This window comes from Eikenella halliae, assembly GCF_001648475.1.
In the GTDB taxonomy this organism is placed as follows: Bacteria; Pseudomonadota; Gammaproteobacteria; order Burkholderiales; family Neisseriaceae; genus Eikenella; species Eikenella halliae.
In genome coordinates, this window is the sequence record NZ_LXSQ01000023.1 from 169677 (window position 1) to 219288 (window position 49612).

Consider the following 49612-nt stretch of genomic DNA (forward strand, 5'->3'; position numbering starts at 1 on the left):
CCGCGCTGGCCGCCATCCTTTATTTGGCTGCCGCCCGCGCCGCTTCCGATTCGTTTAGCGCCGGCGATTTTATGTCTTTCCTTTCTGCTATGCTGATGATGTTTGATCCCATCAAGCGCATGACCGGCATTTCTTCTTCGCTGCAGCGCGGCCTAGCTGCCGCCGAGAGCGTGTTCCAGTTTTTGGACGAACCGGTTGAGCCCGATAACGGCACAGAAATCCTCAGCGAGCACACCGGTGATATCGAGTTGGTGAACGTGAGCCACCACTATGAAGGCGCCGCCCGCAACAGCCTCGACAACATCAATCTGCGCATCCCCAACGGCAGCGTGGTGGCCTTGGTGGGTGCGTCCGGCTGCGGTAAAACCACGCTGGCCAACCTGTTGCCGCGCTTCTTTGATCCCACCTCGGGCGAGGTGCGTATCGGCGGGCGCGACATCCGTGAGTACAGCATGGCCTCCCTGCGCAAACAAATGGCACTGGTGAGCCAAGACGTGGTGCTGTTTAACGGCACGGTGGCCGAAAACATCGCCTACGGCCGTTTCGATGCCGACCCCGCCGATATTGAAGCGGCAGCCAAAGCCGCCAACGCCTGGGAATTCATCTCTGCCATGCCGCAGGGTTTGCAAACCGAAATCGGCCAAAACGGCCTCAAACTCTCCGGCGGCCAGCGCCAGCGTATCGCCATCGCCCGCGCCCTGCTGAAAAACGTGCCCATCCTGATTTTGGACGAAGCCACCAGCGCACTCGACACCAAATCCGAACGCTTGGTGCAATCCGCACTCGACAAACTCATGCAGCAGCGCACCACTTTGGTGGTGGCACACCGCCTCTCTACCATTGAGCAGGCTGATAAGATTGTGGTGATGCACGAAGGCCGGATTGTCGAACAGGGCAAACATGCCGAGCTGCTTGCCAAAGGCGGCCGCTACGCCGACCTCTACCGTATGCAGTTTCACGAACGGCAAGAGCATCAGGCGCAACAGGCAGAGGCCGTCGAAAGCCTGTCGGGCGTGCTTTAATGCTGTTGCATAGGAGTAAAAGGAAAGGCTACCTGAAATCTTTCAGGTAGCCTTTTAGTATGATTGCAGCCAGGTGTTGCATAGATTGGATTGGCACGCATCAAGGCTACCTGAAATACTCAGCCGGCCTTTCATGCAATCAAGCCAAAAAATTTCAGGTAGCCTGCATATTGCAACAGGCTACCTGAAAATTTCTACTCCGCTATTTCATGATGGCGCATCACCCACCAGCCGCCCCACAGGCCAACTAAAATAAACGCACAAGCCAGCAGCGACCACCAAGGGAACGGCACGCTCAAGAAATATTCCACCGTGCCGCATTGGCCGTAGCCGCGGATAATCGGCTCATACCAATCAAACAGCGGCGCGCCCTGCAAGCGGAAAGTCCACGGTGCCCCGCAGGAAGGCTGCTGATCTATGGGCAGGCTTTGCAGATGCAGCTGGCTGATGGCCGTCCAGCCGCCCCATAACGCCGGAATACTCACCAGCATCGCCGCCACCGTTTGCGCCCAACGGCGCTTCAGCGGCAGCAGCATGGCAAGCAGCGAAAGCAGCCCCACGAAAATAATCGACACCCGCTGAATAATGCACATCACGCAAGGGTCCATGCCCCGTCCATACTGCATATACAACGACATTGCCGTGCACACCGCCGCTACGGCAAAGATGCCTAACAGGATTTTTCGATAAGAACCAATCATGATCCGCTTTCATCTGGCTTGTGAAATAAAGAACGATATTATAAGCCCGCCGCTTAAGAACGCCAAACGGCAAAGGCTACCTGAAAAATAAGCTTATCCGATACGCTGCTTTGAAGTGCACATTTTCAGGAGGCTGCATCATTGTTATCCGGCAACGGCGAAGAGGGGAGTATCCGGCCAACCATCAAACTCTTTGCATTGCGTGTGGTATTTGCACTCTATTTGTTGTTAAAAATTATCAAATGCATTTGCATTATCTTGTAAAAGACTATAATCGCGCCTCGAAAATTTATCTATGTTTACTTTTTTTATCAAAGGGAAATTATGCAACACCCGTTCAAACCCACCTTTATCGCTGCCCTGCTGGCCGCTACCGCACCCGCATGGGCCGATAATGCTGCCGAAAATGAAGGCGGCAGCGCCGAATTGGAAAGCATCCAAATCACCGCCCGCAACCGCAGCACCCGCACCGAAAACCGAAACAGCTACACCACCTCCGCCATGCGTACCACCACAGGGCTTTCGCTGTCGCCCAAGGAAACGCCGCAGTCGGTGAGCGTGATTACCAAACGGCAGATGAATGACCAAGGCATCACCAGCATGGAAGATGCGCTGAAAACCACCACGGGCATCAACGTTATCCGCGATACCGGCACGGCACGCTTCCAATCGCGCGGTTTCTATATCGACCAGATTGAAGAAGACGGCATCAGCAGCGTGGTGCCCGGCGCAGTAGCCAACCCGATGTACGATGCACAATCTGCTACTGATTTGGCGGTGTACGACCATATCGAAGTGGTGCGTGGCGCCACGGGGCTTACCCAAGCCAACGGCGAGCCGGGCGGCACAGTCAATGCCGTGCGCAAACGCCCGACCTCAGTGCGCCAAATACAAGGCGATGTTTTGTTTAACCGTTTTGGCACAGCCCGTACCACCGTTGATGTTTCCGGGCCAATGAACAAAGCGCAAACCCTGCGTGGGCGCGTGGTGGGCGTGGCAAGCAGGGACAGCAGCTTTAAGGACAGCGCGGCGGGTAACACATTCACTTTATACGGCGTGATGGATGCACAGTTGGGCGAGAATACCAAGCTTACTTGGGGCGGGCTGTATCAACGCAAAATATCCACACCAGACGATTGGGGCATTCCGATGGGCGTGAACGGCAGCGATTCCGACCTGCCGCGCGACACCTTCCTCAGCTATGATTGGAGCCGTAACAGAGCCCGTAAAATCAATCTGTTTGCTGAATTGGAGCACTATTTTTCCGATGATTGGAAACTGACCGGGACACTCAATTACAACAACAATCATTCTTTGAAACGTAACGGCGGCATTTACAGCGGCAATACTTCCTATGCAGGCTGGACAACCGGCGGCGTTCTGCCTTCCGGCTGGCTTGGCCGGTATGACCGAAACGAAAAGCAGTTCACCATCAAAACCAATCTGAACGGCAAATACCGCCTGTTGGGGCAGGAACACGATGTGTTCTTCGGCTATACCTACAACCACAAAAGCGGCGGTGGTGAACGCCGCCAGTTCCGCCATCTTCGGTCTTACGACCCGTCTTCTTTCCGAGGCAACGAAGTGGCCGAGCCGGATTGGTATGCCGGCACACCGTGGATGTTGTGGGACTATGACAACACCGAGCGTAGTTATTCCTTAATGGCTGGTACGCGCTTCAACCCCACCGAGAAGCTGCACATTTTGGCCGGCACGCGCTACACCAACATGACCACCAAATCCGTGGTGGATTACCACTACACCAGCGGTGTGGTCGATAATGACCCGGATAGTGTTACCGAGCGCAACCACCACCGTTTTATCCCGTATTTCGGCATCACTTACGACATCACGCCGCATCACAGTATATACGCCAGCTACACCAGCATCTTCAAACCGAACAGCTACAAAGACCGCCACGAACGCTATCTGCCGCCGGTATTGGGCAGCAACTACGAAATCGGCTGGAAGGGCGAATGGTATGAAGGTAAGCTGAACGCTTCCGTGGCCTTATTCGACATCGAACAGAAAAACCGCAGCGTGCAGGTGTACGACAATATCATGTCGCGCTGGTATAACGAGCCGGTGGGCCGTGTGCGCAGCCGCGGCGTGGATATGGAGATTTCCGGCAAGCTGACGGACGATTGGCAGCTGTTTGCAGGCTACACGCTGAACAACAGCAAATATCTGGATGCCGAAAACCGCGGCGCTATTCCTGCGGGCACCAATTTCAGCAAACACACTCCGCGCCATATGTTCCGTCTCTACACCAGCTATCGCCTGCCCGGTGCGGCAAACAAATGGACGATTGGCGGCGGCGTAACGGCACAAAGCGAAACCTCCAGCCTGGCCAATGTGAAGCAGGGCGGTTATGCGCTGTTTAACGCCAATGTGCAATACAGCTTCAACGACAACATGAAGCTCAGCCTGATTGGCAGCAACCTGACCGACCGGCGCGTGTATGAAAACCAGAAAACCCGGCAGAACGGCATCAACAACTATCTGATCGAGCCGCGAAACATCATGCTGAAATTCGATTGGAAGCTGTAATCCCGCCGCGCGGGCAAAGAGAAAAGGCTACCTGAAAATTTTCAGGTAGCCTCTGTTCGGCGGCGTGGGGCAGGGCAGTTTGCCGTGCCGTTTGCTCAGTTAGAACTTGCTTTTGATGTCGTTGATCAGGCCTTCGGCTTTGCCTTTGGCTTCGCTCATCAGCTCTTCAGCGGATTTTTTGCCTTTTTCCAGCACATCGGCCGCTTGTTTTTCCACGTCGGCAATGGCTTCTTTAGCTTTGCCCACGCCTTCTTGAATCAGGCCTTCGGCTTGCAGTTTGCTGCTGCCGATGGCATCGCCCACTTCTTTTTTCACTTTGCCTGCGATATCGTCGAAATTGCTCATAAAAATACTCCTGGGTTGTGTGGTATAAGGGTTGAAACTATAAACCTTTTTTGCTTTGCAAGTAAAACCGATTAACCTTGCTTTACCATCCAATATTATAGTGGATTAAAATAAGAATGGGACAAGGCGGCGAGCCGCAGACAGTATGAGCAATATGGCAAGGCGAGCCAACGCTGTAGCATTCTTATGCTAATTCACTATATCCATATCCCATTTTCAGGTAGCCTCGTGAAAACCCTCCGCCGTTTCCTCCGTCTTGCCGCTCCGTTTTGGTTTGCCAAAAGCCAATGGCGCGAATGGCTGCTTTTGGCTGCCGTGGTCGGCTGTTCGCTCGCCATCGTGCGCGTCAGCGTGCTGATTACCGATTGGAACAAAACGTTTTACGATGCGCTTGCCGCCTTCGAAAGTGCCGCCATGCCCGCACTGGCCGGCGAATATCTGCTGTATATCACCTTGGTGACCGCCTTGGTCGCCTTCGGCAACTGGTTGCGCAAAATCCTGCTGTTCCGCTGGCGCAGCCACCTTACGCAGCAGTTCCAGCAGCAATGGCTCGGCTGCAGCCACCACTACCGCCTGCAATTGCAACACGGAGGCGGGCCGGACAACCCCGACCAGCGCATTGCCGAAGACATCTTCCTACTCTCGGAAAAAAGCATCGATTTGTTCAAATATTTCATCATGAACGCCGCCAAACTCGGCGCATTCGTGGTGATTTTGTGGCAGCTGTCCGGTGTGCAAACCTTCAAAATCTTCGGGCAAAACATCACGGTGCACGGCTATCTGGTGTGGGTGGCGCTGGCCTATTCGGCAGCCTGCACGCTGCTCACCCACCTGATCGGCCGCAGGCTCCAGCCGCTCAACGTGGAACGCCAGCACCGCGAAGCCGACTACCGCGCCACCCTCTTGCGCGTGCGCGACCACGCCGAGCAAATTGCCCTCTATCGCGGCGAAGCTGCCGAACAAAGCCGCCTGAACCGCCGCTTTGAAGCCGTGCGCCGCAACTGGCGCGAGCTCATCGGCCGCGAACTGCGCCTGGAAACCTTTTCCGCCGCCTATCTGCGCCTCTCCATGTTTATCCCCATCATCGCCACCCTGCCCATGTATCTGGCGCATACCCTCACTTTCGGCGACATGATGAAGGCGCGCAGCGCGTTTTCCAACGTGCAGGACGGCTTCGGCTGGTTTATGGATTACTACAAACGCATCATCGAATGGGCATCCGTGGTGGAACGTCTGGACGGTTTTCAGGTAGCCCTGAATACGCTGGAGGACGTACCGCAAAAGCAGCCCGCACATGATAGCGACGGCGAATCCGGCCAAACCGCCGTACTCAAAGCAGACAGCCTTACCCTCCGCACTGCAACCGGTCGTACCCTGCTGCATGGCCTCTCGCTCGCCGCCCGCGCCCCCGAATGGCTGCTGCTCGAAGGCCGCAGCGGCATCGGCAAATCCACCCTGCTGCGCACGCTGGCCGGGCTGTGGCCGTATTACCAAGGCCGTTTCGCCATCCAAGGCCGCAGCCTGTTTCTGCCGCAACGCCCCTACCTGCCGCACGACAGCCTGCGCAACGTGCTCGCCTACCCATACGCCGTTGCGCCTGATAATGCCGCCATCGCCCAAGTATTGAAGCAAACCGGCCTGCCGCGTCTGGCCGCGCTCGATCCCGATGCCGAACACGAGTGGCACAACATCCTCTCCGGCGGTGAACAGCAGCGCCTCAGCCTTGCCCGAGCCTTGCTGCATCGCCCCGACGTATTGTTTCTGGACGAAGCCACCAACCAGCTGGACGACGCTTCCGCCGCCGAATTGATGCGCACATTGCGGCAAGCCCTGCCGGATGCCTTATGCATCGGTATCAGCCATCAGGCAAGGATTCAGGAGCTGTTTGAGCGGAGGGTGGATTTAGCGGAGTTTGCAACAAGAGAAGAGAACGGCCTGTGAGGCAGCGGGAGAAAGGCTGGCGTAAACTGATTTACCTTTTGCTACCGCGTGGATTTATCTTGTCGTATTTCTAGGTTGCCTGCGGATTGGAGCCGTTGAGCGGAAGTTAAGTTGGTTTGTGATAGCTTCGCAGAAACTCGGCTTTCTTCGAAAACCTCGTTTTCAGGTAGCCTTTTTGATTGGATGGATATTGAATGAGGTGGCAGATAGAGGTTTCTGAAAGGCTTTCTATGCTACTAAAGATTTCAGGTAGCCTTTGGGGCAGGGAGGGTAGTGGATGCGGTGGATTCGAGTAAGGGGTGGGTTGGCGGTGCGGAGCAATAGCGCGGCAATTCGGGATGTGCTCTCGGGCTGCGCCTGTGTGAAGGCTACCTGAAAATCTGGTTTCGCAGAAACTCGGCTTTCTTCGGAAAGCTCGGTCTGCTCTGCAGAAACGAAGCTTCCTTCAGCAGCTTCGTTTTAGCTCCGCAGAAACTCAGCTTCCTTCGGAAACTTCGGTCCGCCTCGCAGAAACTCAGCTTTCTTCGAAAGCCTCGTTTTCAGGTAGCCTTGGTTGTTTATGGCTCGGGCGGGGTGTCGGCAGCATTCTTTTGCTGTTTGAGGAAATCTTTGGCGGCGGCTTGTTCGGCTTCGTTGCCGTAGCGGATGTTTTTCAGGGCGCGGCGGTGGGCGGCTTGTTGCTGGGCGGCGGCGATTTGTTGTTGGCGGAAGCTGTCGTGGTTGCTGGGCACGGTGCGTTGGTTTTGCCGGGCTTGGGCGCTGGCCATGGCGCGGGCGATGAGGTCGGCGGGATTGAAGGCAGGCGCGGCAGGATGGCCTGGTTTGGCGGGTGTGGCTGCCGGTTGGGCAGTTGGGGGCGTTTGGGCGGCTGCTTGCACGGCGGCGGCCCGTTGGGCAAGGTGGGCTTGGCGTTCGGCGGCGGCACGCTGTTGGCGCTGCTCGCGGTGTTGGAGGCGTTGTTTGGCGTGTGCGGCGGCGGCGCGGCGGGCTTGTTCCGGTTGGGCTTGGGCGCCGGCGCGGGGCAAGACGGCATCGGACACGGGCTGCATTTCGATGCAGTCTACGGGGCAGGGCGGCAGGCAAAGGCCGCAGCCGGTGCATTCGTCGGCCAGCACGGTGTGCATGAGTTTGGATGCGCCGAGGATGGCATCGACGGGGCAGGCTTTGATGCAGGCGGTGCAGCCGATGCAGGCGGCTTCGTCGATATAGGCCAGGGCTTTTACGGCGGCCTTTTCGGGTTGGGCCAGGGGCAGCGGCGGGGTGTGCAGCAGCTCGGCGAGTTCTTGCAGCACGATGTCGCCGCCGGGTGGGCAGAGGTTGATGGGGGCTTGGCCTTGGGCGATGGCTTGGGCATAGGGGGCGCAGCCGTCGTAGCCGCATTGGCGGCATTGGGTTTGCGGCAGGAGGGCTTCGATTTGGCTGGCGGTGGGCATGGTGGTGTGGCAGTTGGGTTTGGTTATAGGTTGATTGCAGTTTAATTTCTGAATACGGGGTCGGCTTGCTTTGCGGCGCGTGGATGGCTGCTTGGTATCGAACATTAATCTGCTTTATTTTAACACGCGGTTTCAAGCTCAAAGGCTACCTGAAAATCAGTTTGGCGATTTTCAGGTAGCCTTTTGGCTGGGCTTCGGGCGGGCTTACAGTTCGAAGTCGCCCAAGTCGTCGGCGCTGACTTCGGCGTCGATTTGGCCGATGAGGTAGGAGGAGATTTCCACTTCCTGCGGGGCTACCTGAACGTTGTCGGAGGAGAGCCAGGCGTTGATCCAGGGGATGGGGTTTTGCGTGGCGGCGGGGAAGGCGGCGTTCAGGCCGACGGCCATCATGCGGTGGTTGGTGATGTATTCCACATATTGGCACAGGATGTCTTTGTTCAGGCCGATCATGCTGCCGTCTTTGAAGAGGTATTCCGCCCACTCTTTTTCCTGTTCGGCGGCTTTTTTGAAGAGTTCGAAGCAGTCGTTTTCCAGTTCGGCGGCGATTTCGGCCATTTCGGGGTCGTCGGCGCCGCTTCGCATGAGGTTGAGCATGTGCTGGGTGCTGGTGAGGTGCAGGGCTTCGTCGCGGGCGATGAGTTTGATGATTTTGGCATTGCCTTCCATCAGTTCGCGCTCGGCAAAGGCGAAGGAGCAGGCGAAGGAAACGTAGAAGCGGATGGCTTCGAGTACGTTGACGCACATCAGGCAGAGGTAGAGTTTTTTCTTCAAATCGCGCAGGCTCACCACGATGGTTTTGCCGTTGACGCGGTGCTCGCCTTCGCCCAACAGGTTGTAATATTGGGTGTATTCGATGAGGTCGTCGTAGTAGCAGGCAATATCTTCGGCACGGGCGATGATGTATTCGTTTTGCACGATGTCGTCGAACACGACGGAGGGGTCGTTGACGATGTTGCGGATAATGTGGGTGTAGCTGCGCGAATGGATGGTTTCGCTGAAGCTCCAGGTTTCAATCCAGGTTTCGAGCTCGGGAATGGATACCAAGGGCAGCAGGGCGACGTTGGGGCTGCGGCCTTGGATGGAATCGAGCAGGGTTTGGTATTTGAGGTTGCTGATGAAGATGTGTTTTTCGTGGTCGGGCAGGTTGGCGTAGTCGATGCGGTCGCGCGATACGTCGATCTCTTCCGGCCGCCAGAAGAAGGAAAGCTGTTTTTCAATCAGTTTTTCAAATATTTCGTATTTCTGCTGGTCGTAGCGGGCAACGTTGACGGGCTGGCCGAAAAACATCGGCTCTTTGAGGGCATCGTTTTTTTCCTTGCTGAAGGTGCTGTAGGACATGACGAGGTGTTCGCAGGACATGGCGGGATCTCTTTTGCAATGTGATTAGTGAAGGATATAGGGCTTCAGGCTACCTGAAAATAATATAGCGGGTTAGGTACGGTTTTTGGCACGTTGGTGTTCCATGCAATACAGTTTACCGTGAAAACGTTTGGAATATTTTTGGCAATATTGGACAACTGCCGGGGTAAGCTTCTTATAGCAGCCTGGGTGGTTGCAATGGATTTGTTCTGTTTCTATTTGCCCGGCCTGGGCGTTGCTTATTTTGTCGGTTGTGTTGTGCTGCTGATGTTCGCGGCAATACAGTTTGCCGCCGAAACGGCTGCTGTGTTTTTGGCAATATTGAATGACTGCCTGGCTGAGTTTTTCATGACAGCCTGAGTGTTCGCAGTATTCATCACGTCTGGTTTTGGATTCGGGGCTGGCGGGGGGTGCTTGTTGTTGTAAGGTTGCCTGCTGGTGCTCGCGACAGTATATTTTGCCGTTGAAGCGTTCATGGTTATGCAGGCATAGCAATGCTTCATTTTTGCTGATGGCTTGCCCGCAGGTGTGGCAGTGTGTCAATAAGGGTTTGATGGAGTTGGGCAGATATTCCAATAGCCCTTCCGGTTTGTGTTCTGCCGCAATGCGACGTCCCCATTCTTGAATGGTTTCGTTGTTGATTAGCAGGGCATCAAACATATGGTTGAGAACGAAGCCGACGCCTACTCTGTTTTCGCCGAATTGTTCGTGCCATTGCCGGATAGCATCGGCTTTGATGACGCAGGAAGTATCAAAATCTTTGCTATCGGGCCGGCGGATAATGGACTGCGGCGACACAAGAACGGCATGGTGTACTTCCAGCGGCCGACCGGTTTTCATTTTCACGCCGATACGGTCAAACAGGTTCAATAGGATTCGTTCGTGCCGTTTGCTTTGTTCGATAGGGGATGGAATCCCCTTTTTCTTACCGCTGGGGTATTGAACCGTGAATTCGCCGAATTTGTTGATAGTGAGGTTGCCATTGAAGTTTTTGGTTTCCAACAAGATGGCAAAAACGCGGTTAATCAATAGATGATCGATTTGCGCAACTTCTCCGTCGATTTCTATCCGCAAGTCATGGATGACAACATAGTATTTGCTGTCTTTTAGGTAGTTGTCGATATAAAAGGCAGCATCTTTCTCACCGTTGATACCGGTGCGCAGTTTCCATAATTTATCGGTCAGCTGTTCGCGCTGCTGCTTGTTGAGCGGCAGTTTATCTACGGCCTCGAGCAGTTTCAGCTTGCTGCTTTTATCGTCGGCAGATTTAATCAGCATGATGTGGATGTGGGAAAAAGGGTTTTCAGGTAGCCTGTTGGGCTGAAATCAACAAGGAGTAATAGGCTACCTGAAAATAAACTCCTTTTTCAGGTAGCCTCATTATTACAAGCTAAATCTTGCAAGCTCCGCCGGCACAGCCGTCGTCCTGAATATCGCTCTGCGTATCGTCCGCACCGTCGCGGGTGTGGTGGTAGTAGAGGGTTTTCAGGCCGAATTTGTAGGCGGTGAGCAGGTCTTTGAGCATCTGCTTCATGGGTACGCGGCCGCCGTCGAAGCGTTTGGGGTCGTAGCTGGTGTTGGCGGAAATGGCCTGATCGACAAATTTCTGCATGATGCCCACCAATTTCAGGTAGCCATCGTTGCCGCCCATCTGCCACAGGGTTTCGTATTGGTTTTTCAGGCGCTCGAATTCGGGCACGACTTGTTTGAGGATGCCGTCTTTGGAGGCTTTTACCGTTACCAGGCCGCGCGGGGGCTCGATGCCGTTGGTGGCGTTGGCGATTTGCGAGCTGGTTTCGCTGGGCATGAGTGCGGTGAGGGTGGAGTTGCGCAAGCCGTGCTGGACGATTTCGGCGCGCAGGGTTTCCCAGTCGTAGTGCAGGGGTTCGCTGCAGATGCTGTCGAGGTCTTTTTTGTAGGTGTCGATGGGCAGCACGCCTTTGGCGTACATGGTTTGGCCGAACAAGGGGCAGGCGCCGTATTCTTTGGCCAGCTGCACGGAAGCTTTGAGCAGGTAGTATTGCATGGCTTCGAAGGTGCGGTGGGTGAGGGCGAGGGCGGAATCGTTGCTGTAGCGCACGCCGTGTTTGGCCAGATAATAGGCATAGTTGATCACGCCGATGCCCAGGGTGCGGCGGTTCATGGTGGCTTTGCGGGCGGCGGGGATGGGGTAGTCTTGGTAGTCGAGCAGGGCATCGAGCGCGCGCACGGCGAGGTCGGAAAGGTTTTCCAGCTCGTCCAGGTTTTCCAATGCGCCGAGGTTGAAGGCGGATAGAGTGCAGAGGGCGATTTCGCCGTTTTCGTCGTTAATGTCGTTTAACGGCTTGGTGGGCAGGGCGATTTCCAAACATAGGTTGGACTGGCGCACGGGAGCCACGGCGGGATCAAACGGGCTGTGGGTATTGCTGTGGTCTACGTTGTGGATGTAGATGCGGCCGGTGCCGGCGCGTTCCTGCATCAGGGTGGAGAACAGCTCGGTGGCGGGCACTACGCGTTTGCGGATGGCCGGATCTTGCTCGTATTGCACATACAGGCGCTCGAATTCGTCTTGGTCGGCGAAGAAAGCGTCGTACAGGCCGGGCACTTCGTTGGGCGAGAACAGGGTAATGTTGCCGCCTTTAATCAGGCGGGTGTAGAGCAGGCGGTTGATTTGCACGCCGTAGTCGAGCTGGCGCACGCGGTTGTCTTCCACGCCGCGGTTGTTTTTCAACACCAACAGGCTTTCCACTTCAATGTGCCACAGCGGGTAGAACAGGGTGGCCGCACCGCCGCGCACGCCGCCTTGGGAGCAGGATTTAACGGCGGCTTGGAACATTTTGAAAAACGGAATGCAGCCGGTGTGCTGGGCTTCGCCGCCACGGATTTCGCTGCCCAAGCCGCGAATGCGGCCGGCGTTGATGCCGATGCCGGCACGTTGGGAAACGTATTTCACAATCGCGCTGGTGGTGGCGTTGATAGAGTCTAGGCTGTCGTCGCATTCAATCAGCACGCAGCTGGAGAATTGGCGCGTGGGGGTGCGCACGCCGCTCATGATGGGTGTGGGCAACGAAATTTTGAATAGGGAAACCGCGTCGTAGAAGCGTTTGACGTAATCCAAGCGTGTGGCTTTGGGATATTTGGCAAATAGGCACATGGCCACCAAGATGTAGAGGAACTGCGGGGTTTCGTAGATTTGGCGGGTAACGCGGTTTTGCACCAGGTATTTGCCTTCCAGCTGCTTAACGGCGGCATAGGAGAAGGTCATGTCGCGGGTGTGGTCGATGTAGCCGTCGATTTCGTCAAACTCTTCGCGGCTGTAGTCTTCGAGGATGTGGCGGTCGTATTTGCCTTCGGCGGTCAGCTTGCTGACGTGGTCGAACAGGTGCGGCGGCTCGTATTGGCCGTAGGCCACTTTGCGCAGGTGGAAAATGGCGAGGCGGGCGGCCAGGTATTGGTAGTCGGGGGTGTCTTCGGAAATCAGGTCGGCAGCGGCTTTGATGATGGTTTCGTGGATGTCGTCGGTACGGATGCCGTTGTAGAACTGGATATGGGATTTAAGCTCGACTTGCGATACGGATACGTTGTTGAGGCCTTGTGCCGCCCAAGTAATGACGCGGTGGATTTTATCGAGGTTGATCGGCTCCAAACGGCCGTCGCGCTTGGTCACTTTTAGATTAACGGTATCGTTCATTTTCCCATCCTGATTTTGAGTGCAACACAAGATAATGTGTTTGGTGAGTCAAACCCGCACAATATAATGTATTTTGATGGTAAAAAAAAGGTGGAGGAATGTAAGGCTTTGTGTCTGGGTGGTGTATGGATTTCTAAACCAATCACTTACACCGGGCAAAAATAATTTTATTAAAGTCGGCAGAGTGATTGCTTCAATGGAGGATGCGATAGGTCGGTGGGGCTACCTGAAATTTTGTTGCGTGATAAGCTCGGGGCAAATTTCAGGTAGCCTTTTCTTGGCCGGTCGGGCAATCAAGCAAACCGTGCCGTTTCCAATAAACGTGGAAATCAACTGTGTTGTTGGCTCGGTGCTGGCCTTTGGCTGCTTCCGGCTCATAATTTAAATCAACATCCCGGCGCGGATACCTGGGAGCGCCGCCGCATCAGCTTAAGAAAAAGACAGCAGCCGGTTCACGTTTTGCTCGGTGGCATCGGCTACTTCCTGCATGCTGATGCCGCGCAAGGCCGCCACGGTTTCTGCCACCTGCCGCACATTGGCGGGCGTGTTTTCTCCTGCGCCGGCTATTTGCATAAACGGGCTGTCGGTTTCCAGCATCAAGTGTTCCAGCGGCAGCTCTGCGGCGGTGGTGCGCACTTTGTGGGCATTCGGGTTGAGCACCAGCGTACCGATGCCGATAAGCAGGCCGCAGCGGATAAAGGCGCGGGCTTCTTCGAGGCTACCTGAAAACGCATGGGCAATGCCGCCGCTGCAAAAACCGCTGTGCTTAAGCGCGGTAACCACATCGGCTGCGGCGCGCACATGGTGCAGCAGCACGGGGCGGCCAAATTGCTGCGCCAAGTCGAGCTGGGCGAGCAGGGCGGCGGTTTGTGCGGCGCGGGTCTGCTTGCGATCGCCGTAATAATCCAGCCCGATTTCGCCCACCAGCAGCCCCGGCTGCGCTTGCAGGCGCTCGGCGATGCGGCTGATTAAGTCGGGCTGGAAGCTTTCGGCAAACCACGGGTGCAGGCCAAGCGCACCATAATATTCGGGCGGGTTATGCAGTTGGCACACGGCATCGAAATCCGCTTCGGTAACCGACGGCACCATAAAACGCCGCACCCCTGCGGCATGGGCGGCCGCCGTGATTTCAGGTAGCCTGCTGGCAAGCACGGGGTCGGCAAGGTGGCAGTGGGTGTCGGTAAGCATGGCGGAGCAATGGGCAGTTGATGGGGTGGTATGGCGCAGTTTGCGGGATGAGGCTACCTGAAAAATATTGTGCGGCTTGCTCAGGCTTTGGCCAAGGCGGCTTTGAGCTGTTTGAGGATATGCCAGGCTTGGGCTTTGAGCTCGGGCTGGCGCAGGAGGATGGCGGGGTGGGGGACGGTGAAGGCGGGGGTGTGGCCGATGAGCTGTTCGAGCAGCCAGCGGCGGGCGGGGTCGTAGAAGCTGTTGCCGAGCAGGAGGATGGCTTGCGGCTGTGCCCAGGTGAATTCTTGGCGGATAAAGGCGGCGCAGCGCACTTGTTCTTCGGGGGTGGTTTTAAGGGCGACGCGCGGCGTGCAACGCAGCCAGGCGGTGCGGAACACTTGTTCTGGCGCTAGGCCGATGGCGGCGAGCATGTTGTCGAGCAATCGGCCGTGCCGGCCGCTGATGAGCCGGCCGGCTTCGTCGTCGCTGGGGGCGGGGTTGAGGCTGATCACCATGAGGCGGGCGGGCATGGCGCCGTAGCCGCTGAGGGCTTGTTTGCGCTGGCTGTGCAGGGAACAGGCGGCACAGGCGGCGGCCTGCCGTTGCAATTCTTCGGGACTGGCGAAGGCGGTGTGGGGCAGTGCCGCCCACAGGCGTTGCACGGCGGCGAGCGGGTCGCTTTCGTTTTCGGCCGGCGCGGGGGCGGGCTGGAAAGGCTGGGGGGCGGAGATGGCGGCCAGTACGTCGGCACGGTGGCCTTGCGGGGGCGGCGCGGGGCGGGCGGCGGCTTGGTTGGGCGCAGGAGTGCGGTTTGGATGTTGCTGATGCCCGCCGGCCTCGCTTTGCCGAAGCCTACTCTGTTCATTTTCAGGTAGCCTGGTTTGGGCTGCGGCGGAGTGGGGCGGGATGGGTTGAAGCGCGTTATGCCCACTTGGGCGGGGTTCGCTTTGCCCGTTTTCAGGTAGCCTTTGCGATTCGGGGCGGGTGTTTTCGGCAAGGCGGGCGCTGCGTTTGAGCCACATGGGGCCGAGGCCGAGGGCTTCGTGCAGGCGGGGGTAGCGGCTGCTCAGCATGGTTTCTCCATCAGCAGGGCGTCTTCGCGGCTGCCGTCGGGGCGGGGATAGTAGCCGGGGCGGCTGCCGCAGGGGATGAAGCCGTGTTGTTGATACAGGGCGATGGCGGCGCGGTTGCTGTGGCGCACTTCGAGGAAGATGCGGCGGATGTTTTTGGCATCTGCCTGTTTGAACAGGTGGCCGAGCAGCAGGCTGGCCACGCCTTGGCGGCGGTAGGCGGGGGCGGTATCGATGAGGTGCAGCTCGGCTTCGTCGAGGATGGTTTGCCACACGATGAGCCCGGCCAGCTCGCGGCCTTGTTCGGCCAAGAGCACGGTTTCGTTGGCATGGCCGATGCAGGCGGCGAATTGCTTTTCCGACCAAGGGGAAGGGTTGCATTGCGCATCGAGCGCGGCCAGGGCGGCGCTGTCGCCCGGGCGGGCGAGGCGGGCGATCATGCCGCTCCTTTGCGCGCGGCCTGTTCGGCGGCGGTAAGGGCGACTTTGTTGCGCACGTAGAGCAGTTCGGCCTCGGCGGCGGAAACGGCGGGGTAGCGGCCGGAGGCGGCCAGCGCCAAGTAGTGCTCGGCGGTGGGCATATCGGGTCGGCCGGGGAAGGGCGGGGGCTCGGATAGGGCAAAAGCGTTGCCGATGCCGCTGATGCCATCAGGGTTGAGGCTACCTGAAAGGTTTTCAGGTAGCCTGATTTCGTCGGCTTTGCCCACTTGGTAATCGCTCAAGCGTTGTTGGGTTTGGGTGTCGAACCAGGCGTAGAATACTTCGCCCATGCGCGCATCGGTGGCCGCCAGCACGGCAGCCTGGCCGGGGCAGAGCAAAGCGACTGCGTCGAGGCAGGGCACTGGGATGAGCGGGATACCGAACGGCGCAGCCAAGCCTTGCGCCACACCGACGCCGATGCGCAGGCCGGTAAATGCGCCCGGGCCTTGGGCATAGGCGATGGCGGCCAGCTCATGCACCGCCAGCCCGGCTTCGTCCAGCAGGGCGGCAATCTGCGGCAGGATGAGTTCGGACTGCCGGTTGCCGGTTTCCTGATGGAACAGGCGGGTGTGGCCGTTGTGCCGCAGCGCCAACGACAACCACTGGGTGGAGGTGTCGATGGCGAGCAGCGGCTGTTCGGCGGGAACGGTGTGGCTCATGCTATGCAGCTTCAGTCTGCTGCCACGATTTTGGACAGGTTGCGTACCAGCGCGGAGAGCATGGACAAGTCGGCCGGTTCGTAGTGCTGCATGTCGGCAATCTGGCTGCGGGCTGCGGCAATTTTGGCGGCGGCACGGCTGTTGCTGCCGGCTTGTAGGAAGTCGCGCGTGAATTCCAAATGGATGTTGGTGGCGTCTTCATACATGGCCAAACCGGCTTGCGATTGCCATTGGTTGTCGCTCGGCAGCTTGGCGATGGCGCGGTAAATCCAGCTCATGTTCAGTTTTTCGGAGAGCATGAAGTAGGCCTTGGCAACGGTGGCGATTGGCTTGCCGATTTTGGCGGCCGAATCCACCACGGCCAACACATTGGCGGCAAAGGGCAGGCGTGCGAGCATGGCCACATCCTGCTGGCTGAGCACGTTGTAGCTGCCGAGCCAGGCTTCGCGTTCGGCGATGCTGGGGTGCTCTTCGGCCTGGATGCGCTCCGGCAGTTGCTGCATGAACTCAGTAGTAGGAGCGCGGTAGTGGCTGATGAGGCTGCCGATGTTGTCGAAGGGGCGTTTGCTGCGCAGCAGCTGGCCGGCTACATGGCCGATAAGGTCGGCAATGTCGGCACACAGACGCATTTGTGCTTCGGCGGGCAGGCGGTTGTCGAGCGCCTGCACGGCGCGGAAACGCTCTTCGCCGTCGAGCAGGATGTCGGCCACCCAGTAGGCGCGCACCACATCGGCCACGGAAGCTTGGTTTTCTTCGCTGCAACGCTGGATGAAGTGCATACCCATGCGGTTGATGACGCGGTTGGCCAGCTGGTTGACGATGATTTCGCGCCGCAGGTAGTGCTGCTGCATTTCGCTGCCGTATTGCTGTTGGAGCGGGGCGGGGAAATAGCGGATAAGCGCGGGCAGGAAGTTGGGATCGTCGGGGAGGTCGCTGCCCAAGAGGTTGTCTTGGCAGTGCATTTTGCTGTAGGACAGCAATACTGCAATTTCCGGGTTGCTCAGGCCTTCCCCGGCTTCGGCGCGGCGTTTGATTTCGGTTTCGTCCGGCAGGAACTCCACGGCGCGGTCGAGGCCGGCGTTTTCTTCCAGATAGCGGATGAGCGCGGCAGCGGTTTTCAGGTAGCCTGCCGGGTTGAGCTGGGCAACGGAGAGGGCTTGGGTTTGCAGATAGTTGTCTTGCAACACCAGTTGCGCCACTTCGTTGGTCATGTCCCGGAGCAATTCGTCGCGCTCTTCCAGCGTTAGGCGTTCGGCGCGAACGGCTTCACCGAGCAGGATCTTGATGTTTACTTCGTGGTCGGAGCAATCTACGCCGGCAGAGTTGTCGATGGCGTCGGTGCAGCAGCGGCCGCCGTTTTGCCAGAATTCGATGCGGCCCAGCTGGGTGGCGCCGAGGTTGCCGCCTTCGCCCAATACTTTAGCACGCATTTCGCCGCCGTTCACGCGTACTTCGTCGTTGGCTTTGTCGCGCACGTCGGCATTGCTTTCGGAAGCGGCTTTGATGTAGGTGCCGATACCACCGTTGTAGATCAGTTCCACGTCGGCTTTGAGCAGCTCGTGGATGAGCTCGTTGGGGGTGAGGCTGTCGGCTTCGATGCCGAGCCAGGCTTTCACTTCAGGCGTGATGACGATGGATTTGGCGCTGCGTTCATACACGCCGCCGCCCTGCGAAATCTGTGCACGGCTGTATTTTTCCCATCCGCCGCCGCTTTGGAACAGGCGTTTGCGCTCTTCAAAGCTCTTGGCAGCATTGGGGTTCGGATCGATGAAGACGTGGCGGTGGTTGAAGGCGGCTTTGAGCAGGATATGCTCGGACAGCAGCATGCCGTTGCCGAATACGTCGCCGCCCATGTCGCCGATGCCGACTACGGTGAAGTCTTCGTTTTGGATGTCTTTACCCAAATGGCGGAAATGGCGTTTTACCGATTCCCACGCACCGCGTGCGGTGATGCCCATGCCTTTGTGGTCGTAGCCCGCGCTGCCGCCGGAGGCGAAAGCGTCGTCCAACCAGAAGCCGTGTTTGGCGGAGAGGGCGTTGGCGGTGTCGGAGAAGGAGGCGGTGCCTTTGTCGGCAGCCACTACCAAATAGGGGTCGTCGCCGTCGCGGCGGTGCACTTGCTGCGGCGGTTCGATGCCCTCGGCGGTGCGGTTGTCGGTGAGGTCGAGCAGGGCGTTGATGAAAATCTTATAGCAGGCGATGCCTTCTTTCAGGTAGCCTTCACGGTCGGTAGCGGCATCGGGCAGTTGTTTGCACACGAAACCGCCTTTGGAGCCGCTGGGCACGATGACGGCGTTTTTCACCATCTGCGCTTTCACCAAGCCGAGCACTTCGGTGCGGAAGTCGTCGAAACGGTCGGACCAGCGCAGGCCGCCGCGCGCCACTTTGCTGCCGCGCAGGTGGGTGCCTTCCACGCGCGGGCTGTACACCCAAATTTCAAACAGTGGGAGCGGCTTGGGCAGGAAGGGGATGTCTTTAGATTTGATTTTCAGGCTGATTTCGGATTTCAGGCCGCCTTCTTTGTCGGTTTGCCAGAAGTTGGTGCGGCACACGGCCAAAATCACGGAGCGGAAGGCGTTGATGATTCGCTCTTCGTCCAGCGAGGGTACGTCGGCTAAGAGGCCGGTGAGTTCGCTGTTAATCATCAGCGCACGGTTTTCATCGGCTTCTTCAGGATGCAGGCGGGCGGCAAACAGTTCCACCAGTTTGGCGGCGATGGCGCCGTGGCGGAGGAGGGTTTGCTCGATGCGCTCTTGCGGGAACGGCAGGGTGGCTTGTTTCAGGTATTTGGCGATGGCGCGCAGCAGCACGCTGTTGCGCCAAGTGATGCCGGCGGAGAGCACGAGGGCGTTGAAGCGGTCGTTTTCCACACAGCCTGCCCATACTTCGGCAAACAGTGCAGGCAGTTCTCTGCCCAAGGCGTCACAGCCATCGGCTTGGGCGTGGACGGCCACATTGGGCTTGAGGGAGAAATAGTTCAGGCCGACGGCGCTGTTTTCGGTGTGCAGGATATAGGGCACGGCGGTATGCACGTCGAAACCCATGTTCCCGATAATGGGCAGGGTTTGCGACAGCGGCGGGCTGATTTGCGGGGTGTAGAGGCGCAGCGCGTAGGGTGCGGCCGGGTTTTCCTGCTCGGAGAAGACGGTAACCAGCTCGTGGTCGTCGTTGAGGAGTTCGGCGTGTTTGAGGTCGGTAATCGCCTGATCGGGGCTGAAGGCTTCGCGGTAGGCGGCGGAGAAGGCGGCGTCGTCTTCGTGGGCGGCAGATGCGGCTTTGGCCTTGGTTTTTTGTTTGGCTTCAGGCTGTTTTTTCTGTTCGGTTTCGGGTTGCGGCGCGGTTTCGGCATTGCTTGCCAGATTGGCAATGTGTTGCTCCAGCTCGCTGCGGGTAAAGGCGGGCAGTTTGCCGGCATCGGTAAGGCACAGGAATTGAATGCAGGCGAGCGGGTTGTCGTCGGTCAGTTGCACGGCGTATTCGCAGCTTTCGGCGGCCAGGGTGGTTTTCAGGTAGCCTGCAATGCGCTGGCACAATTGGCTGTTGAATTGCGCTTTGGGCAGATAGCACAGAACGGAAACGTAGCGTTTGAATACGTCGTTGCGGGCAAACAGGCGCACGCGCGGGCGCTGGGCGAGCGCGAGCAGGCCGACAGCGGCTTCGGCCAGCTCTTCGCTGCCGGATTCAAACAGTTCGTCGCGCGGGTAGGTTTGCAGCAGGTGGCGCAGGTTGTGTTCCTCGTGGCTGCCGTCGGCAAAACCGAAGTGTTTCAGCACATGCTCGGCTTTGCCGCGCAGCATGGGGATGTTCCAGATGCTGTCGGTGTAGGCGGCGGCGGTGTAGAGGCCGATGAAGCACCATTGGCCGATAACTTGGCCGTTGGCGTTGAGTTTTTGGATGCTGATTTGGTTGAGATAGGCCGGGCGGTGGATGCGGCTGCGCTGCGGCGAGCGGTTGAGCAGCAGGCGGTCGTGGCGCAGCCATTGTTTTTTGTCGGCATCGGAGAGGGCGGCAAAATCGTCGGCAATCTGATTGCTGTTACCGGCGAGGATGCCTTGCGCGGTGTTGGCTTTGGCCTGCAGGCGCGGGCTGCCGGAGTGGTTGACCAAATCGTATTCGCAGAAGCCCATCAGCAGGAAATGGCGGTCGGCCAGCCAGCTGAGGAAGGAGACGATTTCCGCATCTTGGCTGCGGCCTTCGTTCAGAATCATCTGGTTAACCAGCAAAAGCTGGCCGCGCAGTTTGTGTTCGCTTTCCACAATCGTGCCCAATTCGGCCAAGAGGCTGCGGATTTGCTCGGCCAGTTTTTGGTCTTGCGCGGCCTCGCCGCCTTCCAGATACACAGCCACCAATGTTTCTTGCGCGCTGCTTTCTTTGGCGGCTTCTTCGAGGGCGGTAGCTTTGCCGTCTGCATTGCGTTTGACCTGCCATGCGCTGTGCAACACGGCCAAGGGGACACGCTGCTCGCGGTTGAGCAACATCAGCAGGGAGTCGAGCAAGAAGGGGAGGTGGTCGGCCACAATTTCCACCAGCGTGTGCCGCACGGTGCCGCCGGTGGGCGAAACGCGCACCACGGCCTTGCCAGCGGCACGGGGCTCTTGGGCGAGTTTGCGGTGGGAATCGGCGGCAGATAAGAGTTCGGTGTCGCTATAGTTGGCCAGGTCGGCAAAGTCGGCCTGGCGATAATAGCCGGCAAGGAAGGGGAGGAAATCTTCTGCAAAATTCTGTTGGCGGGCACTGTCTTGCAGGCGCAAAACGGGGGTCGGCAGGTTCATGCTGGGGCTCCTCTTGAGCTTCTTGGGTTGGTATGGCGGATTGCAACCGGAAAAACGCAGTTTTGCCGCGTTTGCTCTTTGCCGGTTTTAACCCGTCATAATGAAAATTAAGACAGGTTAATGATACGCGAAATATGCGATTTGAGGTAGGGTGTGGCGAAACGGTGGCGGCAGGATGTGGCAGAGAGGTTTCAGGTAGCCTCGAAGGCAGGTAAGGCAACAGCTGGAATGCTTTGTTTTATAGTCTGTTATGGCAAAGATGGGTATGCCTGGATGCGGAGCGGCAAGCCAGTGTCGCATGGTTATCTACCAGAGGAGTGCCTTGTTATTTTCTGTATAAAGAAAAGGTTGTGATTGTTGCGTGATGATACGGAACGACAGGCTACCTGAAAGCAGAATTTCAACGAAGTTGTAGTGGATTAACAAAAATCAGAACAAGGTGGCGAGCCGCAGACAGTACACACGTTACGGCAAGGCGAGGCAACGCTATACTGGTTTTTGTTAATTCACTATATTAAAGAAATCATAATTTTGCCAAACCAAAGTTTGCAGCGGTTTGAAAAGAAAACAGGCGGGCTGCCTTTATGGCAACCCGCCTGATTGGGAGAAGATGGGAATTAGTGGTGATGACCGTGTGCGCCGTGGACATGGCCGTGAGCGATTTCTTCGGCGGTGGCGGGGCGGATTTCAGCCACTTTGCCTTTGAAGCGCAGCTTCATACCGGCCAGCGGGTGGTTGCCGTCTACCACGGCTTTGCCGTCGGCGATGTCGGTTACGCGGTAAACCAGGGTATCGCCGGTTTCGGGGTCGTCGGCTTCGAACATCATGCCCACTTCCACTTCCACGGGGAAAACGTTGAGCGGCTCGATGCGCACCAATTCCGGGTCTTGCTCGCCGAATGCGTCGTCGGGAGAAAGGGTTACGTTTACTTCTTCGCCCACGGCTTTGCCGTGCAGCGCTTCTTCCACCAGCGGGAAAATGCCGTCGTAGCCGCCGTGCAGATAGGCGATGGGCTCTTCTGTTTTGTCGATCAGCTGGTTGTTGGCATCAAACATTTCATAATGCAGGGTTACTACGGTGTCTTTTTCGATGTTCATGGCAAGTCTTTCCTGCTTGGTAACGGTTGGGAAGGCATTATTTTACCGCATTGGCAGGTTTAGGCAATGCGGCGGCGGCTTGGGCCTGGGTGGGAAGGGTTTGCCGACACTCTGTTTGTTTGCATACACGGCGGTGGGCGGCTGGGGTGAAATGGCAGAGGCAATCTAGATGTGGCGGGCTGTGATTTGATTTGGGGTTTGTTGTTTTCTGCTGATTTGTTTTAGGTTTTGTTGGGTTTGGTTAGGGTTGCAGGCGGTGTGTGAGAACGGTGAGGCGGCTTTCAGGTAGCCTTTTTTGCGGCGAGGATAGAGTGGTTTGTGAATATGCTTGGTTTACAAAAAGATAAAGTTTTTTACTCGGAATACGGGCTAGGGCAGCCCAATAAAGGGCAGGTATAGCGATGCCGGCGTGTTCTTGGCATATTCAAATTATAGTGAATTAACAAAAACCAGTACAGCGTTGGCTCACCTTGCCGTACTATCTGTACTGTCTGCGGCTCGCCGCCTTGTCCTGATTTTTGTTAATTCACTATATGTTTTCAGGTAGCCTTTCTGAGGAGAGGCTACCTGAAAATGATGTGACTTTATCAATCAATCTTCAACAGGGCTTCGATGGCGGCGGTGTATTGCGGCAGGCGCGCCATTTCTTCTTCGAGCTTGTGTTGGCTGCCGGAGTTGTTGAGGGCGGTGTCGATTAAATCCAGTGCGGCGGCGGTGGCGAGGATGCGTCGGCGTTTGGCCGGGCTGATGTTTTTTTCGTCGAGCAGGTCGGTAATGTTGCCGAAGTTGCGGTTTTTCATCATGAGGCGTTCCTGTGCGGGTTGAGGCTACCTGAAAATTTACGGGGCAAAAAACGCCCCGCGCCGGAGGGGCTGCGGGGCAGGGTGATTATTGCTGGCGGTCGAGGCCGAAGGCTTTGTGCAGCACGCGGGTGGCGAGCTCGAGGTATTTTTCATCGATCAGCACGGAGATTTTGATTTCGGAGGTGGAAATCAGCTGGATATTGATGTTTTCCTCGGCCAGGGTGCGGAACATGGTGGAGGCCACGTCGATGTGCGAGCGCATACCGATGCCGACGATGGATACTTTGCACACGGTGTCGTCGCCGTCGATGTCGGCCGCGCCGATGCCTTCCTGCACGCTTTGCAGCAAATCAAGCGTGTGGCGGTAGTCGCCGCGCGATACGGTGAAGGAGAAGTCGGTGGTGCCTTCCGCACCGGCGTTTTGGATAATCATGTCCACGTCGATGTTGGCATCGGCCACCGCACCCAGAATCTGGTAGGCGATGCCAGGTTTGTCGGGCACGCCGCGCACGTTGATGCGGGCTTGGTTTTTGTCGAATGCGATACCGGATACAATGGCTTTTTCCATGTTGGGGTCTTCCTCGTAAGTAATCAGGGTGCCTTCGCCGCCATCGGTGAGGCTGCTCAATACGCGCAGGCGCACTTTGTATTTGCCGGCGAATTCCACCGAGCGGATTTGCAGCACTTTGCTGCCCAGGCTCGCCAGTTCGAGCATTTCTTCAAACGATACGGTGTTCATGCGCCGAGCTTCGGGCACCACGCGCGGGTCGGTGGTGTAAACGCCGTCTACGTCGGTGTAGATTTGGCATTCGTCCGCCTTGAGTGCGGCGGCCAGCGCCACGGCGGAAGTATCGGAGCCGCCGCGCCCAAGCGTGGTGATGTTGCCATCGGCGTCCACACCTTGGAAACCGGCCACAATCACCACTTTGCCTGCCGCCAAATCGGCTCGCATTTTGGCATCGTCGATGCATTCGATGCGGGCTTTGGTGTGGGCGTTGTCGGTTTGCACCGCCACCTGCCAGCCGGTATAGCTCTTGGCAGGCACGCCGATATCCATCAGCGCCATGGCCAAAAGGCCGATGGTTACCTGCTCGCCGGTGGCGAGCACAACATCCATTTCGCGCGGGTCGGGAAACTCCTGGATTTCATGTGCCAACGCCACCAGGCGGTTGGTTTCGCCGCTCATGGCGGACACCACCACCACCACGTCGTAGCCCTCGGCGCGGGCGCGGGCAATGCGTTTGGCCACATTTTTGATGCGTTCGGGGCTTCCCACCGAAGTCCCGCCGTATTTCTGTACCAATAAAGCCATTTGTTTGAATACTCTCTTTACTTTTGAAGCCAACCCGTACCGCACATGGCAACGGATTGGCCGAAAATTGGGAAGTGGACGGTTTGCCGATATATCGGGCAGAGCGGCATTATTGCCAGTTCGGCATAAAAAAACAAGCCTCATTCGCCGCCGTTGTGCCATTACCCGGGGGTACGGCAGCATTTCATGGCAGTGTTTTCCCTTAATCAAACCAACCGCCGCGCAAAGGGTTTGCTAAAATCCGCCTGCCCAAATACGGGTGTAGGAAATAGTCGCGTTCCCTACACATACCAAGAGCATTTAAACCTCAACTGGCATTTTGCGAATACCGACGAATTTCGGACGCGCTACGCCCCGATTTTTATTCCCGTAAAAGTTGGCGTGGCAATCTATAGTGAATTAAATTTAAATCAGGACAAGGCGGCGAGCCGCAGACAGTACAGATAGTACGGCAAGGCGAGGCAACGCTGTACTGGTTTAAATTTAATTCACTATATATCCAATTCGGACAGGAAATCGAGTTGGATTTATCGCGCATGGAGCAGAAGCCGAAAGCACACACGCTTTCACGCGGTAAAGCCTCGTTTCCTCTTCGCAGAAAACCCGATTCGGCTGTGCCTTTCCCCGTTTTCAGGTAGCCTGAAAACCAGAAAAAAGCAGCCTGTATGTTCCCATCAAGAAAGACGAGCCATGCCTAAGCTTCCTGAATGGTTTGCCCCACTGATTCCAGTGTTGGCCGGTCGCCAGTCCGCTGCCGATTTCGAACGCTGGCTATATACCGAAGCGGCCAAAACGCTGCTGCCCGAAAACACATACGCTGCCTTGTTCTGGCTGGATTACCGCAAGACGCATCCGCGCGATATCCATGACGCTTTGGCGGAAGCGGGCGATTGGACGGGCGATTGGCACAAGCTGCAGAATGTGTATGAATATCTGCGCACGGGCTATTTGAATTGGGCGGACGACGAGCTTTTGCGCGTATTGCCGCTTCCCGATGATGATATTGCCCGATTGCAGGCGTTTGCCGAGTGGGTGAACGGTAGTACAGACATGCTGGAAGCATTGGGCATGCCTGCGGAAATTGCCGCCGTGAACGCTTTGTCAGACGGCTATCTGGCTGAGTTGTGCCTATATTTTTCCGCACCGCAAACGTGCAGGCTGCCTGCCGTGCCGCCGCCTTATCTCTCATTACACAACGCCGCGTTGTATGAGATTGATGGCGTTCCGCGCGAAGTTTCGTTTGTGAGCGCCGCTTTTCCCTGTGAGTCGGACGACACGCCGAACGCGCCCGAAATTTACGGCAAGGCACTCGCCCGATATTTGACGGAAGGGCTGGCACGGCGCGGCTTTTCCGTGACGGGTTGCCACGCGGAAGACTGGGGCTGGCGCGTGGATGTTGGTAATGCGGATTTCCCGCTGTGGCTCGGCTGCGCCAATTTGACGGACGGAGAAAACCGCTTCCGTTGCTTCATCGAACCGCACACCGATTGCGTGCGCCGCCTGTGGCTGTTCAAACACGATACCCGCGCCGCAACGGCACGCCTTGCCGCCGCGCTCAACGATATTTTGCAGCAGGACGACCGCATCGAATCAGTGGAATGGCAATAACGGCGTGAATATATGTGAATATATATTGACGGCTGAGTGGATTTAAAGGTGCAGGCTGCTTTTTGCCACCCGTTTCAGGTTCATGACGTTTGGCGCGCTTAAATAAAGGGGCTAATCTACGTCAGCCCCAAAAAATAAGCAGCCCAGCATGTGCAGGCTGCTTTTTTGTTGCCTGTGCCGTCCCGCCGTCGTTCAGCGGCAGGGTGCTATAGTCAATTAAAATTGCAATGATACGGTGTTGGCTCGCCTTGACGTACTACCTGTACGCCTTGCGGCTCGCCGCCTTGTCTCATTTTTATTTTAATCGACTATAAATTCCAACGGCGTGATGAGATTGCTAACCATCCTTAATGTAAGTAAAATCAAGTAATCTATACTGTTGGTTTGGTTAGGAATTGTCATGAAAAAACTGTTATTGCTTTTTTTGGTTGCTCTTACCGTGCCTTGCCCTGTTTTGGCAAACGGGGTTGGGGAGGATACAGGGTATGGTGAATTGCAAACCGATTGTCTGCTTAAAACAGGCAACGGCAGTTTCCGGCGTTTGCCATGTAGGAAAGTGATCATATCTGCAGCTGCCCCGCTCGGTGTGACGGTTAAACATGAAATAGGCGGTACATTGCTCTATACCGCATCATATGCTTGGAAAGACGACAGCCATCCAAACCATTACCTGACTTCCGTCAGGCAGGAAATAGAAAATGTGAGCTACCGTTCTGCTGCCCGCGTATTCTATCTGGACAGACGGCAGCGGCGTATCTCCGACAACAGCTTCGGACTGCCGAATATTTGGGAATGCTATCGGCAGTTGCACGGCGATAAAATCACATTGTGCATTTGGCAAAAACCCTGATTTTCCAGCCTGCAAGGCTGCCTGAACACCCCAAAAAGCAGCCTGCACGCGGTTTATGCCTTTCTACTAAATCGAATGAAGCCGCCTACCCGAACTTTCCGAACCATCGGGCGCATGGGCGGCGTAGTTGGAATATGCTTGGCAGAAGGCGACAGAGACGGCCTGAAAACCAATAATGAAAGGGCAAAATATGTGGTATCAAGCATTTGAGTTTTACGACCGGCAGCCGCCCGCCACCGAAGGCGATATGGCCTCATTCCGCGCCCCGCTGCCCGAAGCTGAGCGTGCGGACGCGCTGCGCTATCTGGATGCGCACGCCGCGCAGCTGCAAGCTACTGCATTCTGTCTGCCATCCCATTTTTCCATTCCCGCCGAATTGGAACAGCTTTGGCGGTATTCCGTCAGCGGCGGCATCTCGGGGAACGGGCAGGATTTCGGCTATTTTGCGCCCGCAGAAGTCGTATCGTTTTATTTTATCTACCAGTTTTGGCATTACGCGCCCAATCTGATGCCGATTGCTTTTGATGGCGGCAGTGTGTTTTACTGCTATGATTTCAGGCAGTCCGCACCTAAGAATCCGCCCATTGTGATGAATGATTCGGGCAACCTTGGCGAAACCGATGACGAAATCGTTTGGGCGGGCGGTACGCTGGCCGAAGTGTTGGCGAAGGAATTGGATGATTAGGCACGCCGCCATTATTTTTCTCCACCGGCAAAAGTTGAGCACATGAACACGGAAGAGATAGCAGAGATTGTTGATATTGAAGATAAAATTGACGATAGCGGCATTGTGGACCGATATGATTTATTTGTCTCCAAGTCGCTTGGGTTTATCGAAAAATGCCTTATTCCATTGAGCCGTGAACAGGAATATTTAAAAGAAACCGTTCAATATTTGCGCGCTTACAGGCAAAAAGCGGTTGATGGCGAACAGTTGAAATTGTATGCAATTGAGTTTAATAAAAAATTATTGGATATCCCAAATAAACAGGAAAAAGCCATAGCGAAATTTATTTACTGGTTTGTCAATGAAGATTTTTTGAATGGAATCACGCCAGAATGGCAGCAGGACAGTTCGCTCAGCTATATGCTTGATGCTTTGTATGAGGTTTGTGATGATTTGTCGCTGTGTAAAAAGTTTTGCGATTTTTTGCTTTCTGAACAGTCGTAAAGCAGTATATTCGTACAGGCATCCAGTTTAGTTGAATGGCAAAGCGCAGCGGTGGCGCGTTTCGTATTTTCAGGTAGCATGAATCCTAAAAGCAGCCTGCACCCCACCCCATAAAAGGAAACCCTAAATGGCCAAAGCCCCCAAAACCCTCTACACCTGCACCGAATGCGGCGGCACCGTGCCCAAGTGGCAGGGCAAATGCCCGCACTGCGGCGAGTGGAACACCTTGCAGGAAGGCATCGCCGCGCCCGAGCCGAAGAATGCCCGTTTCCAATCGTGGGCGGCGGACACCACGCAAGTGCAGGAACTCTCCAAAGTTACCGCCGCCGAAGTGCCGCGCGAGCCGACCGGCATGGGCGAGCTCGATCGCGTGCTCGGCGGCGGGCTGGTGGACGGCGCGGTGATTTTGTTGGGCGGCGACCCGGGCATCGGCAAGTCCACGCTGCTGCTGCAAACCGTCGCCCTGATGGCGAAAAAACGCAAAGTGCTGTATGTGTCGGGCGAGGAATCGGCGCAACAGGTCGCCCTGCGCGCGCAGCGTTTGGGGCTGGATGCGGACGGCGTGCATCTGCTGGCGGAAATCCGCTTGGAAGCAGTGCAGGCTGCTTTGAAGCAGCACCAGCCCACCGTGGTGGTTATCGACTCGATTCAAACCATGTATTCCGACCAGATTACCTCCGCGCCCGGCTCCGTGTCGCAGGTGCGCGAGTGCGCCGCCCAGTTCACCCGCATGGCCAAGCAGATGGGCATCGCCATGATTTTTGTCGGCCACGTCACCAAAGACGGCGCGATTGCCGGCCCGCGCGTGCTCGAACACATGGTGGATACCGTGCTGTATTTCGAAGGCGACCAGCATTCCAATTACCGCATGATACGCGCCATCAAAAACCGCTTCGGCGCGGCCAACGAGCTGGGCGTGTTCGCCATGCTGGAAAACGGCCTCAAAGGCGTGTCCAACCCCTCCGCCATCTTCCTCGCCAGCTACCGCGACGACGTGGCCGGCTCGTGCGTGCTGGTGACGCAGGAAGGCAGCCGTCCGCTGCTGGTGGAAATCCAAGCGCTGGTGGACGACGCGCACGGTTTCACGCCCAAGCGGCTCACCGTCGGCTTGGAGCAAAACCGCCTCGCCATGCTCTTGGCCGTGCTCAACCGCCACGCCGGCATCGCCTGCTTCGACCAAGACGTGTTCATCAACGCGGTGGGCGGCGTGAAAATCAGCGAACCGGCGGCGGATTTGGCGGTGATTCTGGCGATGGTGTCCAGCTTCCGCAACAAGCCGCTGCCTGAAAAAATGGTGGCCTTCGGCGAAGTCGGCCTGAGCGGCGAAGTGCGCCCCGTGGCACGCGGGCAGGAGCGGCTGAAAGAAGCGGAAAAACTCGGCTTCAAACGCGCCATCGTGCCCAAAGCCAACCTGCCGCGCAGCAAAAAAGAATTTGCCGGACTGGAAATCTTCGGCGTGGAACGGCTGGACGAAGCGGTGAGATTGTGCAGGGATTTGGCGGAGTAGGGTGCAGGCTGCTGTTGGGGAAAGGGCTACCTGAAAACGCAGTTAAAATATGCAGGCTGCCTTTTAACGGCTTCAAAGCCCTAAAAAAGCAGCCTGCACATTTTCAGACGGCCTCAATCCGTTCTTGGAGGCCGTCTGAAAAACGAAGAAGTTTCAGGTAGCCTCGAAGAGAAAACCCGCTTCGCTTGGGACGGCAGCCATTTGCTACAGGAAGTCTACCCGGACGGCAGGTATACCTATATCTACACTGACCAAGACTCCTACGAACCGCTGGCGCAAGTCCGTGATTGGACAACCGAAAACGGCGAAAACCGACAACAAACCCACTACTTCCACTGCGACCAAATCGGCATTCCAAGAGAAATGACCGATAAGGACGGCAACCTCTTGTGGTTCGGCAACTACACCGGCTGGGGTCGTCTGAAAGAGGAAACCAAGGTAACGGATAGCGCATACCAACCCTTCCGCCTGCAAAACCAATATGCCGACCATGAAACGGGACTGCATTACAACTTCTTCAGGTATTATGAGCCTGATGCCGGTCGGTTTGTGAATCAAGACCCGATTGGGTTGCGGGGAGGAGATAACATGTATTGGTTTGCACCAAATGCAAATCAATGGATTGATATTTTAGGATTAATACGTGTCGGTAGATGGATGAGTGTTCAAGAATGTCAAAAAATGAAAGCAACTAATAAAGTCATAGAGAGAGATTCAGGAACTACTCATGTAGCAGTCCCCCCAAACCCAAATGCTTTTGGAAAACAAGCTCCAACAGGAAGTGTCTTTGTTGCTTTTGATGTTCCAGATTCATCTGTAAAAATGACAAATACCCAATCAGGCTGGGGAAAAATCCTAGGGCCAAATACTTTGGAGGCACGGTTAGCAAAGAAAAAAGGGCGGCCAGTACCACAAATGCCCGAAGCTACAGACATACAAGTTTGCAAAAGAAAGGATAAAAATGGCAACATTGAAGATAATGAAAGCAATGATTGTTAAAATTATTTTAGGAGATTATCATTGAATAGCATTAACTATCTAAACGATTTTATAACTTATCTAAAAGCATTGGATTTATCTAGCTTTGAAATTCTAGAAAGTTCAGATGAACAATCAATGGAAGTTATGAGTCTAACTTATATATCTGATGAAATTTTAGGAAGATTTACAGTCTTACGTGAGTTAGGAACCATCATAGATATAATTGATGTGGACTCGGAACAACAAATTCAATTAGTAAAACATGATAATGAAAATTTGAAAGATGCTTTAGAAAAATTCCATATTTTTCTAAATTTTTGTCAAATAGACTATAACAATATACATAAGTAGCAAGCGTAGCCTGTATCAAGGTAGGGTGTGTCGCCCCGCGACGCACGCGGTTTCCAAACCCCAAAGGCAGCCTGAAAACCCAAAAACCATCTGAGAACAGCATCAGAAGATTTCAGACGGCCTCCCAAATGCCAAAGAACGCGTGCGTGGCAGAGCCACACACCCTACGGCATGCAGGCTACGCTTGCTGGGGTCGTCTGAAAGAGGAAACCAAGGTAACGGATAGCAAGCCGTAGCCCGCATGAAACCTCCAATACCGACGTAGGGTGTGTGCGGTACGCACGCACGCGGTTTTCAGTTTTCAGGTAGCCCGTCCCTTTTCGGGCTACCTGAAAGCGCAGCTTCCATGCAGTGAAAACGGATACAGTAAACTTCTGCGCAACTAAAAACAGCTAGGCGAATTTGCCATGAACCAATCATCCGTCATTGAAAAGCTGCATCGCGTGTACACCGATTTCCTGGCCTGGAAAAGCGCCGAGTTCGGCAAGCAAGCCGAGCAGGACATTGGTGGCGAATGGGAGTGTAATTATGCCGCCCTGCCCGAAGTGTGGGCGGCGTGTTTCGATTTCGCGCAGCAGATTCCTGCGTACGAATGGCAGCCCGAGCAGGCCCGGCAGCTGCTTTATCTCACCGCACGCGACAACGAAAGCGAATACATCGCCGGAATGTTGCCCGAATCAGCACTGTTGCGGCTGTGTGAAACCTATCGTCAGAAACCCGTGTACGATGCGGGCTGGCAGCTTGCCGTGCAGCTCCCGCGTCTCTCTAACCAAGCCGTTGCATGGCAATGGGCGGAATCTTTCTGCAACGACCCCGACGAATACACTTGCCGCCGTGCCTTGATGGTGTCTGGCAGCCTGCATGCGCCGCACACCGAACGCTATGCCGAACACTTTTGGCAGCGCGGCATCTACCGTGACGTTGCCGGCTGGGATGCGGATGAATACCAGAAAATTGCCGTGTTGCAGGCCTTGGCCGCTATGGGCTCGCCTTTGCTGCCGCAATATTTAAGCCTAGCTAGGCAAGATGGGCGGCGGTATTTAGTGAAGCAGGCGCAGGCCTTGGGCGGCTAGCAAACGCAGCCCGCATGAGTAGGGTGTGCGCGTCCCGCACGCACGTGATTTTCAATTTTCATGTAGCCCGCACCCTTTCGGGCTACCTGAAAGGCGGTGGCTGATGATTTCAGGTAGCCTGCATTTTGGAAACACCCAGTACTGGCATAAACCCAATCATGAAAAAACTGCTTGATTATTACGGCGATTTGAGGCGCGGAATAGTTCTCCGCCTGTCTGGTGCCTATCCGCATGAGGAATATGTTGATTTGATATTGGTGGAGCTGCCAGATGGCAATAGAAGTTTTGGTTTGCTCGTTACCACCAGCCATAAGGCGGGATTGGTTTTGGCGAAACTGCCGCAAGAAGCCGGGCTGGCTGGCGCGTCGTGTATCAGCCGAAAATGGGTGGTGGATAATTGGAATCAATGGGTATATGAGACTTGCCGTGCCGATGAGGTTTATCTGATAGAAAATTACCCTGTTCCCCAGCCGGTAAAGGCTACCTGAAAAACAATTCATCCTTTCCACACATTATGCTCAAAATGCTCAAACATCACCCCCACGCCCCCATCCTGCTGGCCTATCTGCGCGTGTTCGCTATGTCGGTGGCCGCCTTTGTGGTGTGCACCACTGAATTCATCCCCATCGCCATGCTTACCGACATCGGCAAGGGCTTCAATATGTCTGCCGCCGACACGGGCATCATGATTACCGTGTATGCCTGGGTAGTGTCGCTGGCTTCGTTGCCACTAATGCTGCTGGTGGCCAATGCGGAACGGCGAAGGCTGCTGCTTGCGTTGTTTGCCGTGTTTGTGGCCGGGCATGTTCTTTCCGCCGTGGCTTGGAGCTTTCCCGTGCTCTTGGTGTCGCGCGTGCTGATTGCCTTTACCCATGCGCTGTTTTGGGCCATTACCGCCTCGCTGGTGATGCGCCTGGCGCCGGCGGGCAGGCGGCAGCAGGCTTTGGGCTGGATGTCGCTGGGCACTTCCATGGCCACGGTATTGGGCTTGCCGCTGGGGCGGCTGGTGGGGCAGTGGTTGGGCTGGCGGTTTACCTTCGCGTTGATCGGCGTGTTGGCCTTGGGCGTGATGGTGCTGCTGGCCAAAATCCTGCCGCGCCTAGAGAGCAAAAACGCGGGTTCGCTCAAAAGCCTGCCGCTGTTGGCCAAACGCCCGCGCCTGTTGGGGATGTATGCGATGGCGGTGCTGATTGTGAGCGCGCATTTCACGGCCTATAGCTACATCGAGCCTTATGTGCTGGAAATCACCCATATGCCGCCGGATACGGCCACGGCGCTGTTGCTGGTGTTCGGTTTGTCTGGTATGGCGGCCAGCTGGCTGTATTCGCGCTTCTACCCGAAACACCCCAACCCCACCCTGATTGGCTCGGCGGTGCTGCTGCTGGTGTCATTACTGCTGTTTAAGCCTTTAGGCGACAGTACGGCGGCGATGTTTGCGCTCTCGCTGGTCTGGGGCATCGGTATCGGTGTGCTGGGCTTGAGCATGGTTGCACACGTGATCCGCTATGCGCCGGATGCCACCGATGTGGCCAATGCGATTTACTCGGGCAGCTACAACATCGGCATCGGCGGCGGCGCGCTCCTGGGCGGCATCATTTCGCGCCACTGGGGGATGGGTGCGCTGGGCTGGGTGGGCGCCGCCATCGCCGCCGCGGCCTTGGCCATCTTTGCGTGGACGCAGCTTGGGTTTAAAGGCAAGCAGGCGTAAGGCTGTGCAGGGATGTAGAAAAGGCTACCTGAAAACGGAATGGTGTTTTCAGGTAGCCTTTTGATATGGCACGGCGGTGTTATTTGCCGTTTTTGGCTGCCCACTCGGCGGGAGTGGCGGCTACGGAGATGGAAAGGGCGTGCAGTTCGTTGCTGGCCAATCGGTCGGCGAGGCCGTCTTTGATCAGGCGGTGGCGGGCGAGGCGGGGTTTGCCTTCAAAATCGGCGGAAACGATGGCGGCAAAAAAGTGATGGCCGTCGCCTTCCACTTGGATCATTTCGGCATTGATGACTTCGCCAATCATGGCTTGGACTTGTTCGGGAGTGAGCATGTGGATTCCTTATTGATTGCTTATAACGGATTCACAAAAACGCTGCGGCGGCTCGCCGCCTTGTTCTGTTTTGCGAACCCGCTATCGGGGTTTGTGTGAGGGGCGTATTCTACCGTAAACCGTTAGGGTGCGCTTTGTTTGTGTTGGGCGGCGCTTAAAAAGTTTCAGGTAGCCTGTGTCGCGTAAGGGGCTACCTGAAACTTTGATGCGGTTTGCAAACCAGCCCGTGCGGGCGGCGATTTGGCGGAAGCCGCGCTCCCGCTCTATTGCGACTTCGCTTTCGTTGCAGCTCAAGCTTCAGGTAGTCTCTGCGGTGGGCTGCAAAACATATAGGCTCACGGTTTCGTGCAGCCGGGCGGCGGCGAGGGGGTTGGCGGCATCGCGGCTTTTGGGGTGTTGCGGGCGGGTGTCGAGGCGTTGGCTGACGGCGAGGCCGGCGGCGGCGATGCGTTCGGCCAGTTCATTCGGTCGGCGCAGGCCGAGGTGTTCGGCAAGGTCGGACATGATAAGCCAGATTTGCCCGCCGGGATTGAGGCGGGCGGGGGCTTGTTGCAAAAAGGCTTGCAGCATGGCGCTGCCGGGATCGTAGAGGGCGGTTTCGATGTCGGCGGCGGGTTTGGCGGGCAGCCAGGGCGGGTTGCAAACGATCAGGTCGGCGCAGCCTTCGGGGAAAAGGTCGGTTTGCAGCAGCTTGATTTGAGGCAGGCCGAGGCGTTGGAAATTGGCGCGGGCACAGGCGACGGCGCGGGGGCTGTTGTCGGTGGCGGTAACCGTTTGGAGGCCGCGCCGGGCGAGCAGGGCGGCAATCACGCCGCTGCCGGTGCCTATGTCGAAAGCGCTCTGGGCGTGGGGCGGCAGGGGTGCGGCGGCGATCAGGCCGAGATACTCGCCGCGCAAGGGGGAGAACACGCCGAACGGCACATGGATACGCGCGCCGAGTGTGGGGATTTCCACGCCCTTTTTGTGCCATTGGTGGGCGCCGATGAAGCCGAGCAGCAGGTTGAGCGGCAACAGGAACGGCTCGCTGTTTGGTTCTCCGAACACGTCGGCCAGGGCGGCGGATACGTCGGGGGCGCGGCGCAGATTCAGCCGATAGCCGGCATCGATTTCCACCAGCAGCATGTTAGCCAGTCGGCTGCGTTGCGCCTGTTGCATGCGGTGGGTGTGGAAATCGGGCGAGGCAGCGGCGGGAAGCTGGCGTTTCACGGCGGAGAGCAGCTGCACGGCCTGATGATAATCGCCGCGCCAAAGCAGGGCTTGGCCTTGGCGGAAACTTTTGAGCGTGGCTTTGGCAGAAAGGCCGGCCTCGGCCACGGCGAGCGCGGCGGGCGGCTTTTGCGCGGCGGTGTTGCGCCACGGGGCTTGGCGGGTTTGGCCTTGTTCTTGCCAGGTGAGGGTGTGGGGCATGGCGGAGTAGTTGGCTTGGTTCGGGGTTCGCTCTGTTTAAGATTTCAGGTAGCCTGATGGACGGAGGTGAAAAAGTATGGGCGGTTCAATCGCAGTCTGCGCGGATGCCGTGCCGGGCGGCGAGGGCGTAGCAGAGCAGCACGCACAAAAACAGCGGCGGGTACAGGGTGGCGGCAAAACAGGAAAGCAGTAATGCGAGCAGCAGCAGCCGCACACGGCCGCTGCCGAAGCTGCCGCAGTATTCCATCCGTTTGATAAAGGCCACGGCAAATAATGCGGGGAAAAGGGCGTGGAATTTCAGGATAAACGGATAAGTGATGCCGCTGCGCACGAGCCACAAGACGAACAGCAGGTGCAGACCGGGCAGGATAAGGGCGAGGGCGGTAAAACGGGTTTTGTTCATGGTACTTTTCCGGGTGGGTTGATTTTTCAGGTAGCCTCATACATAACAAAGGTTACCTGAAAACTTATTTCACTCCCGCGCCAAGCCGTCCAGCAGCTTCTGATGAATCCCGCCGAAGCCGCCGTTGCTCATCACGAGGATGTGGTCGCCGCTTTGGGCGTTGCTCAGGATGCTTTGCACGAAGGCGTCGAAATCGTTGCCGGTGTGCAGTTTGCCGCCGAGCGGGGCGAGGGCGGCGGCCACGTCCCATTCCACGCCGCCGCCGTAGCAGAACACTTGGTCGGCTTCGGTCAGGCTTCCGGGCAGGGCGGCTTTCATGCTGCCGAGCTTCATGGTGTTGGAGCGCGGTTCGAGCACGGCGATGATGCGCGCGCCGCCCACTTTCTGCCGCAGCCCGGCTATGGTGGTGGCGATGGCGGTGGGGTGGTGGGCGAAGTCGTCATACACGGTGATGCCGCGCACGCAGCCTTTCACTTCCATGCGCCGCTTCACGTTTTGGAATTGCGAAAGCGCTTCGCAGGCTACCTGAATACTCACGCCGGCATGGCGGGCGGCGGCGATGACGGCCAGCGCGTTGAGGCGGTTGTGTTCGCCCAACAGCGGCCAGGCGATATGGCCGACGGTTTGGCCGTGGTGCAGCACATCGAATGCGCCGTTTTCATCCGGCTCGCCGGCCTGCCAGCCTTCTGCGCTGCCGAAGTTTTCCACCGGCGTCCAGCAGCCTTGTGCCAACACGGTTTGCAGGCTCTCTTCGCGGCCGTTGCGCACAATCAGGCCGTTGCCCGGGATGGTGCGCACCAGGTGGTGGAACTGGGTTTGGATGGCGGCGAGGTTAGGGAAAATGTCGGCGTGGTCGTATTCGAGGTTGTTCAGAATGGCGGTGCGCGGGCGGTAGTGCACGAACTTGCTGCGCTTGTCGAAAAAGGCGGTGTCGTATTCGTCGGCTTCGATCACGAAAAACGGTGAGCGGCTGGTCGGATCGGCTTTGGGCGCCTGCGGCAGGCGGGCGGAAATGCCGAAGTTTTGCGGAATGCCGCCGATGAGGAAGCCGGGAGCCAGGCCGGCGTATTCCAACACCCAGGCCAGCATGGAGGCGGTGGTGGTTTTGCCGTGCGTACCGGCCACGCCGAGCACCCAACGGCCATGCAGCACGTTTTCAGCCAGCCATTGCGGGCCGGACACATAAGGCAGGCCGCGATTCAAAATGGCCTCGATCACCGGCATGCCGCGCTTGGCCACATTGCCGACCACATACACGTCGGCGGGAAATTCGTTCAGCTGTTCCGCATCGAAGCCTTCGTACACGGCAATGCCTAAATCGGCCAGCTGCGTGCTCATCGGCGGATACATTTTGGCGTCGCAGCCGCTCACTTTGAAGCCCGCTTCCTGGGCGATGGCGGCCAGCCCGCCCATGAATGTGCCGCCGATGCCGATAATGTGGATGTGTTGCATAGCCGAAAGCCTTATTTGGAAATGGAAAGGCGGAATTATAACGGATTGGCGCGGCATCGGGCATTTGATGCTTGGGTGGCTTTCGGCGGAACAAAAGGCTGCCTGCGGGCGGCGGTTCGGGCGCGGTTGAAAATATTGATGATGCGGTTTCAGGTAGCCTTTCAGATAAACCCTTTGATTTGACAATAAAACCGCTAAAACTTAGAATCGCGCCGTTTTTAAATTTGCAGCCGGATAAAGCATGAGCAAACGTGTGTTGGTGGTGTCGTATTCGCAGAGCGGGCAGTTGGCGCGCCTGAAGGAGAGTTTCCTGCGCGATGTGCGCGGCGCGGAAGGAATCGAGGTGGACGATGTGGTGCTGCAGCCGCAGCGGCCGTTTGCGTTTCCGTGGCGTTTCCTGCCGTTTTTCGATGCCTTTCCCGAAACCGTGCATTTGCAGCCCGCGCCCATCGAGCCGCCGCAGCTGGCGCATGAGCGCTATGATTTGGCGGTGATTGCCTACAGCGTGTGGTTTTTGTCGCCCGCGCAGCCGGTTACGGCGTTTCTGCAAAGCGAGGCCGCGCGGCGCGTGTTGCGCGATACGCCGGTAATCACGCTCATCGGCTGCCGCAATATGTGGCTGATGGCGCAGGAGAAAATGAAGCGGCTGCTGGCCGGTGCGGGCGCGCGGCTGGTGGGCAATGTGGTGAAAATCGACCAATGCGGCAGCGCGGCGAGCTTCATCACCACGCCGCTGTGGATGTTTACCGGCAAACGGCAGGCGGTATCGTGGCTGCCGCCTGCGGGCATCAGCGAAGCGGAAATCGCCGATGCGGCGCGTTTTGGGCGGCGCATCGCCGAGGCGCTGCAGCATGATGAAACATTAGACGAAACGCTGCTGCAACACATGGGCGCGGTGAAAATCAATGAAAGGCTGATTTCCGGCGAGCGGGCGGCCCAGCGCAGCTTTGCGGTGTGGGGCAGGCTGGCGATGGCTGCCGGGCGGGTGTCGCCGCTGTTGAGGCGGCTGGTGCTGTGCGCGTATATCGTGTTTTTGTTGGGGATTATCCTCACCGTGGTGCCGATCGGCGCGCTGCTCAAAACCCTGCTTGCGCCGCTGCGGCGGGAAAAGATGCGGCGGGAGCGGGAATATTATGCCGCGCCTTCGGGTGAGTGAGGCGGGGCTGCTTGAGAAATCGGGCAGCCTTTTTTGCTATGCCGCGTTTAGCCGCAATAATGATTTTTCCATACAGGGCGGCGGGCTGCAGGCTGTACGGTAAGGCAGGCCGATCTGGTGGATGGGGACGAATGTTGTTTGGCGGCGGGGTGTGTGCCGAAATCTCTTAGGCTGGCCGCAGGCGATGTGTTGAGTTTGGTTTTTCAGGTAGCCTTTGTTCCGCCAAGGCTACCTGAAATTATGCGTTGGTTTGGCAATACAGTTGGTGTTGCCGGATATAGTCGAGCACGGCAGGGGGGATATCGGGGCTGGTGTGTTCGGCGGCGAGCTGTTGGCGGATTTGGCTGGAGCTGATGGGCAGCGGCTCGGCTTGCAAGATGTGCAGGCGGCCTTGGGGTAGGGCTTCGGCCAACCAACTTTGCAGTGGTGCGGGAGCTTGGGCGAGGTTGCTGCTGGGGCGGGGGGCGGCGGCAATGCGGCATTGGCGCACGAGATTTTGCCAACGGTGCCAGGTGTGCAGTTGCAGCAGGCTGTCCATGCCGATGAGCAGCCAGAGCTCGGCGGCGGGGAAGTGTTGGCGGAAGATTTGCACGGTGTCGTGGGTGTAGGTGGCGCCTTGGCGGACGATGTCGCAGTCGCTCACGGCGAGGCGGGAATCGGCTTGGGCGGCGATTTCGGCCATGGCGAGGCGGTGGTGGGCGGCGGTACGGGGGGTGGTTTTGTGGTAGGGGTCGCCGGCGGGCAGGAGGATGACGCTTTCTAAATCCAGCTCGTCGGCAAAGCTGCGGGCGATGTGCAGGTGGCCGTTGTGGATGGGGTCGAAGGTGCCGCCGAAGAGGCCGATGCGGGGCATGGTGGGATTCCTTTGCAGTGGGTTTCAGGTAGCCTTGGGGGTGGGCGGCGCCAATTCGCTTAACTTTTGCTATGGCATTGGCTCGCTTTGCTTGGGCGGTGTGTTGATTTGCCATAAAGGGGCTACCTGAAAATGGTTCGATAAATTTCAGGTAGCCTTTATCTGTTTATTTCAGCAGGTTTTTCAGGGCTAAGCGCACACCTTCGCCTACTTCGGTGCCGGGCGGGATACCTTTGGCGGCGGCGCGGGCTTCTTTTTCGTTGTAGCCCAGGGCGAGCAGGGTGCTGACGATGTCTTCGCTGCTGTCGCCTGCTTGGGCGGCGGGCTGGGCTTGGGCGCCGCCGGAGGCGGTGAGTTTGCCGCGCAGTTCGAGTACCATGCGTTCGGCGGTTTTTTTGCCGATGCCGGGGGCGGAGGAGAGGCGTTTGATGTCTTCGGCGGCGATGGTGGCGGCAAGCTCGTCGGCGCTCATAGCGGAGAGGATGCCGAGCGCGGTTTTGGCACCGATACCGCTCACTTTGATGAGCTGGCGGAAGGTGTTGCGTTCGCTGTGGCTGCCGAAGCCGAAGAGAAGGTGGGCATCTTCGCGCACGATGAGCTGAGTGTAGAGCGAGACGGTTTCGCCCACGGGGGGCAGGGTGTAGAAGGTTTGCATGGAAACGTCGGCTTCGTAGGCGACGCCGTTTACGTCGATAACGACTTGCGGGGGGATGGCTTCGATGAGTTTGCCGGTGAGCTTGCTGATCATGGGGTGAGGCTACCTGAAAAATGGGAAGAGGGGCATTATATCGGTTTATTCAAACGGGTTATAATCGGGCATTGATTTTGATTGGATTTAAGGGGGTATGATGATGAAAAAACGGAATTTTGCGGCTGTTGCCTGCGTTGCGCTGTTGGCCGGCTGTTCGGGCAGCAATGTGCTGCTGGGTTTGGGCGTTGCCGGCCGCCATCTGGGCGTGGGCACGGGCTTGAGTATTCCGGTGGGCAGCCGGAATAACGGCAGCAATGTGCAGGATTTTGGCAATTTGCGCATTATTGAGGAGCAGGTGGTTACGTATTTCGATGCGCAGGGCAAGGCCGTGCCAAACGAAGTGAAGGGCGGCTACTACCGCCAGCTGCTGAGCCGCCAGGGCAGGGATTATTTGGTGCAGGATTTTTACGAGAGCGGGCAGAAGCGCAGCGATGCCATGCTGCTCACCCGCGAGAGCCTGTATGATTTCCGCGCCCATCCGCAAAACGGGGTGCTCACCACTTATGCCATCAACGGCAATATTTTGTATCAGCAGAATTTTAGAGACGGTAAGATGGTGTCGGCTTCGTATTAAAACAGGTAATATTGGCGAGCCGGGCTGCCTGAATGGCGGCCTGGTTTGCTATAATCTGCCCGATTTTTTAGCCGCTTCGGCGGCTTGCAACCAAATATAGTGGATTAAATTTAAATCAGGACAAGGCGGCTAGCCGCAGACAGTACACACGTTACGGCAAGGCGAGCCAACGCTGTACTGGTTTAAATTTAATTCAATAGTATGAGAAGGACTTTGCAATGTGCGGTATTGTGGGCGCAGTGCGCGCCAAGCAGAATGTGGTGGATTTTCTTACCGACGGCCTGAAGCGGCTGGAGTATCGGGGCTATGATTCTTCCGGTATTGCGGTGGGCACGGAGCAGGGCGTGATTGAGCGCGTGCGCCGCGTGGGCCGCGTGCAGCTGATGGAAGACGCGGCCAAGGCGGCCGGCCTGTGCGGCCACATCGGCATCGGCCACACCCGCTGGGCCACGCACGGCGGCGTAACCGAGCCCAATGCGCATCCGCATATTTCAGGTAGCCTGATTGCGGTGGTGCACAACGGCATCATCGAAAATTTCGAGGAAGAGCGCGCCCGCTTGCAAGGCTTGGGCTATGTGTTTGAATCGCAAACCGATACGGAAGTGATTGCCCATAGCGTACACCACGAATACACCGCCAACGGACACCAGCTGTTTGCCGCCGTGCAGGTCGCTTGTGCGCGGTTTCACGGCGCGTATGCGATTGCCGTGATGGCGCAGGATAAACCGGCAGAATTGGTGGTGGCACGTATGGGTTGCCCGCTCTTGGTGGCCTTGGGCGAGGGCGAAACCTTTGCCGCATCAGACGTTTCTGCCGTGGTGGCCTTCACGCGCCGCATCGTGTATCTGCAAGACGGCGACATTGCCGAATTGGGCAGCGAAGGCATCCGTCGCCTCGCCGACCGCAGCGGGCAGGAGGCCAAACGCGAAGTGCGCGTGTCCGAGCTGTCGCTCACCTCGTTGGAGCTGGGCCCTTACAGCCACTTCATGCAGAAGGAAATTCACGAGCAGCCCAAGGCGATTGCCGACACCGCCGAAGTATTCCTCGGCGGCGGCTTCGAGCCGGAAAACTTCGGTGCCAAAGCGCGGGAAGTGTTCGAACACATCCGCAGCATCAAAATCTTGGCCTGCGGCACTTCCTATTACGCCGCGCTCACCGCCAAATACTGGCTGGAAGCCATCGGCAGAGTGCCGACCGATGTGGAAATCGCCAGCGAATACCGCTACCGCGACGTGATTGCCAGCCCCGACCAACTGGTGATTACCGTATCCCAGTCCGGCGAAACGCTGGATACCATGGAAGCCTTGAAATACGCGCAATCGCTGGGGCAGAAGCACAGCTTGTCCGTGTGCAACGTAATGGAATCCGCCCTGCCGCGCGAGAGCGAACTGGTGCTCTACACCCGCGCCGGCGTGGAAATCGGCGTGGCCTCCACCAAGGCCTTTACCACCCAGCTGGTGGTGTTGTTCGGGCTGGCGGTTACCCTGGGCAAAATGCGCGGCCATGTTTCCGAGCAGCAGGCGCAGTCTTATATGGAAGAGTTGCGCCAGCTGCCCGGCAGCATCCAGCACGCGCTCAACCTTGAGCCGCAGATTGCCGCCTGGGCGCACAAATTCGCCGAGAAAAACAGCGCCCTGTTTTTGGGGCGCGGCATCCACTACCCCGTGGCCTTGGAAGGCGCGCTGAAACTCAAAGAAATCACCTATATCCATGCCGAAGCCTACCCCGCCGGCGAGCTCAAACACGGCCCCTTGGCGCTGGTGGACGCGAATATGCCCGTGGTGGTGATTGCGCCGAACGACAGCCTGCTGGATAAAGTGAAGGCCAATATGCAGGAAGTGGGCGCGCGCGGCGGCGAGCTGTTTGTGTTTACCGATTTGGACAGCAACTTCCAGCCCAGCCCCAATGTGCACATCATCCGCACCCCGCGCCACGTGGGCGTGCTCTCGCCGATTGTGCACACCATCCCCGTGCAGCTTCTGGCCTACCACGCCGCCTTGGTGCGCGGCACGGACGTAGACAAACCGCGCAATTTGGCCAAATCGGTAACGGTGGAATAGCGTTGTTGGAATGAAAAAAGGCTACCTGAAAGTTTTGGGCTTTCAGGTAGCCTTTGGTTTGGGGTAAATATCAGTTGGTTGGGATTGCGGTATACGTTGGCGGTAAAGGTGATTTTGTGGTTGGTGGAGACAGGGTAAAGTTTTGGCATCAATGGAGATAGCGAATGAAATTTGCGGCAGTAAGGCTACCTGAAAAAGGTTATTCGGCGAAACACAGGTTCTCCTGCTTTTCTGTTGGCACAGCAAATATCAGTTGCGCTTATCCCTCAATATATTGATTTGAATAAAGGCTACCTGAAAACCAATTTGGCCAATTTCGTTTCGGACAGTTGGTTTTCAGGTAGCCTTTTTGCCGTATGCCCTATTCGGCAGCGGTTTCGTCGTCTTCCGGGGTGATTTCACTCAGCACCAGCTGGCGTTGCTGCTCGGCCTGCTCGGGTTTGTCCATTTCGTCGAACACTTTGGCCAGCACCAGGCGTGCCTGTGGGGTGGCTTGGGCTTGCAGGCTGGCTTCGAGATAGCCTTGGGCTTTGCCCCACAGTTGTTTGGCGTAGGCCATTTGGCCGAGGTGCAGCAGCAGGGCGGCGTCTTGAGGGGCGTCGTGCAGCCAGCCTTCCACGGTGTCCATGATTTTCTGCTGTTCGCGCGGGCTGAGGTAGCGGGCGGCTTCGATCATGGGCGGCAGGAGCTGGGCATTGCGATGCTTGGGATAGTGGGTTTTCACCCATTTCACCACGCGGGGATACTGGCCGATTTGCAGCATTTTTTCGGCAATCGGGGCGCAGAGTTCGCCTTCCTGGATTTCTTTGGGAATGCGGCCGAGGCAGGCTTTGAGCGCGGGATAGTCGGTGGCGAGGGCGAGGAGTTCGCGCCAGGCCCATTCGCGGTATTGGGCAGCTTCGGCGGCGTTGAGGGCTGAAGCTTTTTCCAGTTTGGCCACGCGGTCGAGCACTTCCAAGGGGTTGTTTTGCTCGAACATATAGCGCAGCTGCAGGCGCACCAGGCGGGTGAGCTTGGGGTTGATGGCGGCAGCGGCGGCCAGGGCGGTCTCGGCGGCGGGATAATCCTGCCGGTTGAGCGCGGATTCGGCTTCGAGCAGGTGGCGCGAGAGCTGGGCTTTATGCGGCAGCTGGGCGATTTCTTTCAGGTAGCCTTCGCGCTTGGCATCGTCGCCCATTTGGTCGGCGCTGTGCACGGCGAGCATCAGGGCGAGGGTGCGGTTGTGGCCGGCTTCTTTGTTTTCCAGCACTTTGGCGGCTTCTTGCTCGGCGTGTTGGAATTTGCCTTCGAAGTAGGCGAGGCCGGCTTTGTTGAGCGCGATTTCGGCATGATGCGCCTGGCGGCTGCGGCCGAAGCGGCGCACGCGGCCGGGGATGTTGATGATGCCGTTAATCAGGCGCAGCAGCAGGTAGAGCAGCACCACGAATACGATCATGGCGCCCACAAACAAATGCAGGTTTACCGCAATCTGGGTTTGGGTTTGATCGATAACGATATATACGTTGCCGCTGTAATGCTGCGCGGCAATGGTGAGGCCGACTGCGGCGGCAAACAGCACGATAATCCAAATCAGGCCTTTCATGATTCAATCCCCTTGCGAGCGGCGGAAGCCTGAGCAGGAGCAGGAAGCGCGGGGGCGGAGGCTGCCGGTGCGGGTTGGCCGGCCGGTGCGGGCACGGAAACGGGCGCGGCGGGCTGCGAAGCGGCGGCTTCGGAAGCGGCTTCAGGCTGGCCGAGGATGTCGCCTTGGCGCTGCTGGCGATAGTCGGCGATGGCTTTCAGGCTTGCGGAAAGGCTGTCGCCCACGTTGCCGCTGCCCGGCTGGATGGCTTTGAGCTGGGCGATTTCGCTCAGCCAGGATTGGGCAGCGGGGGTGGCGGCATCAAAGTATTGGCGCACGGCATTTTCCGAGGCGGCCAGGTCGTTTTGGTAAATATCGTTTTGGCGCTGCATCAGGGCCACGCGGGCGGAGAGCAGGTGCAGGCGCAGGTTTTCGCGCACATAAAACGCCTGTTCGGGCGACATCAGGAGCGCGTCGGTGCTGTTGAGGCGGCGGATTTCCACCATGCCTTTGAGGCCGCCTAGGGTGCGGTTCCAGGCTTGGCGCCACCACGGGTCATTCGGCGATACGGCAGCGGGCGCGGCGGCCTGCGGCGGGCGCAGGCTGGAATCGGCCAAGAGCGGCAGTGCGCCCACGGCGGCTTCCAGACGGCTCAAGCGCAGCGCGGCGTTGGCGGTGTCGGTGAAGGGGCGCTGGCGCAGTTTGGCCAAGTCGGCACTAACGGCCTGTTTCAAAGGCAGCAGCTGCGGCTGCTCGAAACGCGCCAAACGGGCATCCAGCCCTTCGAGCACGGCTACGGCGGCGGGCACGTTGTCGGCAATCACCAACTGCTGGCCGGCCAGATTGAGCGCGGCTTCGGCTTCGTCCACCACCCAGTCGCTGCGGGTTTTCAGCAGCTCTTGCAGGGCGCGGTTGTTGGCGGCGGCTTCGGCTTGCTGGGTTTGCATATCGTTTTGCAGCTGCTTGATTAGGGCTTCGTTGTCTTGCAGCTTGCGGCCGGCATCGGCTAACAGGGCGGCGTTTTGCGATTCGCCCAAGGCAGCCTGATTGATTTTTTGATCGAACTGGATTTCCTGGCGTTTGAGCAGGTTTTGCCCCTGCACAAACAAAAAGCCGCTGGCGCCTAGGCCGAGCACGGCCAGCACGAGGGCAAACGCGCCCAAACCTTTGCCGCCGGATTTAACAACCACCGGCGCAACGGGGCTGGCCGGGGCGGGAGCGGGAGGCTGGGGGGCGGGTACGGATTCGTTTTCCGGTTGGCTCATGCTATTCCTTTCATATTATTCAATCGGTTGTGAGGCTACCTGAAAGCCGGTGCTGCGTTTGCGCGCATTGGAATTTCCATTTTCAGGTAGCCTGAGTGAGGTGCTGCCGTTCGGCAATTAAAGCGTTTTCCAGCTCTGCAGCCGAACGGAGCAGGTGGATGCGTGCCGCGCCTGCTTGGCCCAGTGCCTCGGCAATGCGCGGATGATGGGTGAAGTATAGCAAGGATTGCAGCCGCTGGGTTAGGCTTGCGGGCGCGGCGGCAAACAGCAGGCGCACTTGTTCGGCAGAGGTAATCCACGCGGCGGCGGGCTGTGCGGCGGCAAACAGCGCCCAATCGGGCGCGAGCGGCTGGCGTTGGTAAATATCGGCACAGGCTACCTGAAAACCGTGTCGGCACAGGCTTTCGGGCAACAGGTTGCGGCCGTGTGCGCCGCGCACGATCAAGATATTCGCGCCGGGGTTCAGCGTGCACCACAGGGGCAGGGCAAGCACGGCTTCGCTGTCGTGGCCGCCGTCGGGCGCAACGATATGGGCAAAACCGGCCTGCCGCAAGGCTTTGGCCGTGCCGCTGCCTACGGCGATTTGCGGTTGCGGCAGGCGGGCAATGAGGCTACCTGAAAAAATGGGCGGATTGGGTTGGGTATTCGGCAGGAGGCTGCTTGGTTCGTTTTCAGGTAGCCCGGTGCTTGGGGCGGCAGGGCTACCTGAAAGCAGCGGCAGGGCGGTTTCCACGGCGGTGGGGCTGATCCAAACGGCGGCCGCGGCCTGCTGCAACTGTGCGGGCAATCCGGCCAGCGCGTTTGCTTCGGGCTGAATATGGATGAGTGGGAAGGGCACAGGTTGCCAGCCGGTGCGGCGGCATAAGTCGGCATCGGCGGGAATACGATTGGCGGGGCGGATGATGAGCAGGGCTGGCGGGTTGTGCATCGGTGAAGATGGATTCGGAAATGGTTGGCCTGATGTTTTCGCTTTGTATGGTGGGCTAAAATCGCCGTGCTGCGGCATTGGCCAGCTTGGGCGTATGGCCTTGTGCGCCCTACGGCTCGCCGCCTGGCATTATTGTGATCCACTATTAAGAAGCCCGGCTTTGGCGGTGCGGAAACCTTTTCAGGTAGCCATGATGCAATGGCGGAAGGCTACCTGAAAAAAGGGAAGGCATTTGCCGTATACCGGAAAAATCGCTGAAAACCTTAGGCGGGGCTTTCAGCGATTTTATCATTCCATCCGCTCTTCCGCTTGGCTGCTCCGGAGGCAAAACGGTTCGGCAGGCTTCGTCAGCGCGCGGGGATGATGCCCAGGCGGCGGGTGAGGGAGGTGTTCGGCTCGCCCAGCAGGCTGGCGTAGTAGGTGGCGTTGGCCATGACGCGTTTGACGTAGTCGCGGGTTTCGTCAAACGGGATGGTTTCGGCATACACCGCGCCTTCGAGCGCGGTGGCGGCCTGCCAGTTGCGGGCGCGGCCGGGGCCGGCGTTGTAGCCGGCGGTGGCGAGCACTTCGCTGCCCAGGCGGTTGCGGCCGTCGCCCAGATACCAAGTGCCCATACGGATGTTGCCTTCGATGGTGTGCAGTTCGGCAGGGTCCATGCCGATTTTGCCGGCAATTTCGCGGGCGGTGGCGGGCATCACCTGCATCAGGCCGGTGGCGCCCACGCGGGAGCGCACGCCGATCATGAAGCGGCTTTCCTGGCGGATGATGCCGTAGGCCCAGGCGGGGTCGATATTGGCTTGGGCGGCGTAGCGGGTAACGCTGTCGCGGAAGGGGGAGATATAGCGCAGGTTGTAGTTGATTTGGCTGTGGGTTTTGTCGGCGGCATAAATGCCCATCTCGTAGAAGCCGGCATCGTGGGCGAGCTTGGCGGCGGCGAGCAGGGTGGGTTCGTTAAAGCCGTCCACGGCATAGCGCCACTCGGCCTGCGCCTGTTTGCGCATATCCCAATCGCCGCTGCGCTGGGAGGCGCGGAATAGGCTGAGGGCGCGGGAAATTGCGCCGTCGGCGGCCACTTGGCCGGTTTGGCTGCTGCCGGGTTCGGCGGCGGTGTTGCGGGTGTTCACTTGGCCGCCGAGGGCTTCGGTGGCGAGCAGGGCGTAGAAATTGCGGCCGGAGGCGGCGGCTTGGCGGTAGTATTGCTGGGCTCGGGCGGAATCGCCGCTGGCGGCCAGGCTGCGGGCGAGCCAGTATTGCCAGGCGGGGTCGGCGCGCAGGGTGTCGGGCATGGCTTCGATGATGTTTTGCAGATCGCTCCAGCGGCCGAGGCGCAGGGCGCTGCGGGCATACCATTCCCAGTGTTCTTTGCCCAGCTGGCTGCGGTCGGCGCGGTTGAAGGCGTCGAGCGCGGCGGGGAAGCGTTGGTTCAGCGCGTAGTGGTGGCCGAGCACGGCCCAGGCGAAGCCGGTTTGGGCCGGGCTGAGGCTGGCGGAGAGGTTTTGCAGGCGTTGGGCGGCATCGGCCTGTTTGCGGGCGTTTTGGCCGATTACGCTGTGCAACAGGGCTTCGCGGCCGCCTTGGCTGTCGGGCGTGGCGTTGGTGAGCGGATCGGGCAGGGGCGAGCCCAAGGCAGCGGCCAGGCGGCGGGCGTCGCTGATTTGGTTGTTGGCCAGCAGGCCGCGCACGCGCCGCCAGGCGGCTTCGGCGGGCAGTTTGCCTTGGGCGGCGAGCTGCTCGAGCAGGCGGTTGCAGCCTTCTGGCTGGCGGCCGAGTTCGGCCAGCACTTCTTGGGCGGCATTTTGGTTTTCCTGCCCGGCCAGCGCGGCGTAGCAGCGGGTTTCCTTATCGCGGTTGGCGGGTTTCAGGTAGCCGTATTGCCGGGCGAACTCTTGCCATTGGCCGCTGCGGCCGAGCTGTTTGAGCCACTGGTTGCGCAGGCTGTCGGCCATGGCGCTGGGCTGGGCTTGGGCGAGGAATTGGGCGGCCTGGCCGGCATCGCCTTGTTTGAGCGCGGCTTGGGCGGATTGGAAGAGTTGGTAGTCGGCCAATACTTTTTCTTCGGAATCGCTGCGGCGTCCGCCGGGCAGTTGGATGGTGGCGGCGCTGCTGTCTGTGTTGATGGGCTCGACCGGGGTTTCGGTTTGGCTGGAGCAGGCGGCGAGCAGGCTGGCGGCGAGGAGGGGGAGGCTGTGTTGATAGACGGTTTTTTTCATGCTGGATGTCGGCTTGGATAATTCGGAACGGCCTAAGGCTACCTGAAAGCGGCGGGGCAATGAAGCGGCAGGCGCAAACAGACGGCGGGTTTTACTGCTTTTTACGCAGGAAAAGATTTTCAGGTAGCCCGATGAAGGAGGCTGCCGGAAAACCGAAATGCCTCAGCCGGGCGGCTCGGGCAGGAAGCTGCCGCGCTCATTGATGACTTGGTTGCCCCAGTCGGTAAGCATCTGCAATGCGGGCAGGAAGCTTCGGCCGAAGGCGGTGAGCGCGTATTCCGTTTTCAGCGGCGGCCTGCTGCCGAACACCTGGCGGGAAATGAGCCCGTCGCCCTCCAACTGCTTGAGCTGGCGGCTCAATACCGCTTCGGTAACGCCGGAGACCCGTTTTATTTCCACGGCACTTCGCCCGCGCTCTACAGCCGCGAACAGATTCGGGCGTGGGCGGAAGAATGCGCGGGCGGGCTGGTGGAATTACTGAGGAAGCTGGGCGGCTGAGGGTGGCCTGTGGCATGGCCGGCTGAGGGATTTCGGGCGGCTTTATGTTTTCAGGTAGCCTTTTGTGGCAGGCGGAACGGGCTGCGCCTGTTTTGGCTGCCTTTGTTAATAAAGGCAAAACCTGCCACTAGAATTGTAAGCCTAGGCTCGGATGATTGATAATAAGTTCGGCTGAGGCGGCAAACCGCCGCAGGCAGGTTTGCCGCCGCAGCCCCCGCTGTGCAGCCCCCGCTGTGCAGCCCCCGCTGTGCAGCCCCCGCTGTGCAGCCCCCGCTGTGCAGCCCCCGCTGTGCAGCCCCCGCTGTGCAGCCCCCGCTGTGCAGCCCCCGCTGTGCAGCCCCCGCTGTGCAGCCCCCGCTGTGCAGCCCCCGCTGTGCAGCCCCCGCTGTGCAGCCCCCGCTGTGCAGCCCCCGCTGTGCAGCCCCCGCTGTGCAGCCCCCGCTGTGCAGCCCCCGCTGTGCAGCCCTTTTTTCGGGCTTTTGCAGCATCGTTCATTTTCCAAACAAGGAGACCGAATTATGCAGAAAACCC

41 protein-coding genes and 3 pseudogenes (1 of these 44 running past the window's edge) are annotated in these 49612 nt (G+C 57.9%); 18 read left to right on the top strand and 26 right to left on the bottom strand.

What is annotated here, in order from left to right; genetic code table 11:
* Positions 1-1022: the 3' portion of a lipid A export permease/ATP-binding protein MsbA gene (gene msbA, locus A7Q00_RS10400; protein ID WP_064090462.1), read on the top strand. The gene continues 793 nt to the left of window position 1, outside the view; only the last 1022 of its 1815 coding nucleotides appear in the window; its start codon lies off the left edge, out of view; it ends in the stop codon at positions 1020-1022.
* Between the two features lie 194 nt (positions 1023-1216).
* Here the strand turns inward: msbA and A7Q00_RS10405 are convergent, their stop codons facing one another.
* Positions 1217-1723 carry a disulfide bond formation protein B gene (locus A7Q00_RS10405; RefSeq protein ID WP_064090463.1) on the bottom strand — a complete coding sequence of 169 codons (507 nt, stop codon included), beginning with the start codon at positions 1721-1723 and terminating at the stop codon, positions 1217-1219.
* A gap of 324 nt (positions 1724-2047) precedes the next feature.
* Here A7Q00_RS10405 and A7Q00_RS10410 point away from each other — a divergent pair, with 324 nt between their 5' ends.
* Entirely contained in the window at positions 2048-4273 is a 2226-nt protein-coding gene (locus A7Q00_RS10410; RefSeq protein WP_064090464.1) for a TonB-dependent siderophore receptor, read from the top strand.
* Between the two features lie 99 nt (positions 4274-4372).
* On the opposite strand, the gene A7Q00_RS10415 is transcribed toward A7Q00_RS10410, so the two are convergent.
* A complete protein-coding gene (locus A7Q00_RS10415) occupies positions 4373-4618 on the bottom strand; it encodes a CsbD family protein (protein ID WP_064090465.1) in 246 nt (81 codons plus the stop codon).
* Positions 4619-4846: 228 nt separating this feature from the next.
* Between A7Q00_RS10415 and A7Q00_RS10420 the strand changes: the two genes are divergently transcribed.
* Entirely contained in the window at positions 4847-6559 is a 1713-nt protein-coding gene (locus A7Q00_RS10420) for an ABC transporter ATP-binding protein/permease (protein ID WP_156503811.1), read from the top strand.
* A 557-nt stretch (positions 6560-7116) separates the two neighbouring features.
* Here the strand turns inward: A7Q00_RS10420 and A7Q00_RS10425 are convergent.
* The 12 genes from A7Q00_RS10425 to A7Q00_RS10480 all read right to left on the bottom strand — a co-directional run bounded on the left by A7Q00_RS10425 (position 7117) and on the right by A7Q00_RS10480 (position 24383).
* On the bottom strand, positions 7117-7992 hold the full coding sequence (locus A7Q00_RS10425; RefSeq protein ID WP_064090513.1) for an RnfABCDGE type electron transport complex subunit B: 876 nt from the start codon (positions 7990-7992) through the stop codon (positions 7117-7119).
* Between the two features lie 204 nt (positions 7993-8196).
* Complete coding sequence (gene nrdB, locus A7Q00_RS10430; protein WP_064090467.1) at positions 8197-9330, bottom strand: class Ia ribonucleoside-diphosphate reductase subunit beta; 1134 nt, start codon at positions 9328-9330, stop codon at positions 8197-8199.
* A gap of 93 nt (positions 9331-9423) precedes the next feature.
* Positions 9424-10629 (bottom strand): nuclease-related domain-containing protein, encoded by a 1206-nt coding sequence (locus A7Q00_RS10435; protein ID WP_064090468.1) that lies wholly within the window; start codon positions 10627-10629, stop codon positions 9424-9426.
* 112 nt (positions 10630-10741) lie between these two features.
* Positions 10742-13021 (bottom strand): class 1a ribonucleoside-diphosphate reductase subunit alpha, encoded by a 2280-nt coding sequence (gene nrdA, locus A7Q00_RS10440; RefSeq protein ID WP_064090469.1) that lies wholly within the window; start codon positions 13019-13021, stop codon positions 10742-10744.
* Between the two features lie 429 nt (positions 13022-13450).
* Positions 13451-14209, bottom strand: a complete 759-nt coding sequence (locus tag A7Q00_RS10445; protein ID WP_064090470.1) for a TatD family hydrolase — start codon at positions 14207-14209, stop codon at positions 13451-13453.
* A gap of 80 nt (positions 14210-14289) precedes the next feature.
* Entirely contained in the window at positions 14290-15213 is a 924-nt protein-coding gene (locus A7Q00_RS14245; RefSeq protein WP_425387513.1) for a uracil-DNA glycosylase, read from the bottom strand.
* A 44-nt stretch (positions 15214-15257) separates the two neighbouring features.
* Entirely contained in the window at positions 15258-15701 is a 444-nt protein-coding gene (rimI, locus tag A7Q00_RS10455; protein WP_064090472.1) for a ribosomal protein S18-alanine N-acetyltransferase, read from the bottom strand.
* Positions 15698-16399 carry a tRNA (adenosine(37)-N6)-threonylcarbamoyltransferase complex dimerization subunit type 1 TsaB gene (gene tsaB / locus A7Q00_RS10460; protein WP_064090473.1) on the bottom strand — a complete coding sequence of 234 codons (702 nt, stop codon included), beginning with the start codon at positions 16397-16399 and terminating at the stop codon, positions 15698-15700. Before tsaB ends, rimI begins: the two co-directional genes overlap by 4 nt.
* A gap of 11 nt (positions 16400-16410) precedes the next feature.
* Positions 16411-21171 (bottom strand): NAD-glutamate dehydrogenase, encoded by a 4761-nt coding sequence (locus tag A7Q00_RS10465; RefSeq protein WP_064090474.1) that lies wholly within the window; start codon positions 21169-21171, stop codon positions 16411-16413.
* 617 nt (positions 21172-21788) lie between these two features.
* Complete coding sequence (locus A7Q00_RS10470; RefSeq protein ID WP_064090475.1) at positions 21789-22268, bottom strand: FKBP-type peptidyl-prolyl cis-trans isomerase; 480 nt, start codon at positions 22266-22268, stop codon at positions 21789-21791.
* A 587-nt stretch (positions 22269-22855) separates the two neighbouring features.
* On the bottom strand, positions 22856-23071 hold the full coding sequence (locus tag A7Q00_RS10475; RefSeq protein WP_003823211.1) for a hypothetical protein: 216 nt from the start codon (positions 23069-23071) through the stop codon (positions 22856-22858).
* Between the two features lie 85 nt (positions 23072-23156).
* Complete coding sequence (locus A7Q00_RS10480) at positions 23157-24383, bottom strand: aspartate kinase (RefSeq protein WP_064090476.1); 1227 nt, start codon at positions 24381-24383, stop codon at positions 23157-23159.
* 390 nt (positions 24384-24773) lie between these two features.
* Here A7Q00_RS10480 and A7Q00_RS13705 point away from each other — a divergent pair.
* From A7Q00_RS13705 to A7Q00_RS10525, 11 genes and pseudogenes are all read left to right on the top strand, one after another.
* A pseudogene (locus tag A7Q00_RS13705) lies at positions 24774-24883 on the top strand (IS5/IS1182 family transposase); the annotation flags it as partial.
* Between the two features lie 190 nt (positions 24884-25073).
* Entirely contained in the window at positions 25074-25991 is a 918-nt protein-coding gene (locus tag A7Q00_RS10485) for a hypothetical protein (protein ID WP_064090477.1), read from the top strand.
* Between the two features lie 400 nt (positions 25992-26391).
* The gene (locus A7Q00_RS13710; protein ID WP_156503808.1) at positions 26392-26841 is read left to right on the top strand and encodes a hypothetical protein; all 450 of its coding nucleotides are present in this window, start codon (positions 26392-26394) and stop codon (positions 26839-26841) included.
* A 175-nt stretch (positions 26842-27016) separates the two neighbouring features.
* Entirely contained in the window at positions 27017-27526 is a 510-nt protein-coding gene (locus A7Q00_RS10490; RefSeq protein ID WP_245637566.1) for an SMI1/KNR4 family protein, read from the top strand.
* 42 nt (positions 27527-27568) lie between these two features.
* On the top strand, positions 27569-28012 hold the full coding sequence (locus A7Q00_RS10495; RefSeq protein WP_064090478.1) for a hypothetical protein: 444 nt from the start codon (positions 27569-27571) through the stop codon (positions 28010-28012).
* 127 nt (positions 28013-28139) lie between these two features.
* On the top strand, positions 28140-29519 hold the full coding sequence (radA, locus tag A7Q00_RS10500; protein WP_064090479.1) for a DNA repair protein RadA: 1380 nt from the start codon (positions 28140-28142) through the stop codon (positions 29517-29519).
* A 129-nt stretch (positions 29520-29648) separates the two neighbouring features.
* Positions 29649-30518: pseudogene (locus A7Q00_RS14350) on the top strand (RHS repeat domain-containing protein); the annotation flags it as partial.
* A 21-nt stretch (positions 30519-30539) separates the two neighbouring features.
* A complete protein-coding gene (locus A7Q00_RS10510) occupies positions 30540-30851 on the top strand; it encodes a hypothetical protein (RefSeq protein WP_064090480.1) in 312 nt (103 codons plus the stop codon).
* Positions 30852-31258: 407 nt separating this feature from the next.
* Positions 31259-31924, top strand: a complete 666-nt coding sequence (locus tag A7Q00_RS10515; protein ID WP_064090481.1) for a hypothetical protein — start codon at positions 31259-31261, stop codon at positions 31922-31924.
* A gap of 158 nt (positions 31925-32082) precedes the next feature.
* Positions 32083-32412, top strand: a complete 330-nt coding sequence (gene imm45, locus A7Q00_RS13000; RefSeq protein WP_082887830.1) for an Imm45 family immunity protein — start codon at positions 32083-32085, stop codon at positions 32410-32412.
* Positions 32413-32447: 35 nt separating this feature from the next.
* Positions 32448-33632, top strand: a complete 1185-nt coding sequence (locus tag A7Q00_RS10525; RefSeq protein ID WP_064090515.1) for a sugar transporter — start codon at positions 32448-32450, stop codon at positions 33630-33632.
* 79 nt (positions 33633-33711) lie between these two features.
* Here A7Q00_RS10525 and A7Q00_RS10530 read toward each other — a convergent pair whose 3' ends face one another.
* The 4 genes from A7Q00_RS10530 to mpl form a co-directional block, all read right to left on the bottom strand.
* On the bottom strand, positions 33712-33963 hold the full coding sequence (locus A7Q00_RS10530; protein ID WP_064090483.1) for a BolA family protein: 252 nt from the start codon (positions 33961-33963) through the stop codon (positions 33712-33714).
* Between the two features lie 297 nt (positions 33964-34260).
* A complete protein-coding gene (locus A7Q00_RS10535) occupies positions 34261-35370 on the bottom strand; it encodes a methyltransferase (RefSeq protein WP_064090484.1) in 1110 nt (369 codons plus the stop codon).
* Positions 35371-35455: 85 nt separating this feature from the next.
* On the bottom strand, positions 35456-35773 hold the full coding sequence (locus tag A7Q00_RS10540; RefSeq protein WP_064090485.1) for a hypothetical protein: 318 nt from the start codon (positions 35771-35773) through the stop codon (positions 35456-35458).
* A gap of 69 nt (positions 35774-35842) precedes the next feature.
* On the bottom strand, positions 35843-37225 hold the full coding sequence (gene mpl, locus A7Q00_RS10545) for a UDP-N-acetylmuramate:L-alanyl-gamma-D-glutamyl-meso-diaminopimelate ligase (protein WP_064090486.1): 1383 nt from the start codon (positions 37223-37225) through the stop codon (positions 35843-35845).
* Between the two features lie 241 nt (positions 37226-37466).
* Here mpl and A7Q00_RS10550 point away from each other — a divergent pair, with 241 nt between their 5' ends.
* The gene (locus A7Q00_RS10550) at positions 37467-38381 is read left to right on the top strand and encodes a hypothetical protein (RefSeq protein WP_064090487.1); all 915 of its coding nucleotides are present in this window, start codon (positions 37467-37469) and stop codon (positions 38379-38381) included.
* A 238-nt stretch (positions 38382-38619) separates the two neighbouring features.
* On the opposite strand, the gene nadD is transcribed toward A7Q00_RS10550, so the two are convergent.
* Both nadD and ruvA read right to left on the bottom strand, forming a co-directional pair.
* On the bottom strand, positions 38620-39234 hold the full coding sequence (nadD, locus tag A7Q00_RS10555) for a nicotinate (nicotinamide) nucleotide adenylyltransferase (RefSeq protein WP_064090488.1): 615 nt from the start codon (positions 39232-39234) through the stop codon (positions 38620-38622).
* A gap of 166 nt (positions 39235-39400) precedes the next feature.
* Positions 39401-39982, bottom strand: coding sequence for a Holliday junction branch migration protein RuvA (gene ruvA, locus A7Q00_RS10560; RefSeq protein WP_064090489.1), 582 nt, complete (start codon positions 39980-39982; stop codon positions 39401-39403).
* A 97-nt stretch (positions 39983-40079) separates the two neighbouring features.
* Here ruvA and A7Q00_RS10565 point away from each other — a divergent pair, with 97 nt between their 5' ends.
* The 3 genes and pseudogenes from A7Q00_RS10565 (at position 40080) to glmS (ending at position 42619) form a co-directional block, all read left to right on the top strand.
* Entirely contained in the window at positions 40080-40559 is a 480-nt protein-coding gene (locus tag A7Q00_RS10565) for a NemA protein (RefSeq protein WP_082887831.1), read from the top strand.
* 89 nt (positions 40560-40648) lie between these two features.
* Positions 40649-40758, top strand: a pseudogene (locus A7Q00_RS14355) (IS5/IS1182 family transposase); the annotation flags it as partial.
* A gap of 19 nt (positions 40759-40777) precedes the next feature.
* Positions 40778-42619 (top strand): glutamine--fructose-6-phosphate transaminase (isomerizing), encoded by a 1842-nt coding sequence (gene glmS, locus A7Q00_RS10570; RefSeq protein ID WP_064090490.1) that lies wholly within the window; start codon positions 40778-40780, stop codon positions 42617-42619.
* Here the strand turns inward: glmS and A7Q00_RS13715 are convergent.
* The 6 genes from A7Q00_RS13715 to A7Q00_RS10595 form a co-directional block, all read right to left on the bottom strand.
* On the bottom strand, positions 42544-42768 hold the full coding sequence (locus A7Q00_RS13715; RefSeq protein ID WP_156503809.1) for a hypothetical protein: 225 nt from the start codon (positions 42766-42768) through the stop codon (positions 42544-42546). The two genes, glmS and A7Q00_RS13715, sit on opposite strands and share 76 nt — an antisense overlap.
* A 212-nt stretch (positions 42769-42980) precedes the next feature.
* Positions 42981-44201 (bottom strand): heme biosynthesis HemY N-terminal domain-containing protein, encoded by a 1221-nt coding sequence (locus A7Q00_RS10575; protein ID WP_064090491.1) that lies wholly within the window; start codon positions 44199-44201, stop codon positions 42981-42983.
* Entirely contained in the window at positions 44198-45445 is a 1248-nt protein-coding gene (locus A7Q00_RS10580) for a uroporphyrinogen-III C-methyltransferase (RefSeq protein WP_064090492.1), read from the bottom strand. Before A7Q00_RS10580 ends, A7Q00_RS10575 begins: the two co-directional genes overlap by 4 nt.
* Positions 45446-45527: 82 nt before the next feature.
* Positions 45528-46373: a uroporphyrinogen-III synthase gene (locus tag A7Q00_RS10585; protein WP_064090493.1), complete on the bottom strand. Its 846-nt coding sequence runs from the start codon at positions 46371-46373 to the stop codon at positions 45528-45530.
* A gap of 347 nt (positions 46374-46720) precedes the next feature.
* The gene (locus A7Q00_RS10590; protein WP_064090494.1) at positions 46721-48583 is read right to left on the bottom strand and encodes a lytic transglycosylase domain-containing protein; all 1863 of its coding nucleotides are present in this window, start codon (positions 48581-48583) and stop codon (positions 46721-46723) included.
* Between the two features lie 162 nt (positions 48584-48745).
* Entirely contained in the window at positions 48746-48982 is a 237-nt protein-coding gene (locus tag A7Q00_RS10595) for a winged helix-turn-helix transcriptional regulator (RefSeq protein ID WP_245637567.1), read from the bottom strand.
* Positions 48983-49612 lie beyond the last annotated feature (630 nt).

Coding starts and splice junctions, on each gene's coding strand:
- A7Q00_RS10405 (WP_064090463.1), bottom strand. CDS start 1,723: ATGATTGGTTCTTATCGAAAAATCCTGTTAGGCATCTTTGCCGTAGCG.
- A7Q00_RS10410 (WP_064090464.1), top strand. CDS start 2,048: ATGCAACACCCGTTCAAACCCACCTTTATCGCTGCCCTGCTGGCCGCT.
- A7Q00_RS10415 (WP_064090465.1), bottom strand. CDS start 4,618: ATGAGCAATTTCGACGATATCGCAGGCAAAGTGAAAAAAGAAGTGGGC.
- A7Q00_RS10425 (WP_064090513.1), bottom strand. CDS start 7,992: ATGCCCACCGCCAGCCAAATCGAAGCCCTCCTGCCGCAAACCCAATGC.
- nrdB (WP_064090467.1), bottom strand. CDS start 9,330: ATGTCCTACAGCACCTTCAGCAAGGAAAAAAACGATGCCCTCAAAGAG.
- A7Q00_RS10435 (WP_064090468.1), bottom strand. CDS start 10,629: ATGCTGATTAAATCTGCCGACGATAAAAGCAGCAAGCTGAAACTGCTC.
- nrdA (WP_064090469.1), bottom strand. CDS start 13,021: ATGAACGATACCGTTAATCTAAAAGTGACCAAGCGCGACGGCCGTTTG.
- A7Q00_RS10445 (WP_064090470.1), bottom strand. CDS start 14,209: ATGCTTACCGACACCCACTGCCACCTTGCCGACCCCGTGCTTGCCAGC.
- A7Q00_RS14245 (WP_425387513.1), bottom strand. CDS start 15,213: ATGTGGCTCAAACGCAGCGCCCGCCTTGCCGAAAACACCCGCCCCGAA.
- rimI (WP_064090472.1), bottom strand. CDS start 15,701: ATGATCGCCCGCCTCGCCCGCCCGGGCGACAGCGCCGCCCTGGCCGCG.
- tsaB (WP_064090473.1), bottom strand. CDS start 16,399: ATGAGCCACACCGTTCCCGCCGAACAGCCGCTGCTCGCCATCGACACC.
- A7Q00_RS10465 (WP_064090474.1), bottom strand. CDS start 21,171: ATGAACCTGCCGACCCCCGTTTTGCGCCTGCAAGACAGTGCCCGCCAA.
- A7Q00_RS10470 (WP_064090475.1), bottom strand. CDS start 22,268: ATGAACATCGAAAAAGACACCGTAGTAACCCTGCATTATGAAATGTTT.
- A7Q00_RS10475 (WP_003823211.1), bottom strand. CDS start 23,071: ATGATGAAAAACCGCAACTTCGGCAACATTACCGACCTGCTCGACGAA.
- A7Q00_RS10480 (WP_064090476.1), bottom strand. CDS start 24,383: ATGGCTTTATTGGTACAGAAATACGGCGGGACTTCGGTGGGAAGCCCC.
- A7Q00_RS10485 (WP_064090477.1), top strand. CDS start 25,074: ATGCCTAAGCTTCCTGAATGGTTTGCCCCACTGATTCCAGTGTTGGCC.
- A7Q00_RS13710 (WP_156503808.1), top strand. CDS start 26,392: ATGAAAAAACTGTTATTGCTTTTTTTGGTTGCTCTTACCGTGCCTTGC.
- A7Q00_RS10490 (WP_245637566.1), top strand. CDS start 27,017: ATGAAAGGGCAAAATATGTGGTATCAAGCATTTGAGTTTTACGACCGG.
- A7Q00_RS10495 (WP_064090478.1), top strand. CDS start 27,569: ATGAACACGGAAGAGATAGCAGAGATTGTTGATATTGAAGATAAAATT.
- radA (WP_064090479.1), top strand. CDS start 28,140: ATGGCCAAAGCCCCCAAAACCCTCTACACCTGCACCGAATGCGGCGGC.
- A7Q00_RS10515 (WP_064090481.1), top strand. CDS start 31,259: ATGAACCAATCATCCGTCATTGAAAAGCTGCATCGCGTGTACACCGAT.
- imm45 (WP_082887830.1), top strand. CDS start 32,083: ATGAAAAAACTGCTTGATTATTACGGCGATTTGAGGCGCGGAATAGTT.
- A7Q00_RS10525 (WP_064090515.1), top strand. CDS start 32,448: ATGCTCAAACATCACCCCCACGCCCCCATCCTGCTGGCCTATCTGCGC.
- A7Q00_RS10530 (WP_064090483.1), bottom strand. CDS start 33,963: ATGCTCACTCCCGAACAAGTCCAAGCCATGATTGGCGAAGTCATCAAT.
- A7Q00_RS10535 (WP_064090484.1), bottom strand. CDS start 35,370: ATGCCCCACACCCTCACCTGGCAAGAACAAGGCCAAACCCGCCAAGCC.
- A7Q00_RS10540 (WP_064090485.1), bottom strand. CDS start 35,773: ATGAACAAAACCCGTTTTACCGCCCTCGCCCTTATCCTGCCCGGTCTG.
- mpl (WP_064090486.1), bottom strand. CDS start 37,225: ATGCAACACATCCACATTATCGGCATCGGCGGCACATTCATGGGCGGG.
- A7Q00_RS10550 (WP_064090487.1), top strand. CDS start 37,467: ATGAGCAAACGTGTGTTGGTGGTGTCGTATTCGCAGAGCGGGCAGTTG.
- nadD (WP_064090488.1), bottom strand. CDS start 39,234: ATGCCCCGCATCGGCCTCTTCGGCGGCACCTTCGACCCCATCCACAAC.
- ruvA (WP_064090489.1), bottom strand. CDS start 39,982: ATGATCAGCAAGCTCACCGGCAAACTCATCGAAGCCATCCCCCCGCAA.
- A7Q00_RS10565 (WP_082887831.1), top strand. CDS start 40,080: ATGATGATGAAAAAACGGAATTTTGCGGCTGTTGCCTGCGTTGCGCTG.
- glmS (WP_064090490.1), top strand. CDS start 40,778: ATGTGCGGTATTGTGGGCGCAGTGCGCGCCAAGCAGAATGTGGTGGAT.
- A7Q00_RS13715 (WP_156503809.1), bottom strand. CDS start 42,768: ATGCCAAAACTTTACCCTGTCTCCACCAACCACAAAATCACCTTTACC.
- A7Q00_RS10575 (WP_064090491.1), bottom strand. CDS start 44,201: ATGAAAGGCCTGATTTGGATTATCGTGCTGTTTGCCGCCGCAGTCGGC.
- A7Q00_RS10580 (WP_064090492.1), bottom strand. CDS start 45,445: ATGAGCCAACCGGAAAACGAATCCGTACCCGCCCCCCAGCCTCCCGCT.
- A7Q00_RS10585 (WP_064090493.1), bottom strand. CDS start 46,373: ATGCACAACCCGCCAGCCCTGCTCATCATCCGCCCCGCCAATCGTATT.
- A7Q00_RS10590 (WP_064090494.1), bottom strand. CDS start 48,583: ATGAAAAAAACCGTCTATCAACACAGCCTCCCCCTCCTCGCCGCCAGC.